This is a genomic window from Luteibacter sp. Sphag1AF, from assembly GCF_014192715.1.
Classification (GTDB): Bacteria; Pseudomonadota; Gammaproteobacteria; order Xanthomonadales; family Rhodanobacteraceae; genus Luteibacter.
In genome coordinates, this window is sequence record NZ_JACHYH010000008.1 from 1 (window position 1) to 57,671 (window position 57,671).

The 57,671-nt window shown below is 62.0% G+C and carries 45 protein-coding genes and 2 pseudogenes (1 of these 47 running past the window's edge); 29 read left to right on the top strand and 18 right to left on the bottom strand.

Annotation, left to right across the window (positions count from 1 at the left end):
* The 3 genes and pseudogenes from FHW69_RS16245 to FHW69_RS16255 form a co-directional block, all read right to left on the bottom strand.
* Positions 1-830, bottom strand: a pseudogene (locus tag FHW69_RS16245) (hypothetical protein); the annotation flags it as partial.
* Positions 831-3,248, bottom strand: a complete 2,418-nt coding sequence (locus FHW69_RS16250; RefSeq protein WP_183424156.1) for a type IV secretory system conjugative DNA transfer family protein — start codon at positions 3,246-3,248, stop codon at positions 831-833.
* A 184-nt stretch (positions 3,249-3,432) separates the two neighbouring features.
* On the bottom strand, positions 3,433-4,326 hold the full coding sequence (locus FHW69_RS16255) for a LysR family transcriptional regulator (protein ID WP_183424157.1): 894 nt from the start codon (positions 4,324-4,326) through the stop codon (positions 3,433-3,435).
* A 129-nt stretch (positions 4,327-4,455) separates the two neighbouring features.
* Between FHW69_RS16255 and FHW69_RS16260 the strand changes: the two genes are divergently transcribed.
* Positions 4,456-6,018, top strand: coding sequence for an MFS transporter (locus tag FHW69_RS16260; RefSeq protein ID WP_183424158.1), 1,563 nt, complete (start codon positions 4,456-4,458; stop codon positions 6,016-6,018).
* A 24-nt stretch (positions 6,019-6,042) separates the two neighbouring features.
* Here FHW69_RS16260 and FHW69_RS16265 read toward each other — a convergent pair whose 3' ends face one another.
* Positions 6,043-6,486 carry a DUF6491 family protein gene (locus FHW69_RS16265; RefSeq protein ID WP_183424159.1) on the bottom strand — a complete coding sequence of 148 codons (444 nt, stop codon included), beginning with the start codon at positions 6,484-6,486 and terminating at the stop codon, positions 6,043-6,045.
* Positions 6,487-6,707: 221 nt separating this feature from the next.
* Here FHW69_RS16265 and egtB point away from each other — a divergent pair, with 221 nt between their 5' ends.
* Both egtB and egtD read left to right on the top strand, forming a co-directional pair.
* Entirely contained in the window at positions 6,708-7,979 is a 1,272-nt protein-coding gene (gene egtB / locus FHW69_RS16270; protein ID WP_183424160.1) for an ergothioneine biosynthesis protein EgtB, read from the top strand.
* Entirely contained in the window at positions 7,976-8,959 is a 984-nt protein-coding gene (egtD, locus tag FHW69_RS16275; RefSeq protein WP_183424161.1) for an L-histidine N(alpha)-methyltransferase, read from the top strand. Before egtB ends, egtD begins: the two co-directional genes overlap by 4 nt.
* Positions 8,960-8,982: 23 nt before the next feature.
* On the opposite strand, the gene mfd is transcribed toward egtD, so the two are convergent.
* From mfd to FHW69_RS16305, 6 genes are all read right to left on the bottom strand, one after another.
* Positions 8,983-12,432 (bottom strand): transcription-repair coupling factor, encoded by a 3,450-nt coding sequence (gene mfd / locus FHW69_RS16280; protein ID WP_183424162.1) that lies wholly within the window; start codon positions 12,430-12,432, stop codon positions 8,983-8,985.
* 94 nt (positions 12,433-12,526) lie between these two features.
* A complete protein-coding gene (locus FHW69_RS16285; protein WP_183424163.1) occupies positions 12,527-13,435 on the bottom strand; it encodes a cation diffusion facilitator family transporter in 909 nt (302 codons plus the stop codon).
* 58 nt (positions 13,436-13,493) lie between these two features.
* Entirely contained in the window at positions 13,494-14,009 is a 516-nt protein-coding gene (locus tag FHW69_RS16290) for a Slp family lipoprotein (RefSeq protein ID WP_183424164.1), read from the bottom strand.
* Positions 14,010-14,040: 31 nt separating this feature from the next.
* Positions 14,041-14,943, bottom strand: a complete 903-nt coding sequence (rlmJ, locus tag FHW69_RS16295; RefSeq protein WP_183424165.1) for a 23S rRNA (adenine(2030)-N(6))-methyltransferase RlmJ — start codon at positions 14,941-14,943, stop codon at positions 14,041-14,043.
* A gap of 90 nt (positions 14,944-15,033) precedes the next feature.
* Complete coding sequence (locus FHW69_RS16300; RefSeq protein WP_183424166.1) at positions 15,034-15,351, bottom strand: hypothetical protein; 318 nt, start codon at positions 15,349-15,351, stop codon at positions 15,034-15,036.
* A 209-nt stretch (positions 15,352-15,560) separates the two neighbouring features.
* A complete protein-coding gene (locus FHW69_RS16305; protein ID WP_183424167.1) occupies positions 15,561-16,166 on the bottom strand; it encodes a hypothetical protein in 606 nt (201 codons plus the stop codon).
* A gap of 394 nt (positions 16,167-16,560) precedes the next feature.
* On the opposite strand from FHW69_RS16305, the gene FHW69_RS16310 reads away from it, so the two are divergent.
* From FHW69_RS16310 to FHW69_RS16340, 6 genes are all read left to right on the top strand, one after another.
* Positions 16,561-16,857 (top strand): hypothetical protein, encoded by a 297-nt coding sequence (locus FHW69_RS16310; protein ID WP_183424168.1) that lies wholly within the window; start codon positions 16,561-16,563, stop codon positions 16,855-16,857.
* 434 nt (positions 16,858-17,291) lie between these two features.
* Positions 17,292-18,995, top strand: a complete 1,704-nt coding sequence (kdpA, locus tag FHW69_RS16320) for a potassium-transporting ATPase subunit KdpA (protein WP_183424170.1) — start codon at positions 17,292-17,294, stop codon at positions 18,993-18,995.
* A gap of 10 nt (positions 18,996-19,005) precedes the next feature.
* Positions 19,006-19,653 (top strand): potassium-transporting ATPase subunit KdpC, encoded by a 648-nt coding sequence (gene kdpC, locus FHW69_RS16325; RefSeq protein WP_183424171.1) that lies wholly within the window; start codon positions 19,006-19,008, stop codon positions 19,651-19,653.
* Positions 19,654-19,716: 63 nt separating this feature from the next.
* The gene (gene kdpB / locus FHW69_RS16330) at positions 19,717-21,750 is read left to right on the top strand and encodes a potassium-transporting ATPase subunit KdpB (protein ID WP_183424258.1); all 2,034 of its coding nucleotides are present in this window, start codon (positions 19,717-19,719) and stop codon (positions 21,748-21,750) included.
* A gap of 69 nt (positions 21,751-21,819) precedes the next feature.
* On the top strand, positions 21,820-23,757 hold the full coding sequence (locus FHW69_RS16335; protein ID WP_221195595.1) for a DUF4118 domain-containing protein: 1,938 nt from the start codon (positions 21,820-21,822) through the stop codon (positions 23,755-23,757).
* Positions 23,757-24,464 carry a response regulator gene (locus FHW69_RS16340; RefSeq protein ID WP_183424172.1) on the top strand — a complete coding sequence of 236 codons (708 nt, stop codon included), beginning with the start codon at positions 23,757-23,759 and terminating at the stop codon, positions 24,462-24,464. The genes FHW69_RS16335 and FHW69_RS16340 overlap by 1 nt, the downstream gene beginning before the upstream one ends.
* Before the next feature lie 48 nt (positions 24,465-24,512).
* Here the strand turns inward: FHW69_RS16340 and FHW69_RS16345 are convergent, their stop codons facing one another.
* Positions 24,513-25,250 (bottom strand): TorF family putative porin, encoded by a 738-nt coding sequence (locus tag FHW69_RS16345; RefSeq protein ID WP_183424173.1) that lies wholly within the window; start codon positions 25,248-25,250, stop codon positions 24,513-24,515.
* A gap of 284 nt (positions 25,251-25,534) precedes the next feature.
* On the opposite strand from FHW69_RS16345, the gene FHW69_RS16350 reads away from it, so the two are divergent.
* Positions 25,535-26,488, top strand: coding sequence for a hypothetical protein (locus FHW69_RS16350; RefSeq protein ID WP_183424174.1), 954 nt, complete (start codon positions 25,535-25,537; stop codon positions 26,486-26,488).
* Between the two features lie 457 nt (positions 26,489-26,945).
* On the opposite strand, the gene FHW69_RS16355 is transcribed toward FHW69_RS16350, so the two are convergent.
* The gene (locus tag FHW69_RS16355) at positions 26,946-27,401 is read right to left on the bottom strand and encodes a MarR family winged helix-turn-helix transcriptional regulator (RefSeq protein WP_183424175.1); all 456 of its coding nucleotides are present in this window, start codon (positions 27,399-27,401) and stop codon (positions 26,946-26,948) included.
* 141 nt (positions 27,402-27,542) lie between these two features.
* Here FHW69_RS16355 and aceE point away from each other — a divergent pair, with 141 nt between their 5' ends.
* Both aceE and FHW69_RS16365 read left to right on the top strand, forming a co-directional pair.
* Positions 27,543-30,215, top strand: a complete 2,673-nt coding sequence (gene aceE / locus FHW69_RS16360; protein ID WP_183424176.1) for a pyruvate dehydrogenase (acetyl-transferring), homodimeric type — start codon at positions 27,543-27,545, stop codon at positions 30,213-30,215.
* Positions 30,216-30,251: 36 nt separating this feature from the next.
* Positions 30,252-31,544 (top strand): 2-oxo acid dehydrogenase subunit E2, encoded by a 1,293-nt coding sequence (locus FHW69_RS16365; protein ID WP_183424177.1) that lies wholly within the window; start codon positions 30,252-30,254, stop codon positions 31,542-31,544.
* A gap of 35 nt (positions 31,545-31,579) precedes the next feature.
* On the opposite strand, the gene FHW69_RS16370 is transcribed toward FHW69_RS16365, so the two are convergent.
* Positions 31,580-32,569 carry an alpha/beta hydrolase gene (locus tag FHW69_RS16370; RefSeq protein ID WP_343204042.1) on the bottom strand — a complete coding sequence of 330 codons (990 nt, stop codon included), beginning with the start codon at positions 32,567-32,569 and terminating at the stop codon, positions 31,580-31,582.
* Between the two features lie 318 nt (positions 32,570-32,887).
* On the opposite strand from FHW69_RS16370, the gene FHW69_RS16375 reads away from it, so the two are divergent.
* Positions 32,888-34,675 (top strand): DUF3300 domain-containing protein, encoded by a 1,788-nt coding sequence (locus FHW69_RS16375; protein ID WP_183424178.1) that lies wholly within the window; start codon positions 32,888-32,890, stop codon positions 34,673-34,675.
* A 236-nt stretch (positions 34,676-34,911) separates the two neighbouring features.
* On the opposite strand, the gene FHW69_RS16380 is transcribed toward FHW69_RS16375, so the two are convergent.
* The 4 genes and pseudogenes from FHW69_RS16380 to FHW69_RS16395 all read right to left on the bottom strand — a co-directional run.
* The gene (locus FHW69_RS16380) at positions 34,912-36,804 is read right to left on the bottom strand and encodes a hypothetical protein (RefSeq protein ID WP_183424179.1); all 1,893 of its coding nucleotides are present in this window, start codon (positions 36,802-36,804) and stop codon (positions 34,912-34,914) included.
* A gap of 348 nt (positions 36,805-37,152) precedes the next feature.
* The gene (locus FHW69_RS16385) at positions 37,153-38,259 is read right to left on the bottom strand and encodes a hypothetical protein (protein ID WP_183424180.1); all 1,107 of its coding nucleotides are present in this window, start codon (positions 38,257-38,259) and stop codon (positions 37,153-37,155) included.
* Positions 38,260-38,371: 112 nt separating this feature from the next.
* Complete coding sequence (locus tag FHW69_RS16390) at positions 38,372-39,367, bottom strand: alpha/beta hydrolase (protein WP_183424181.1); 996 nt, start codon at positions 39,365-39,367, stop codon at positions 38,372-38,374.
* Between the two features lie 97 nt (positions 39,368-39,464).
* Positions 39,465-39,809 (bottom strand): annotated as a pseudogene (locus FHW69_RS16395) (VOC family protein); the annotation flags it as partial.
* Positions 39,810-40,064: 255 nt separating this feature from the next.
* Here FHW69_RS16395 and FHW69_RS16400 point away from each other — a divergent pair.
* Positions 40,065-41,252, top strand: coding sequence for an acyltransferase (locus FHW69_RS16400; RefSeq protein ID WP_183424183.1), 1,188 nt, complete (start codon positions 40,065-40,067; stop codon positions 41,250-41,252).
* 80 nt (positions 41,253-41,332) lie between these two features.
* On the opposite strand, the gene FHW69_RS16405 is transcribed toward FHW69_RS16400, so the two are convergent.
* Positions 41,333-42,235 (bottom strand): LysR family transcriptional regulator, encoded by a 903-nt coding sequence (locus FHW69_RS16405; RefSeq protein WP_183424184.1) that lies wholly within the window; start codon positions 42,233-42,235, stop codon positions 41,333-41,335.
* A 355-nt stretch (positions 42,236-42,590) separates the two neighbouring features.
* Between FHW69_RS16405 and FHW69_RS16410 the strand changes: the two genes are divergently transcribed.
* The 15 genes from FHW69_RS16410 to FHW69_RS16480 form a co-directional block, all read left to right on the top strand.
* The gene (locus FHW69_RS16410; protein ID WP_255494868.1) at positions 42,591-43,556 is read left to right on the top strand and encodes an aldo/keto reductase; all 966 of its coding nucleotides are present in this window, start codon (positions 42,591-42,593) and stop codon (positions 43,554-43,556) included.
* Between the two features lie 63 nt (positions 43,557-43,619).
* The gene (locus tag FHW69_RS16415) at positions 43,620-44,384 is read left to right on the top strand and encodes a glucose 1-dehydrogenase (protein WP_183424186.1); all 765 of its coding nucleotides are present in this window, start codon (positions 43,620-43,622) and stop codon (positions 44,382-44,384) included.
* Positions 44,385-45,094: 710 nt separating this feature from the next.
* Positions 45,095-45,403 carry a hypothetical protein gene (locus tag FHW69_RS16420; protein WP_255494864.1) on the top strand — a complete coding sequence of 103 codons (309 nt, stop codon included), beginning with the start codon at positions 45,095-45,097 and terminating at the stop codon, positions 45,401-45,403.
* A 285-nt stretch (positions 45,404-45,688) separates the two neighbouring features.
* Positions 45,689-46,129, top strand: coding sequence for a hypothetical protein (locus tag FHW69_RS16425; RefSeq protein ID WP_183424187.1), 441 nt, complete (start codon positions 45,689-45,691; stop codon positions 46,127-46,129).
* 268 nt (positions 46,130-46,397) lie between these two features.
* Entirely contained in the window at positions 46,398-46,760 is a 363-nt protein-coding gene (locus tag FHW69_RS16430; protein WP_183424188.1) for a hypothetical protein, read from the top strand.
* Between the two features lie 1,452 nt (positions 46,761-48,212).
* The gene (locus FHW69_RS16435) at positions 48,213-49,382 is read left to right on the top strand and encodes an ABC transporter permease (RefSeq protein WP_183424189.1); all 1,170 of its coding nucleotides are present in this window, start codon (positions 48,213-48,215) and stop codon (positions 49,380-49,382) included.
* Positions 49,383-49,398: 16 nt separating this feature from the next.
* On the top strand, positions 49,399-50,736 hold the full coding sequence (locus FHW69_RS16440; protein WP_183424190.1) for an ABC transporter permease: 1,338 nt from the start codon (positions 49,399-49,401) through the stop codon (positions 50,734-50,736).
* Between the two features lie 31 nt (positions 50,737-50,767).
* Positions 50,768-51,226, top strand: coding sequence for an ATP-binding cassette domain-containing protein (locus FHW69_RS16445; RefSeq protein WP_183424191.1), 459 nt, complete (start codon positions 50,768-50,770; stop codon positions 51,224-51,226).
* Entirely contained in the window at positions 51,217-51,918 is a 702-nt protein-coding gene (locus FHW69_RS16450) for a hypothetical protein (protein WP_183424192.1), read from the top strand. The genes FHW69_RS16445 and FHW69_RS16450 overlap by 10 nt, the downstream gene beginning before the upstream one ends.
* Positions 51,919-51,931: 13 nt before the next feature.
* Positions 51,932-52,183: a hypothetical protein gene (locus tag FHW69_RS16455; protein WP_183424193.1), complete on the top strand. Its 252-nt coding sequence runs from the start codon at positions 51,932-51,934 to the stop codon at positions 52,181-52,183.
* Between the two features lie 153 nt (positions 52,184-52,336).
* On the top strand, positions 52,337-52,582 hold the full coding sequence (locus FHW69_RS16460) for a hypothetical protein (RefSeq protein ID WP_221195596.1): 246 nt from the start codon (positions 52,337-52,339) through the stop codon (positions 52,580-52,582).
* A 101-nt stretch (positions 52,583-52,683) separates the two neighbouring features.
* The gene (locus tag FHW69_RS16465; RefSeq protein WP_183424195.1) at positions 52,684-53,943 is read left to right on the top strand and encodes an efflux RND transporter periplasmic adaptor subunit; all 1,260 of its coding nucleotides are present in this window, start codon (positions 52,684-52,686) and stop codon (positions 53,941-53,943) included.
* The gene (locus FHW69_RS16470; protein ID WP_183424196.1) at positions 53,940-54,617 is read left to right on the top strand and encodes an ABC transporter ATP-binding protein; all 678 of its coding nucleotides are present in this window, start codon (positions 53,940-53,942) and stop codon (positions 54,615-54,617) included. Before FHW69_RS16465 ends, FHW69_RS16470 begins: the two co-directional genes overlap by 4 nt.
* A gap of 570 nt (positions 54,618-55,187) precedes the next feature.
* Entirely contained in the window at positions 55,188-55,607 is a 420-nt protein-coding gene (locus tag FHW69_RS16475; RefSeq protein WP_183424197.1) for a heavy metal-responsive transcriptional regulator, read from the top strand.
* Positions 55,604-57,671, top strand: partial view of a heavy metal translocating P-type ATPase gene (locus FHW69_RS16480; RefSeq protein WP_255494865.1) — the 5' portion only. It continues 257 nt past the right edge of the window; only the first 2,068 of its 2,325 coding nucleotides appear in the window; it begins with the start codon at positions 55,604-55,606; the stop codon falls past the right edge of the window. Before FHW69_RS16475 ends, FHW69_RS16480 begins: the two co-directional genes overlap by 4 nt.

Genomic DNA, 57,671 nt, shown 5'->3' on the forward strand with positions numbered 1-57,671 from the left:
TCCGGATGAAACCGCTTGCGGGCCGCTTCGCGTTCCAGACGCAGGTGCCAGGTGTCTTCCAGTTCCCTGTGCCGATCCGGATCGGTCACTTCCCGGGTCGCCGGCAGCGACATGCCGAAGGGCAGGTTGTAGCGCAAGGTTTCGCTCCAGCTCCCGTCCAGATTGCGCGTGAAGGAGTGGTCTTCCTGCCCGATCTCATCGGGACGAACATGCGGAAGGTCCTGCGTCGACATCAGGTACGCCCGGGCCATGTGCAGGAGGTAGGTGGAGCGCTCGCTGACCGACATGTTTTCCATGCCGACCACGTTAGTGAGTGTTCTGCCGCCCCGACCCATGCCCATGAAGCCGTTGTTGCGCATGAGCCGCCAGAGGTCTTCCGCTTCCTGTTCGCCGCCATGCTGGCGGGCCGCTTCCAGAACCTGGCGGGGTGTCCATGCGTTGCGGTCTACGCCGATGTTGTCGAAGCTATTGTCGTGGGCTTTCTGAACATCTTTAACCGGCAGCCAAAGCGCTTTTTCTGGTTGACCGCCGTCGTGATAACGCTGGCGTAATGCCAGATCTTGCCGGATCAGGTCCACACCGAAGTTGTCCCATTCCCGTTCCGTCAACACTTTGTCGTTGTGCTCCCGGGCATGGTCTTGCGCAAACAGGTTGGCCGTCTTGCCGGGCATGTTGTCGTGGCGCACCACCCCGGCCGCCAGCAGACCGTAACCATTCTCTCCTTCGATCTGGGCCAGATAGTTCCAGTAGAGCTCGCGATTGCGCTCCTTCGCATAGAAGGCAAGGATGCGCAGGTCCCTGGCGGTTAGTCCGCTCTTGCGTCCGTTCATTTATTTTACCTGTCCATTTTTCAGCACGGCGCGTGCATAGGCTTCCAGCCGGGCCCAGTCCGGCATCATGACCCGCAGATAGTCCATCGTGACCATCACCTTGTATTCGGGGATCAGGAAGTGATGTGTGCATAGCGCTCGACTCTTGTCGCGCGCCACATCGTCCACGACGTGACCTAACTCCACGTGGGCACCGGTCGGGAGCAAATGGGACGTGCAAGTGATCACGGTGCTGGGCAGGCCGTCGGGACCGAAGCGCACGAACCAGTCTTCGTTGGCCTCCGGTTCGTGAGCATGGGTCTGGGGGCCGTGGTGCTTTACGTAGTAGGCCCTGACCTTATCCAGATCGGCGTAGTACGGCGTCAGCCCGTAAATCGGCTCGCCCTGGATACGCAAGTCGAGATTTTGCGACGGGTTGGCACGGTCGACCGGGTCGTTGGGGTCCAGAGGCTCGATGATTCGGCGTAGTCGCGTTCGGAAGCGCTCGTCGCTCAGCCTGGGTATATGGTTGTAACCGATGGTGACCGACGTCGTGGCCGACTCGCGCTTCCCATAGCGATCCCGATCCGGCGGTAACGGCTGCAACGAATCCCACTGCACGGAAAGATCGAACATGTCCTTCTCTTTGCCCTGTACCCACGGCAGATAAAACAGGTTCTGCGGTAGTCGAAAGAGATACGGCCCGAGGCATGCGGGGACCAGTTCGTGTGACGAGACGGTCTCGAGTGGCAACCCGTCGCAGGGGGTTTTCAGCGTGTCGTCCGGCGGCAAGGGCGGTGGTGTGATCGGGCCGCGACAGGCGGCCATCATCGAGGCGGCCAGCAGGACGACCGGTTTGGGCACGGGCATGGGTTCTCCTTCGGTCGGGGTGAACGGTGGGGGCAGGCGCTTCGGGGGCAGGCGCGGCACGCGACAGCGCACGGGACGTTCGGGCGTGCGGCCGACCACGATCTGCTCGTCGTCGCGCAGCGTCAGCAATTGCGCGGGCGTGGCCGGACTGCTCATCGCCCGTCGCGGGTCCGAATGAGCGGCCAGAAAATCGGTGAGCATCGGTGCGAGCCGATCCGCCGCGACCTGATGCACGGGCGCCTGCGCCACGCACAGACCAAACCGGCGCAGGAAGGCAGCGGTGTGGTGGCCGTACATCGTGGCGACACTGGCCAGGTCGTCCACCGTGGCCAGCCAGCGCAGTGTGTCCGGTCCCCGGATCAGAGTGGTCAGCGGACCCACGGTGTCCGCGCCGTAGAGCACCACCAGCGGCAGCGCGTCCGGCGCGTCGGCCATGACCTGCTCGTGCCATTGCATGATGAAGGTATCCACCAGTAACGCGGCATGGGCGCGATGGGAGGGCGGGATGCTGAGATAGACCGTGGTGTGCCGCGCGCGGTGGTCGCCGAACAGGGTGTCGTTTCGGGTCATGGACGCGCCGTCGCCGGCCTGCGCGTAGACGCTCAGCGGAGGGCGAAGTGCTTCCCAGATGCGCCCGATGGTGGGTGTATCCAGCGCCAGCCAGGTGCCGAGAGCGTTTCGGGTGGCCGCGCTCAGCGCGGGATGGGCCATCAGGGCGGCCAGCGAACGCCGATCCGCCGTGCCTTCGGTGGGTGCGCATAGCTGATAGAGATCGACCGGCGAGACCATGTGCGCCTGGTCGGAGACGATGTAGATGTCGTACAGCGCGTGGACCAGGGTCACGAACGCATGCTGCGTCTGGCTGGCCAGAAGTTCGTCGCCGCGCTCACGGATCGGGTACCAGCGTTGCGCGAGCCGGGTGAGTCGGTCTTGGCACCAGCCGTGCGAGGTCCACGCATGACGCAGCGGATTCCAGCGCCGACCGCCGCCGAACGGCGCAAGGTGCACGATGGGGTGACCGGCCTGGGCGCGCCAGCCGGCCGTGAAGGCGAACGCGTTGGCGGAAAGGTCAACGACCAGCACCGGCCCTTCGACGTAACGAAGGGTGGGCAGAATGCCGTGGGCCAGCGTGCGACGCGGATTGCGTCCGGCGAGCAGGACCGAGGTTGCATACGGGGCGGCCTTGCCAAGCCGGTAATGGCTGGCCAGCGTGATGCCGCGATGGCGCTGCGCCGACCAGGTCAGCGCGCTTTTGCGCGGGGTGATGAACGGTGGAATCGGTGTGGGCCAGCGACGGCGCTGGTAGTCGTGCAATTGCCAGCCCAGCCACGCAAAGAACAGCAGCGTGGGAAGGAAGCCAGCAAGGCTCCAGCAGAGGAGGCCGGTGGCGATCGGTTTGATGTTGGGGGCGCTGAGGTTGTTCCAGAGCACCAAGGTCATCACGGGGCCATGCACCGGATGCCGAACGTTGTACACCCAGGAAATCAGGGCACTGGCTACGCTCATCGAAACGACCAGCGCAATGAATACAAAAACCAGCGCACAAAAACGCTTTGCCCATGGCTCCATGCCAGGTCCTCAAGAAGGTGAATACGATCCGTGTCAGACGATGATGGCACAGCGCCGCGAGACGCGCCGAGTCGATGGGCACACGTCACGGGTGGAAAGTGATGAGGTTGGCGGGTGCTTTGTGATGCGTCGTATCGCGAGCAACTTTTTTCCGGAGGGCGTTTCTTTTGGTGAGGCGCAGCCCTCACGCATCCATCAACCCGGGCACCTCCGCCACCAGCGCATCCACCGCCACGCGCGTCTTGCAGCGCAGATGCCTTACCGTTGGCCACACCGCATAAATTTCCTGCGAGCGCACACGATAGTTATTCATTACGGCCACCAGTTGCCCGCTTCGCACGTACCGTGCGAGCAACCAGCACGGCAGCCAGGCGAGTCCAACGCCATCAATGGCCGCCGACGCAATCGCCTGAATGTCGTCCATGCTGATCCGCGACTGGATGCGCACCAGATGCGAACGACCATCCGCAGCCTTCGCATCCCACGGTGCCAGCGCGCCCGCACGCGAATATCCGATGCCTGTATGCCCATCCAGATCCTCAATCGAGGACGGTGTGCCGTGCGCTGCCAGATACGTCGGTGACGCACCAATGCTGATGTGCTGCGTGCACAGACTGCGCGCGGTGAGGGTGTCGGTGTCGGACAGGTCGCCCACGCGGATGGCCAGATCGAATCCTTCCTCGACAAGGTCCACGCGGCGGTCGCTGAAAGACAGATCCACCTGCAACTTCGGATACTTCTGCATCAGGCCGAGCAATACGGGCGCCACGCAGAAATGCCCGAACGCATTGGGCACGCTAACGCGCAGCCGGCCAGTGGGTTCCAGGCGTCCCTGATCGAGATCCGCCTCGGCGGCATCCAGTTCCGACAGTGCGCGCAAACACCGCTCGTAATACGCCTGCCCCTCGGCGGTGAGCGACTGGTTGCGAGTGGTCCGGTGGAGCAGGCGCACGCCCAGCCGCGCGATCGCCTTGCCCACGGCCGAGCGCGTGAGATCCAGCCGTTCCGCAGCCAGCGCAAAGCTGCCTGCTTCGACCACCTGCACAAACGTGGACACACCTTCCAGCCGGTCATTCATGGCACACCCCATTGGTTCCGTAAGGGAAGCATATACGGGAATAGCGGGCGACCATACGGGAATTGCATTCCCCTAAACTCACCGCCCAGCGGCCAATCGCCGATTTTCTCTTTCACGGGCACCCCAGCCATGCACACGCACGCCGATTCCCCCTCCCGACACCCACGCAACGGTATTGCCCTGGCAGCCGTCTGTCTGGCCGCCCTGATGTTTGGTGTGGAGATTTCCAGCGTGCCGGTCATCCTGCCGATGCTGGAATCGCTGCTGCACAGCAACTTCAAAGACGTGCAGTGGATCATGAATGCGTACACCATCGCGACCACGGCCGTACTGATGGCAACCGGCACGCTGGCGGATCGGTTTGGCCGCAAGCGCGTCTTCATGGTGGCCATCGTGTTGTTCGCCATATCCTCGCTGTCTTGCGGTCTGGCATGGAGCACGGCAGTGCTGATTGTCAGCCGTGCGTTTCAGGGCGCGAGTGGCGGCGCCATGCTCATCTGTCTGGTGGCGATCCTGTCGAATCAGTTTCCCAGCGGCGCACCGCGCAGCCGGGCCTTCGGCATGTGGGGCATCATCTTCGGCGTGGGTCTCGGTTTTGGCCCGCTGATTGGTGGCTTGATCGTTGCCGTGGCCGACTGGCGCTGGGTGTTCTGGATTCATGTGGTGGTGGCGATGTTCGCTTTCGGATTCGCGTATGTGGGCGTGGAGGAATCGCGCGACCCGCAGGCGAAGAAGCTGGATGTTGCTGGCACGGTGTCGCTTTCACTGGCGGTGCTGGGGCTGGCCTGGTTCATCACCCAGGGTGCGGACACTGGCTTCGCGGCGAGCACCTTGTCGAGTGCGGTTCTTGTGGCCAGCGCCGCGAGCTTCATCGTGTTTGTGCGGGTAGAGCTTCGTCACACGCATCCGATGTTCGACTTTTCGGTGTTCCGCATACGCAACTTCTCGGGCGCGATCTTCGGTTCCATGGGAATGAACTTCAGCTTCTGGCCCTTCATCATTTATCTGCCGATTTATTTCCAGAGCGCACTTGGCTACGGCGCGGTAGCCGCAGGTGTGTCACTGCTGGCCTATACGCTTCCCACACTGGTATTCCCGCCCATCGGCGAGCGGCTGGCGCTGCGATATGGGCCGGGCAGGGTGATTCCGGGTGGCCTGTTCACCATCGGCCTTGGTTTCTTCCTGATGAAGATTGGCAGCAGTGTCGAACATGCCAGCTGGCTGACCGTCCTGCCGGGCTGTGTGTTGGCGGGCGCGGGACTGGGCATGACCAACACGCCGGTCACCAACACCACCACAGGCTCGGTGTCGGCGGCGCGCGCAGGCATGGCGTCGGGCATCGACATGAGTGCACGCATGATTTCGCTTGCCATCAATATCGCGTTGATGGGTTTCGTTTTGCTGGAAGGCGTGTTGCACCACTTGAAGGGCGCACTCGCCGGGCCGGATGATGATGCGTCGTGGCGGGCGTTGGCCAGCGGCATGGTGTCAGGCCATCTGACGTTGGCGGAGCCGGCAACGTGGGGTGCGTGGAGTCCGCAGACATGGACGGCGCTGGCGCGCGAAGCGCTGGTCAATGGCTTCGGCTGGATCATGCTTTATGGGGGCGTCGCCGCATGGCTTCTTGCTGGCGCGAGCTTCCTTGCCTTTGCCGATGGCAAACGCGCCCTGGTTTCCGATGAGGCTGGCTGACGCGCAGCCAGCCTCACCACGTGGCTACGGAACGATGCCGCTGATGCCAGCGCCGTTGCCGTGATGCACGCCTTTGCGCGTTGACATCGACTTGTAGGTGGCATCGTCAATGCGCTCGACCGAGGCGACCGGGCACGGCGGATCGTCGCGGCGGACGATCTGTTCGTTGATGTCACCGCAAAGGGAGAAGGGCGCCATGGCTTTATTGGCTTCATTGGCGCGGAAGCGGATGCCGCCACCCAGGTCCATGCGCGGGCAGGCCACGCTGGTCGTCACCATGAAGCGGTTGGGACCGTTGCTCAGAATGGCGGTGGTGTCATTGATCACGTGGTAATCGCTGATCATGTTTGCCCGCAGGCATTCGGATATGGGACGCAGCGGCTTGTGCGGCGGAGGATTCTGCGCGGCGGCAGCGCCAGCACCAAGGACAGCGGCTGCAAGACAGAGGTGACGCAAAGCGGCGTTCATGGAACCCTCCTTCAACAGGCTGCCGGGGTGGCTGCCTCCATGTCCCACAATAGGCCGCCCCGAGCTCAATTGCGAGGTCTGCACTCACACAGGTGCAGACTTCGTTAACCTCTGCCCCGTTGTTCGATCACATGGATTGAACGTTTTCTAAGGCATCGTTTCCCGATGAAACACGCGTCTGCCCCCGCCCACGAAGCACGCACGCGTGCATGGATGATTTCATGACTGCCAGCGCGAGCGCGCCCGGGGTAGATACCTCGGGAAACCCGGCCCAACTTCTTGCGCGATTCTCACGCATCCGCCACCAGACGGCCGCGCTTGCGGCGCATTTGCGGCCGGAAGACACGGTGGTGCAGTCGATGCCCGATGCCAGCCCCACCAAGTGGCATCTGGCCCACACCACCTGGTTTTTTGAACAGTTCGTGCTTGGCCGGGATGAGGCGTATGTCAGCGCCAATCCGCAATGGCATTACCTGTTCAATTCGTACTATCAGTCGGTCGGTCCCATGCACGCGCGCCCGCAGCGGGGCCTGCTGACGCGCCCCGCGCTGGACGAGGTGATGGACTATCGCCAGCGCGTTACCGACGCGGTCAGCGAGCTTCTGGCGCGCGGCGACGATGAGACATTGCCGGCCATTGTGGAACTGGGCCTGCAACACGAACAGCAGCATCAGGAACTCCTGCTGACCGATATCAAGCATGCGTTTTCCTTGAACCCGCTGGCGCCGGCATTTTTGCCGGACGGGCCGCGGGCCGTCACGGCAGCAGCGCCTGCGCTGGCCTATGTACCGTTTGACGAAGGTGTCATCGAGATTGGCTACGCGGGCGACGGTTTTCATTTCGACAACGAAGAGCCACGCCACAAGATTTACCGGCAGGCGGGCTTCATCGCCAATCGTCCGGTAACCAACGCCGAATATCGCGCTTTTGTACTGGATGGCGGCTATCGCACCCCTGGCCTGTGGTTGTCCGATGGCTGGGCCACCGTCCAGTCAGAACGGTGGACGCGGCCGTTCTACTGGGACGAGTCCCTGGACAGCGAATTCACGCTTCAGGGTCGCCGTGCGATTGATCCTCACGCGCCCGTCTCACACGTCAGCTACTTCGAGGCAGACGCCTTTGCGCGCTGGGCCGGTGCCCGGCTGCCGCGCGAAGGGGAGTGGGAGGCGGCGGCTGCCCAGCTCCCGATCGAGGGCAATTTCCAGGAATCGGGCATGTTTCATCCGCGTGCCATTGAATCGTCCGCTCCCTTGCTCCAGATGTACGGAGACGTTTGGGAATGGACGATGAGCCCTTATGTCAGTTATCCGGGTTTTGCACCGCTGACCGGCGCGCTCGGTGAATACAACGGCAAGTTCATGTGTGGACAGTGGATTCTGCGCGGTGGCTCGTGTGTCACCCCCCAGGATCACATCCGCGCTACATACCGGAATTTCTTCCCGCCACATGCCCGCTGGCAGTTTTCGGGAATCCGCTTAGGAAACGATAGATGAGCGCGCAGCCCAAAGATATCCGTCTGGATGATCGCCACCCCGACGTCGAGAACACTCTGGAAACCGTACGCCACGGATTGTCGGCCAAACCCAAGCGCCTGCCGTCGCGGCTCTTCTACGATCAACGCGGTTCCGAACTTTTTGAAGCGATTTGTCAGCAGCCGGAGTATTACCTCACGCGCGCCGAAATTTCGTTGATGAGCGATCACGCAGGCGATATCGCCGCATTGCTTGGCCCGGAAGTGCGACTCGTGGAATACGGCAGTGGCAGCGGCATCAAGACGCGCATGCTGCTGGAACATCTGGAAGCGCCTGTGGCGTATGTGCCGGTGGAAATCTCACGCAGTGCCTTGCTCGACAGCGTGGCCGGTCTGGCTACCCAGTTCCCCGATATTCCGATGCAGCCGGTCTGCGCCGATTTTACCCAGCCGCTCCGTTTGCCGGTGGCGGCACGTCCGCCGCGTCGTACGGTGATTTACTTCCCGGGTTCCACCATCGGCAATTTTGAAGCGAAAGACGCCGTGAAAATCCTGCGCCAGATGCGTGCGGAAATGAGCGACGGTGGCGGCATCGTCATTGGTGTGGATCTGAAGAAAGACCCTGCCATCATCGAGGCCGCTTATAACGATGCAGCCGGTGTCACAGCCGAATTTACGCTCAACATGCTGGTGCGCCTGAATCGCGAGGTGGGTGCGGATTTCAATCTGGGCGCCTTCCGCCATCGCGCGCACTACAACCCGATGGTCGGTCGCATCGAAACCACTCTGGTCAGCACCGCGCGTCAGGACGTACACGTGGGCAACGAGATTTACACGTTCCGCGAAGACGAAGCCATGCAGGTGGAATACAGCTGCAAGTATTCGCTGGAAGACTTCGCCCAGCTTGCCGCCAAAGCGGGCCTCGCGGTGGAGCACGTGTGGCTGGACGCTGAAGAACGTTTCAGCGTGCAGTACCTTGTTCGCGCCCCCATGGCGGCCTGATCGAACCCACGCGCCCCTGTGTATCAGGAGGGGCGACGTGCTCCCAGCGACACCAGAAGATCCTGCGCGGTGCGGATGCGTTCCGCCGCACCGGGCAATTCCATCAGCACGCGCAGTTTGTCCTGGCCGTCCATCTTGAAGATGCGCGGCTGGGTTTGCAGCAGGCGGATGAGGGCGCTCGGGTCGATGTCCGGCTTCTCGCGGAAGGTGAGGCGTCCACCGTTCGCGCCGAAGTCGACCTTGCGGATGCCCAGCGGCGTGGCCATCAGCTTCAGCGCAGCCACGGCGAACAGATGCCTGGTGGCATCGGGCAGCAGGCCAAAGCGGTCGATCATTTCCACCTGCAACTCGCGCAACCCGTCTTCGTCGCGCGCGCTGGCAATGCGCTTGTACAGCGTGAGGCGCGTGTGCACGTCGGGCAGGTAGTCGTCCGGGATAAGTGCAGGGACGTGCAGTTCCACTTCGGTTTCGTGCTCGGACGTCAGGTCGAAATCAGGCACCTTGCCTGACTTCAATGCGCGCACGGCGCGCTCCAGCAACTCGGTGTAAAGCCCGAAGCCCACTTCCTGAATCTGGCCGGATTGCTCTTCGCCCAGCATCTCGCCCGCGCCACGGATTTCCAGATCGTGCGTGGCCAGGGTGAAGCCCGCGCCCAGTTCTTCCAGCGATGCCAGCGCTTCCAGGCGCTTCTCGGCATCGGCCGTCATCGCCTTGCGGTCGGGTACGATCAGGTACGCATACGCGCGGTGATGCGAACGGCCCACGCGGCCACGCAACTGATGCAGCTGCGCGAGGCCAAAGCGGTCAGCGCGGTTCACCACGATGGTGTTGGCCGTGGGAATGTCGATGCCCGATTCGATGATGGTGGTGCAGACCAGCACGTTGAAGCGCTGGCGGTGGAAGTCGGCCATCACCTGTTCGAGTTCACGCTCGGGCATCTGGCCGTGTGCGATACGCACACGCGCCTCGGGGATCAGTTCTTCCAGCTCACGCGAAATGCGTTCGATGGTGTCCACTTCGTTGTGCAGGAAGTACACCTGGCCACCACGCGCCAGTTCGCGCTGGATGGCTTCGCGGATGAGTGCGGGCTGATACGTGGAAATCAGCGTGCGCACCGCCGTGCGATGGGCGGGCGGGGTGGCGATGATCGACAGGTCGCGCAGACCGTTCATGGCCATGTTCAGCGTGCGCGGAATGGGTGTGGCCGTGAGGGTCAGAAGGTCGACCTCCGCGCGCAGTTTCTTCAGCATTTCTTTCTGGCGTACACCGAAGCGCTGTTCTTCGTCGACGATGACCAGGCCGAGGTTCTTGAACTTGACGTCCGGCTGCAAGAGCTTGTGCGTACCGACAATCACGTCGATCTGTCCGTCGGCCAGCTTCACCAGCGCGGCATCCACGTCTTTCTTCGACTTGAAGCGCGAAAGCACATCCACGCGCACCGGCCAGTCGGCGAAGCGGTCAGCGAAGTTCCGGTAGTGCTGCTGGGCAAGCAGGGTCGTGGGCACCAGCACCGCCACCTGTTTGCCGGCCGTGGCCGCCGCGAACGCCGCGCGCAGCGCCACTTCCGTCTTGCCGAAGCCTACGTCGCCGCACACCACGCGATCCATGGCACGCGGAGCGGCCAGGTCCACGATCACGGCGTCGATGGCGTTCTGCTGGTCGGCCGTTTCCTCGAACGGGAACGTGCTGGCGAATTCTTCGATCATCTGGCGGTCGACAGGCAGCGCTTCGCCCTGACGGGCTTCGCGCTGCGCGTAGATGCCCAGCAGTTCGGCGGCCACGTCGCGGACCTTCTCCGCCGCCTTCTTGCGCGCGCGCTCCCAGGCGTCGCCGCCCAGCGAATGCAGCGGCGCCAGTTCGGGCGCCGTGCCCGTGTAACGGCTGACCAGACCGAGCTGGGCCACCGGCACGTAGAGCTTGTCGCCCTTCGCATATTCGATGGTCAGGAATTCGCCCGGCATGTCGCCAACGTCCAGCGATACCAGGCCCTGATAACGGCCGACGCCGTGATCAATGTGCACGATGGGCGAGCCCACCGACAGCTCGGTGAGGTCGCGGATGATGCTTTCCGGATCGCGCGCCGCGCCGCTGCGCTTCTTGCGATCGGTGCGCACGCGCTGGCCGAAAAGCTCGCGCTCGGTCAGCACCGTGAGCGCAGGGTCGGTCAGTGCGAAGCCTTCTTCCAGCGACGCCACGGTGATGGCGAGATGTTCGTCCTTGCCGAGGAAGTCGCGCCAGCCATCGACCAGCGCGGGCTTCATGCCGGCAGCGGCCAGCTGTTCAATCAGCGCCTCACGGCGGCCGGCCGAATCGGCGGCCACGAGAATCCGACCGCTGTACGCGTTGACGAAGCGGCGCAGTGCGGTGCCCGGTTCCTCGCCCTTGCGATTCAGCGTGACGTCCGGTGCGGGTTGCGTGCCCAGATCCACGGCATGCTCGCGACCCGCGGGCACCACGTCGATGCGCACCTGCTTGTTCAACTGCTCGCGCAAGTGTTCCGGTGGCAGATAGATTTCGGCAGGCGGAAGAACGGGGCGCTCGATATCGTGCGCACGCTGGTCGTAGCGCTCGCCGGTCTGCGTCCAGAACTGCTCGGCCGCTTCCAGTGCGCCGTCGCCCAGAATGAAAAGCGCGTCGCTGGCGATATAGTCGAACAGCGTTTCGGTCTGCGCGAAAAACAGGGGCAGGTAATACTCAATGCCGCCCGGCGTCACACCTTCTTTCATGTCCTGATAGAGCGGGCAGCGACGAATGTCGATGGGGAAGCGATCGCGCAATGCCGCACGGAAACCCTTGGCCGCTTCGTCCGTGACCGGGAACTCGCGGGCGGGCAGCAGATCCACGCTGTCCACCTGGTGCTGCGAGCGCTGGGTTTCCGTATCGAACGTGCGGATGGATTCCACTTCATCGTCGAACAGTTCAATGCGGTACGGCTCGCTGGCACCCATGGCATAGATGTCGATCAGCGCACCGCGCACCGCGAAGTCGCCCGGTTCGGTCACCTGAGGCACGTTGCGATAGCCGGCCGATTCCAGCCGGCGCTGCTCGGCTGCGATATCGAGCTTCTGCCCCTTGTTCAGCACCAGGCCCGAGCCACTGATGTGCTTGCGCGGTGCGATGCGTTGCATGAGCGTGGCCACCGGCACCACCAGCACGCCGCGCTTCGTGGTGGGCAGCCGGTACAGCGTGGCGATGCGCTGCGACACCACTTCCGGATGCGGGCTGAACACGTCGTAGGGCAGCGTTTCCCAGTCCGGGAAATGCAGCACGGGAAGCTCGCCGGCAAAGACGCCCAGCTCCGATTCGAGATTGTCGGCGCTTTTGGTGTCGCGGGTGACCACAACCAGCAGCGTGTCGATGTCCCGCGCCGCTTCGGCGACCTGAAGCGCCCAGGCCGAGCCGTGAGGCACCGCCCAGTAGCGGCGGGTGCGTGCATTAACCGGAAGCGGCGGACGGGGGAGCTTTACGGGCATGGCAAGAGGCAACGGCGGCGGGACAATCCGTCGATTCTACCCCGCCCGGTCGTGAAGACCGTGCGGGATGTCGCCGTGCCGGACAACACTGCTGTCAATCGGTGTAATCGGGCTCGAAGAAGCTCCAGCGCACATCGGGGAACTCGGCCTTGAAGTCGGCTTCCACGATATTGATGGCCTCGATCATGGCGCGCGCGGTGGGCGTCGCGGCCATCTTCGCCTTGATGGCCACCATCACGTCCTGGCCCATTTGCAGGGTCAGCAGGTTGTAGACCAGGTCGATCTCCGGGCGCGCCTGGAGAAACGCCATCATCTGCGCGCGTCGCGGTGCTTCCACGCCCTGGCCGATAAGCAGCGCCTTGACCTCGCGGGCGATGGCAACGGCCACCACGATCAACAGCACGCCGATGGCAATGGTGCCCAGCGCATCGTAGAGCAGGTTGCCGGTCACCATCGTGGCGAGGATGGCCAGCAGCGCGAGGCACAGGCCGATCAGCGCGGCGAGGTCTTCGCCGAAGATCACCAGCAGTTCGCTGGCACGCGTTTCACGGAACCACGTCCACAGGCCGCGATCACCGCGGGCCTTGTTCACTTCCTGCATGCAGCCATGCATCGAGAAGCCCTCGGCCACGATGCTGAAAGCCAGCACGCCCACGGCAAGCCACGGCCACTTCAGCGGCTCGGCGTGGGTGATCTTGTGCACGCCCTCGTAGATCGAAAACATGCCGCCCACGCTGAAGAGCATCAGCGCGACAAGAAACGACCAGAAATACAGGGCGCGGCCCCAGCCCAGCGGATATTCATGCGACGGCGGACGCTTCGCCTGACGCATGCCCAGCAGCAACAACCCCTGATTGCCGCAGTCGGCCAGCGAATGCACCGCTTCGGCCAGCATCGCGCCGGAGCCTGTGAACAGGGCAGCGACCAGCTTGGCTACAAAAATCGCAAAGTTGGCGCCCAGCGCAAGAAAAATGGCGCGTTTGGAATCCGCGTGTCCTGACATGAATCTTTCCTTCCCCTGAAAATACTGGCGCCCCTCACCGGGGCGCCAGGAACCACGTTTATCGAATGACGCCGCCCACGCCCACGCCAAAACTGACGTTGGAGCGGCCGCTGGACAGCTCATCAGCCGTCCACACGTGCGACTGGTTGACGCTTACCAGCGGAAACACATACGGCGCATCGCCCACACTGGCCGAGCGCGTGCCGTTCAACCGGCCCGACAGCGTGACCAGCGCGCCGGCCGGATAATCGAAGCTCTCCACGTAGCCGGGCATCACCGCAATGAAGCGCCCGTTGCCGGCATCGTTGGCCTTGGGCCGCTGCGAGCCATCCAGCGGATAGGCGAGGATTTCGATCTCGCTGTGGTCGGCATAGTTGCGCACCTGGACGATCCGCCCGCCCCAGATGACGTCGGACGTGCCATATCGCTCAGGCGAGATGGCGACCTGTTGCGGCGGCACGGCCACGTTGTTGGCACCCGGCTTGTAGATCGGCGCGGGTGCGCAGGCGGCCAGGGCCAGCGTGACGGCAGAAACGGCGGTGCAGATCAGGGGACGAACAAGACGATGACCCATGGCGCAGCTCCTCTGTACGATCGTGGATAACTTACCGGCGCCGGACTGAATGGGGCGGGTAGGCGGGGTGAGGCGGCTGTTCATCCTGACCTTCCTCGACCAGCCAGGATAGTTTGTATTCGGCCTGCCTCTCTTTGCCAAGCACTTTGGCCAGGTAACGCAGGCTGTCGCGCAGGGTGTCGTCCAGCTTCCAGGGGGCATTCACTATGGCAACGCCGGTGCCCTGAAGCCGAAGCGGGGTGTTTTCCGGGTTGAGCAGGATTTCGGTCATCAGCACGCGACGGGCGCCGCACTTGGTCAGCCAGCGATGGAACGGCTGCACATGGCTGCGCACCTTGATCGGATACCACACGGCATAGACGCCCGTGGGCCAGCGCTCCAGAGCGCTCTTCAGGCTCTTCTCGATGAGGCGGAACTCGGCCTCCTGCGCTTCAAAGGGCGGATCGATCAGTACCAGGCCGCGCTTTTCCTTCGGCGGGGTGAGCGCCTTCAGCGCTTCGTAGCCGTCGCGCTGATGCACGTGCACGCGGCTGTCGTTGCGGAACAGGTGGCGCAGCGCATCGGCCTCGTCCAGGCGCAACTCGCAAAGCTGGGCGCCATCGGTCGGACGCATCATGTGCCCCGCGATCCAGGGGGAGCCGGGGTAGAAGCGCAGCGAATCGTCGCCGTCGCCCGCCGCCTTCACCGTTTCCAGCAACTTCCACAAAAGCGGGGGCAGGCCGGTGGCGCTGCGCAACTGGCCGATGCCGTCGTCGGCTTCGCCGGTCTTGCGGGCTTCGGCGCCGCGCAGGTCGTAAAGACCGCGACCGGCGTGGGTGTCGATAAAGCAGAAAGGGGTAGGTTTGCTCTTCATCGCGTCAAGAAGCGCGATGAGCACCATGTGTTTCAATACATCGGCGAAATTGCCGGCGTGATAGGCGTGACGATAGTTCATGGGCCGGGCCGGCTGGATACAGGCAGCAAGTATAGCGGGCCCGTCCTGACCGGCAGGACGTCACGTGCATTCGGGTGACCGAACGGTTGGTCAGCAGTGCCAGGAGCCGGGCTCTGGCGGGAGGGAGCGGGGCCGGGCGGCAACGCGGTCCAGCCGGTCGATTTCTCGAAACAGGATGTTGACGGTGCGCTCGAAGTCGGCCATCCGCACCCGGGCGTCCGGGCCCAGATAGATCTTCACGGCCGTGATGCTCGCCTGAAGCCTCTCAAGCCGCAGGCTCACCGCCCAGCCGGAAATGATGTGCGCGTGCAGGGTGGCCACGTCGGGCTCATCGTCGAGGATCGCCCTGACCATGTTTACAGCGGCATGAATGATGTAGCCCGAAGGCTGCATGTCCCCGTCTGTCATGGTCGTTGCCCCTTCTGGCGGATGATTGCCGGTCCTCAGCCCGGGCAGCTGTACAGATGGTGGCAGACTGCCAGCAGACCGCCACCGAAAAACTACGGTAGCGCTGTCGCGTGCTTGCACGTACGCGATTCTGGCAGGCCGGTCGGCAAAGATGCGTACACCCGGTGCCCCACCGCGCTCATGTTCCACGCATGGGCCCTGTTGCCGGGTCACTTCTTGCAGCCGTTTTCTGCGTAAGCTGCGAGAATTCTGGCGTTGCGTTCGTTGCCCGGGAGGTTGCGGAGCATTTCGATCTTGCTGCAATTGGTGTAGTTGACGATGGCGCGGATCGTGTCGCGCGGGCTGGATGGCGGTTGCAGTGTCACGCTTTTGACGAGCGAGCCGGCGTCGTAGCCGGGCAGTCGCGGTGTGGCGTTGCCGCTGTAGTTGTCCGATGTCCCTTCAAGGGCGGGGTTGCCGTAGGGCGTTGCCATGGCGGATGGTGGATCAGGTGTGATCTGGGCGGGCGCTTCCGGGGCGGTTGCCTGAGCGGGTGCGGGTGACGGGGGTGAGGCTTTCGCGATGTTGATATGTTTCGCGGGCGCGGAGTGTATGGGTGGCGTGACCTGGCGCTGCGCCGGTTTGGGGGGCGTTAGGTCGAGCCGCACTTCAAGCACGTGCTCTGATGGATTGGCGTCAGGTGGCACCCAGACGTAAGGCTGAGCCTGTCCGGTTATCAGCCCGATCAGCAGTGCCAGATGCAGTGACAGAACCACGCCGAGAATGGCGCCATTCCTCAAGACCTTCGCAGGTTGCAGGTTGCTGCGGATTTCCATGTCGTGTTTCCCACCCCTGGACGCATCCCCATGCGTCCGACTCAGGCTTGGGCAGTTGAGCGCGGATAAAGTTCATAGCGTGCGTCTTGCCTGGAAGTCACCAGCAACCTCTCAAATAATTCCGGCCTCTTTTTCGGAATAATCGGATAGTTCTGCCTTGGGTGAACCGGGATGCTTTCCCGGTCGCCGAATCTCCGGCGGCCGGGTGTCGAAACCCGATTCGTACAACCACGCAGGCGGTTCGCCGCCTGCGTGCATGCGAACGCCTTTATGGCGGGCGTGTCGGGCAGGCCTCGTGCCTGGCCGGGTTTGGTTGTACGACCGGTTTTCGACCCCGACACGTCCGCCACCCTGCCTGCGCAGGGGGCGGACCTTTCGAGGTGAAGGAGCCGCCATGCATTCGTCCGACCCATCCGTAGCGTGCCCGTTGTGCAGGCACAACGTTGATCTCAACAGCGACCAGTTGCACGAAGCCCTGTTCCTGCGGCTTGGCGATGCGCAAGCCCTTTTCGACCTGATGGCGTCGACGACGGAGCTGGACATTGACCCCGACACCACGAAGCGTATTTCGCAGCTCGGAAAGCGGCTGGCGGAAGAAGCCATTCCACTGGTGACGGCCATCTGGCGCAGCCGCATGCCTTCCATTCCGGAAGAGGCGCTGGCGATGTTGAGGGCCGGGCCATCCGGCTGAATCCATAACCCGGCTGCGCGGCAGCGTGCCTGCGAAGACACCTGCCGTGCAGCGCCCAGGCATTTCTTTACGCGATCTTGATACGCCCCGTCGTTTTTTCAGCGCCATCTTTAGAGGCGCGTACCTAGCATGTCAGGTCTCCCATAAGCGGACCTTTCCATGCGAACCCTCTTTACTCCCCCGTTTCCGGCGTCTGCCGCTTTCCCATCCATCCACACGCGGTGCACGCCGTGATCTGGGTGGGAAGCGCCTGCGTGGCCGCGTTGTTCGGCTACCTGCTCTACGCGCTGATCAAGCCCGAACACTTCTAGTTCGCAACCGGACCACAGGGGAACTTTATGACCGACTTCGTATTTGTCGCGGTGGCGCTTGCGTTCTTCGCCGCCACGCTTGCGTTCATCGTTGCGATGGACAGGGTTTGAGGACGCCAGAGCATGTCACTTGATTACGCACAATTTGCACTGGTCCTTGCGGGAATGTTGCTTCTGGTTGCCGCAGGCGGCGCGTGGCTGAACCGCGTGCTGACCAGTCCCACCCACGGCCTTGCCGAGCGGCTGACGTATCGTCTTTTCGGTATCAATCCGGCACAGGCCATGTCGTGGAAGGATTACGGCCTGGCGCTGGTGATGAGCAACGCGGCCATGATGCTGCTGGGGTACGTGCTGCTGCGTATCCAGGGCTGGCTGCCTTTCGATTCGCTTGAGCGTCCCGCGCAAAGCGCCGACCTGGCATTCAACACCGCCGCTTCCTTCATTACCAATACCAACTGGCAATCCTATTCGGGCGAAGCGAGTCTCTCCAACTTCTCGCAGATGGCCGTCATCACGTTCCTGATGACGGTGAGTGCGGCCGCGGGTATCGCAGGCTGCGCGGCTTTCATCCGTGGGCTCAGCCGCAAATCCAGCCATGATCTTGGCAATTACTGGGTGGACGTGACCCGCGCCACGTACCGCGTGCTGCTGCCCGCGTGTGTGGTGCTGGCACTGATCTACGTATGGCAGGGCATGCCACAGACGCTGGCCAGCGCTGTTGATGCCACCACGCTGGAGGGCCTGAAGCAGCAGATCGTGATGGGACCGGTGGCGAGCCTTGAGGCCATCAAGCACATCGGTACCAACGGTGGCGGGTTCTTCGGCATGAATGCGGCGCATCCGTTCGAGAATCCCACGCCCCTGACCAACACGCTGCACATGCTGGCGATGTTCCTCATCCCTTCCGCGCTGACCTACGCGTTCGGAAGCATGTTGATGCGCCGGCGTCAGGGCTGGGCGTTTCTTGCCGCGTTCCTGGTGATGTTCGTCGGCTTCCTTTGCGTGGTGTACCACGCGGAACAGCAGGGCAACCCGATGCTGACCCAGGCAGGCGCCGATCAGCAGTGGAGCGCGCTACAGCCTGGCGGCAATCTGGAAGGCAAGGAGATGCGCTTCGGCATTGCGCAGACCAGCCTGTTTGTAGCCGTGACCACGGCAGCGACTACCGGCTCGGTGGACGCGATGCACGACTCGCTGACGCCGCTGGGCGGACTGGTGCCGCTCGCGCTGATGATGATGAACGATGTGTTCGGTGGCGTAGGTGTCGGTTTCATCAACCTGGTGTCGTTCGCAATTCTCACCGTGTTTCTGGTGGGCATGATGATCGGCCGCACGCCGGAATTTCTGGGCAAGAAAATCGAGGCGCGCGAAATCAAGCTGGTGATGCTTGCCGTGCTGGCCCATCCCTTCTGCATCCTGGGCTTCACCGCACTGGCTGCAGTGTGGCCCGCCACTATCGCCAGCATGAACAACGGCGGCCCGCATGGCTTCAGCGAGTTGCTGTACGCCTATACATCCGGCACCGCCAACAACGGATCAGCCTTCGCCGGCTTCAACAGCAACACGCCGTTCTTCAACACCACGATTGGTCTGGCGATGTTGTTCGGGCGCTACTTCACGCTGCTTCCCATGCTTGCCGTGGCCGGTTCGCTCGCCGCCAAGAAATCGGTGCCCGACGGTCCCGGCACGCTGCCCACCGCCACGCCGCTGTTCACCGGCCTGCTGATCTTCGTCATCCTGGTCGTGGGTGGCCTCACCTTCCTGCCAGCTCTTGCACTTGGGCCGATTGTCGAGCACCTGCTGATGTCGGCCGGACAATGGTTCTGAGGACATCGCCATGATCCATACACATACTTCGCGGCACCTGATCCGGCCCGCACTCGTTTCGGCGGTTGTTTTCATGCTGGTGACCGGACTGGCGTATCCGTTGCTGACCACGGGACTTGCGCACGTGCTGTTTCCCGCACAGGCGGCGGGCAGCCTGGTGGGGCAGGCCGGTGCCTGGCAGGGTTCGGCCGTGATTGGCCAGGACTTCAGCCAGCCTGGTTACTTCCATCCCCGACCGAGTGCCACCAGCGCTGCCGATCCGGCCGATGCATCCAGGACGGTGGATCACCCGTACAACGCGGCGCTTAGCGGCGCGAGCAATCTCGGGCCCACCAACCGCAAGCTGTTCGATCAGGTGAGTGCGCGCGTTACGGCCTATCGCGCGACCAATGATCTGCCCGGCGATGCCGCCGTTCCCGTGGATGCCGTCACGGCCTCCGCATCGGGACTGGATCCGGACATCTCGCTGGCCAATGCGCGCTTGCAGGCTCCGCGCGTGGCCCACGCGCGGGGTTTGCCCATTCCTCGCGTGCAGGCCCTGGTGGATCAGCACATGACGGCGCGTCAGTTCGGCTTGCTTGGCGAGCCGCGCGTGAACGTACTCAAGCTCAACCTGGCGCTGGACGCCCTCGCGGCGCAACCCGCCGCGTCGAAGTAATTGATGAGGTCTGATTCCATGTCGCAGAACGAAACCCTGTTGGCTGCACAACCCACAACGCCCATGGTCGGCGCGTCGCCGGGCTGGCTTGCCATTCTTGGCGAAGCCTTTCGCAAACTGTCACCTCAGGCGCAGTGGAAAAACCCGGTGATGTTCGTGGTGTACCTGGGCAGCGTGGTTACCACGCTGCTGTGGATCGGTGCACTGATGGGACACGCGGATGCGTCCGCCGGCTTTATCTTTGCCATCGCCGTGTGGCTTTGGTTCACCGTACTTTTCGCCAATGCCGCCGAAGCGCTGGCCGAAGGTCGCGGCAAGGCGCAGGCCGAGGCGTTGCGCGCCTCGCGCAAGCGGGTGCATGCGAAGGTGCTGCGCGAAGCGCGTTATGACGCTACCTGGTACATGGCGACCAGTGACGAGATCACCACCGGCATGCTGGTGCTGGTGGAGGCGGGCAACACCATTCCCGCCGACGGCGAGGTGGTGCTGGGCGTAGCTTCCGTGGACGAGTCGGCCATCACCGGCGAGTCGGCACCGGTGGTGCGCGAATCCGGCGGTGACTTCTGCTCAGTCACTGGCGGCACTCATGTGCTGTCCGACTGGATCATCGTGCGGGTGACCGCCAATCCGGGTGAAACCTTTCTGGATCGCATGATCGCGATGGTGGAAGGCGCACGTCGCAGCAAGACGCCCAACGAGATCGCGCTCAACATCCTGCTGGTGGCGCTGACGCTGATTTTCCTGCTGGTCTGCGTCACGCTGCTGCCGTTTTCCAGCCTCAGCGTGGCGCTTAACGGCTCCGGGCAGCTTGTGAGCATCACGGTGCTGATCGCGCTGCTGGTGTGCCTGATTCCGACCACCATCGGCGCACTGCTTTCGGCGATTGGCATCGCGGGCATGAGCCGCATGCTGAAGGCCAATGTCGTTGCAATTTCCGGCCGCGCGATTGAAGCGGCAGGCGACGTCGATGTGCTGTTGCTGGACAAGACGGGCACGATCACCCTGGGCAATCGCGAAGCATCCGCCTTCCTGCCCGCACCGGGCGTGGACGAAGTCACGCTGGCCGAAGCGGCGCAGTTGGCTTCCATGGCCGACGAAACGCCCGAAGGCCGCTCCATCCTTGTGCTGGCCCAGCAGCGTTTCGCATCGCTGCGCCCGCTTGAAGGCGGCGTACCCGTGCCCTTCAGCGCACGCACCCGCATGAGCGGCGTGGACTTCGATGACCGCCTGATCCGCAAGGGTGCGGCGTCGGCCGTGCGTGCGCATGTGCAGTCCCTTGGCGGCACATGCCCGCCCGATGTGGATCGCGTTGTGGACGAAGTGGCCCGACGGGGGAGCACGCCGCTGGTGGTATCCGATGGCGCGCGCATCCTCGGCGTGGTGGAACTGAAGGACATCATCAAGAGCGGCATCCGCGAGCAGTTCGCCCAACTGCACCGGATGGGCATCAAGACGGTGATGATTACGGGCGACAACCGCCTGACCGCGGCGGCCATTGCGGCGGAAGCCGGCGTCAATGATTTCCTGGCCGAGGCCACTCCCGAGGACAAACTGAAGCTGATTCGCCAGTACCAGGCAGAAGGCCGCCTGGTGGCCATGACGGGCGACGGCACCAACGATGCCCCCGCGCTGGCCCAGGCCGACGTGGCGGTGGCGATGAACAGCGGCACGCAGGCGGCCAAGGAAGCCGGCAACATGGTTGATCTGGACAGCAATCCCACCAAGCTGTTGCAGGTGGTGGAGGTGGGCAAGCAGATGATCATGACCCGTGGCGCGCTGACGACGTTCAGCGTGGCCAACGACCTGGCCAAATACTTCGCCATCATCCCGGCCGCCTTTGTGGCCACGTATCCGTCACTGGCGCGACTGAACGTGATGGGCCTGCACAGCCCGACGTCAGCGATTCTTTCGGCGGTGATTTTCAACGCCCTGATCATCATCGTCCTGGTGCCGCTGGCTCTGCGCGGCGTGCGTTATCGTCCGGCATCGGCGCAGCAGCTTCTGTCTCGCAATCTGCTGATCTACGGCGTGGGCGGACTCATCGCGCCCTTCATTGGCATCAAGCTGATCGACCTTGTGCTCGCGCCCTTCATGTGAAGACACGCGTGCATCCATCGATAGCGCCCCGATATCACGCCCTGCCCGTGTGGCAGGGCGTGACACATCATGCATAGCGGCAAGCGGACGGACGTGGAACGACTGCTCGTCTGCGTGCGTGCCGACGGTGCGCACGAGCGTTTGATTCACGACGCTGCGCGTCTGGCACAGCAATGGCGCGCGGACTGGGTGGTGGTGCACGTGGACGAACCTGGTCACGGCCGCCATGTGGCGGATCGCGAAGCCCTGCGTCGCCTCGCCGCGCTGGCGCAGCGGCTGGGAGCCAGTTTTGAAAGCATCGCGGCAGAGTGCGTGGCAGAGGCCATCCTGGAGTGCGCACGGGTTCACCAGTCAACGCGTGTTGTACTGGGATGCCGTCCCGGGCGCCTGCGGCTGCCGTGGCGCCCGTCGCTGGCACGGACGCTGATGGCAGGCAGCCCCTCGCTGGGCGTGATGTTGCTTCCTGCCACGCCAGCTCCTGGCATCCCGCGCTGGCGGCGACTCCGGTCACCCATGCGCTTCCAGGCGTTCGCACTGTCCCTTCTGGCCTGCGGGCTGGCAACACTGGCGGCATCCCTGCTGCTTCGCGTGTTTGACCTGTCCAATGTGGTGATGCTGTTCCTGCTGACGGTCGTGCTGGTGTCGATGCGCTGGGGCAGGGCGGCTGGTGCGCTGGCGGCGCTGGTCAGCGTGGGCAGTTTCGATTTCTTCTTCGTGCCGCCGATATGGTCGTTTCATGTGTCGGACACGCAGTACCTTTTCACCTTCGCGCTGATGCTTGTGGTGGCGCTGGTGACCGGCCAGCTGGCCGCGCGTCTGCGCGCCCAGGCCACGTCGGCCATTGCGGGAGAGCGCCGGGCCACGGCGCTGGCGCGTGTGGCCCGCGATCTCTCAGCCGCCGTCACCACCGATCAGATCACGCATGTATGCGCGGGCATGATTGCGCCGATGTTTTCATCGCGCGGCGCGTTGCTGTTGCCCGACGACTCAGGGCATGTTGCCAGCGAAAGCGGCTTTGACGGCGGCATCGCGCAATGGGTCCACGAAAGCGCGCTGCCTGCCGGACGGGGTACGTCGACGCTGGCGCATGCCGACGCGCAATATCTTCCGCTGAAAGCGCCGCTGCGCACACGAGGTGTGCTGGCCTTGCGTCCCGAATCCCTGGTGCTGGCCACCGAGCCCGATGACCAGCGTCTGCTGGATGCCTGTTGCGCACTGGTGGCGCTGGCCCTCGAACGCATTCACTTCGTGGATGTGGCTCGCGACACGCTGGTACGCATGCAGGGCGAACGTCTGCGTCATGCGCTGCTGGCGGCGGTATCCCATGACCTCAAGACGCCGCTCACCGCCATTCGCGGCATGGCCGAAACGTTGGAAAGCACGCAGGGACTGCCGGCCAGCGAACGCGACCTGCTGGCCCGCGCCATTCACCACCAGGCGGACGCGCTGCACCGGCTGGTCATCAATCTTCTGGATCTTGCACGCATGCAGGGCGATGGCGTGCGCCTGGACCGCCAGTGGCATGCGATGGACGAGATCGTCGGCGCCGCGCTGACCAGTGTGGGAGTGGTGCTTGGCACGCGCACCGTGCGGATCGGCCTTCCATCTGATCTGCCGCTGGTGGAGGTGGATGCCACGCTCCTGGAGCGCGTGCTGGTGAACCTGCTGGACAACGCCGCGAAATACACGCCCGATACCGCGACTGTCTGGATTCATGCGGAGACCATCGGCGACACCTTGCGCGTGAGTGTGGACGACGACGGCCCCGGCCTGCCTGCGAATATGGATGCAGACTCGTTGTTTGAACCGTTTGCACGCGGCGTGAAGGAATCCACCATCACCGGAGTGGGGCTGGGATTGGCGTTGTGCCGCACGATCCTGGCCGCGCACGGGGGCATCATCCGCGCGGGCTCCGGGCCTCTTGGAGGCGCGCACTTCGAGATCCGGCTACCACTCGGCACCCCGCCGTCCATCGATGCCGAATCACCTGAAAGCGAGACATCCTGATGAGCAAGCCACGCATTCTTATCGTGGAAGACGAGGCGGACATCCGTCACTTCATTCGCCTGTCGCTGGAACGCGAAGGCATGACCGTGCACGAGGCGGACAGTGCGATGCGCGCACGCATCGACGCGGCCAGCCGCCAGCCGCAACTGGTCATCGTAGACCTGGGGTTGCCCGATGGCGACGGCAAGACATTCATCCGCGAACTTCGCGGATGGTCGAACGCGCCCGTACTGGTGTTGTCTGCACGCGATCACGAGCAGGAGAAGGTCGAGGCGCTGGAAGCGGGTGCGGATGACTACCTGGTGAAGCCGTTCGGCGTACCCGAGCTGATCGCGCGTGTGCGTGCCCAACTGCGGCGTGCGAGCATCGTGGCAGTGGACGGAACAGGCGCTTCGGCCATGGCCTTTGGCGATGTGCGCGTGGACCTGGCCACCTACGAAGTGACCCGCGCCGGGCAGCCCGTGCATCTGACGCCGATCGAGTTCCGTCTTCTGGCAGCCCTGATGCGCGGCCACGGCAAGGTGCTGACGTATCGGCAGCTATTGCTGGACGTGTGGGGGCCGGGGCATGCAGAGCGTCCGCACTACGTGCGCGTGTACATGACCAATCTGCGCCAGAAACTGGAGGACGAGCCGGCGCGTCCGCGCCACCTCATCACCGAATTGCAAGTGGGCTACCGGCTTGCCGGTCTGAACCGGGGAGGCTGAGTCATTCCCAGCCCCCTCCGGATACAGCACACCCGCCGTGCGCCGTATTCAGAACGTCGCCTTGATGCCCGCCACCACCCGGGCGCGGTAGATGCGGCCAGCGTCGTGTTGATCGGTGTCCCAGTAGCGAAGGTCCAGCGACGTGTGATCGTTGATGGCGTAGGTCGCGCCGACATTCCACGTGGTGTAGTTGAAATCGCGCGGGCTGCCGTCGGGCCATTGGGACGCGTTGGCCGAGGTCTGGTGGCCGGCCACCGCAGACAGCGACCACGCGGTGTTGACGACGTAGGCAGCATTGACTTCGGTGTAAAGCGCATGCCTGGCCACGCCGGGAAAGTTGGGCGAATACACCACGCCCGCACCGACGGTCAGCGCACCGAAGGCATGCGCGCCGCGCAAATACGTCTCGGCATAGGATTCACGCAACCCCTCCGGCTGGTTCCTGTAGCCGTAGTAAATGTAGCCCAGGTCCAAAGCGATACCGCCGATGACAGGACGCCATCCACCATACAGGTCCACCTCCTGGCTGGTTCGCGTATCACCCGAGGGGCTGAAATCCACGTTGGATGTCCACGCACCCACGTACCACTGGTTGAGGTAGGTGACGTCGGCCCCCGCGAAGCCGGCAGGGTGGCCGTCGGTCTGGCTGATGCCGCGAAAGACGTAATCGGTTTGCGCACCCGCGTTGAATGTGACCTGCCAGTCGGGCTGCGCGTCGGTAGCCATGGCACAGGGAATCGCGGCACAGGGAAGGAGGCCCAGCGCCAGTAATGCAACGTTCTTCATCGTCTCGTCCGCATGTTCGGGAATCACTGCGGCGGATGTTAGAAACGGCTGTCTCAAGGCGGTGCTGAGTTTGCACGCATGGCATCAAGGCGCTGTAAAGAGGGCAGGCATTAGCGGGCTGCGCCGCGAGGGCTTATGCTCGGCTGCGCCGGCGCGGTACCTTTCCCGCCGATGCGCGTGAGGGGGGGCGCCGAGTGACCATCTTCGATCGCTTGGGGCGTGGCGTTATTTGCAGTGGGCAGGATACGACTGTCCCAGGCACAGATTGATAGAGGAGTGGGGTAGTGCAAAATTCCGAAACCAGAGCGGCGACGCTTCCGTATACCGCCGCGCTGGCCATCATCGTGGTGAACCTGATTTTCACCTGTCTTGCCGTGTACCGCATCTTGCACATGCAGAGCCCGTCGCTGGACGACGAGGGGCGATATCACGTGCTGGTCACGCTTGCCGGGAGCGAAGTGGTTTCCATGGTGCTTTCCGTGGCGCTCGCCATCGGCACCACGCAATGGTTTGTGGAGCGTCGGGGCATGATGAGTCCGCCCGGATATGCGGCGGCACTGATCGGCCTGGGCTACGCCATCCTGGGCGCGGTACTGCCGCTGGCGTGGTGGGCGGCTTCCCACAGCTTCGTACAACAGATGGCCAGCAGCTCGATAAGCCTTCTGGTAACCGTCAATTTCGTGGTGGGCCTGGCTCTCAAGGCCATTGGCGTCATTCTCCCCGTGTGGCTGGTCTTCCATCTGCTGCGCAAGCACGAGCGGCCGACGCAACCGCCGTACTCCATGCGCCTGCGCGCGCTGCTGATTTTTACGTTGCTGGTATGGGCGTGGGTGCTTTCGGTGGCTCAGTTCGCCGTTCCCGCCGCCATGGCCATGGCTCCGTACTACGGCTACAACTTCGACTCGGCACCTCTGATTGCCTGCGTGGGTTCCTTCGGCTTCGTGCTGCCTGCCTTCATCGGTGCACTGCTCGGCTTGCCCCGGCAACCTCAGCACACCCGCCCCCTGCGTTTGCTTCTGGCGAGCGTCGTGGTGTTCCTCGTCAGTGTGCTGGTACTGGTAGGGCTGACCTATGCATTGCTGCGTATCGCCGTGGCAGTGAACGCCGGCTTTGAGCCCACCACCGGATTCGTGGCCTTCATCTGGCTGATCTGGTTCGTGCTCTCCGTCGCCCTCTCAGGGCTGCTGGTTCGCGGCCTGACGCGGGAACGCACGGTTGCAGCAGATGCGGTGGCGTGACGTTGATCCCGCGAGTGTCGATTACGACATGAAAACGGGAGGGGACGGCTGTTATGCGGTAGCCAAAGGCGCTTTTGATGATGGGCGAAAAGATGCATTCGCTATTTTGGCGACCTGCGGGAGCCTGGTATGTCAAAACGTGTGTTGTTGACGAGCATCGAAGACGATGGAGTTCAGCGTAACGTCGAGAAGGCGCGCTACTGCTACACGCGCGCCATTAAACGCGGCGCTCCCGAAGCTGCATACAACAATCCCGGAGTTAGCTATCGGACGGCTCCACATGCCCACAAAGAACAAGTGAGGCGGAAATTCTGGTCTGTTGGCGGATCGGGGGGGCGAGGTCGATACGCTCAATAAGACTGGTTCCTCTTGGGGCCAGGCACTGATATCACGCCCGACCCGAAGGGCGCGTCCTTCGATGCGCCTTCCACCGCGCGCCGCGCTGGCCGGAGAAGACCTATTTGGCAGCTTGCCCCATGTCCCGCGCTGCCAGCATGGCGCGGTCGAGCGCGGCGGCCATGTCGCGTTGTGCTTGTGCATCGAATTGAGCAAGGAAGGCTTCGGCGACGGTTGCCTGATAAATCTTCCACATCTTCTTTCGCAGCACTTTGCCCGCGTCGGTGATGGTCGCGAATGCGGCGCGTCCGTCGTCTGCTGCGCGCGCGCGGGTGACCAGGCCTTCGGACTCCAGGCGGTCGATCAGGCGGGTGAGGTTGTAGCGCTCGATGACCAGTACGTCGGCAAGTTCGTGCATGCGCCGCGTGCCATCCGGGCCGCTTTCCAGTCCCCATAGCGCGTCGTACCAGCCATAGGGTGGCAGTTTGGCGGCGGCCAGCCGGCGCTCGATTTCGCGGATGAGGGCGCGATGTGTCCGCACAAAGGAGAACCAGAGGTCGGGGTCGTTCTTGGCCATGCCGGCGCGCGCCTGTTTGAGTTGCAGTTGCAATCGTTATTTTACCCCGATAGGATGCCGACCGCACACGATTGCAATTGCAATCGTGTGCGCATGGCCTCGCGGCGCGCCGATTCGCGCCGCCTTCTCCCGGAGTACCCCATGAACCATCCCCACGTACCCACCGACATTGATCCCCAGGAAACCCGGGAATGGCTGGAGGCGCTGGACGCCGTGACTGCGGCCGACGGTCGCCCGCGCGCGCACTACCTGCTGGATCAGCTCAGCGAGCGCGATACCACGCTGCACGGTGATTTGCACGGGCGCGTGACCACGGCCTACGTCAACACCATTGCACCGGAGCATCAGCCGGCCTATCCGGGCGATCTGGCGATGGAGGAGCGGCTCAACGCCTATATCCGCTGGAACGCGATGGTGACCGTGCTGCGTGCCGGCAAGCACTCGAACGTGGGTGGTCACATCGCCACGTACCAATCTGCTGCGGTGTTGTACGACGTGGGTTTCAATCATTTCTTCCGCGGTCGCACCGATACATTCGATGGCGACATGATCTACATCCAGGGACATTCGGCCCCGGGCATCTATGGTCGTGCCTATCTGGAAGGACGCATCAGCGACGAGCAACTGGACGCGTTCCGTCGTGAGGCCGGTCGTGACGGTTTGTCGTCGTACCCGCACCCACGCCTCATGCCGTCGTTCTGGCAGTTCCCTACCGTGTCGATGGGGCTGGGTCCCCTGACTGCGGCATATCAGGCGCGCTACATGCGTTATCTGGAGTATCGCGGACTGAAGGAGCCGCAGGGTCGCAAGGTCTGGGCGTTTCTTGGCGATGGCGAAATGGACCAGCCGGAATCACTCGCCGCCATTTCGGTCGCGGGGCGCGAGCGCCTGGACAACCTGGTGTTTGTCGTCAACTGCAATCTGCAGCGTCTGGATGGCCCGGTACGCGGCAACAGCAAGATCATTCAGGAGCTCGAAGGAACCTTCCGTGCCGCGGGCTGGAACGTCATCAAGGTAGTGTGGGGCAGTGGCTGGGACCGGCTGCTGGCGAAGGACGGCACCGGCCTGCTGCGGCAGCGGATGATGGAGTGCGTTGACGGTGACTACCAGACATTCAAGTCACAGAGTGGTGCCTATGTGCGCGAGCACTTCTTCGGAAAATATCCGCAGCTGCTTGAGCTTGTTGCCGACATGTCGGACGACGACATCTGGAAGCTGGCACGCGGCGGCCATGATCCGGAGAAGGTCCATGCGGCCTATGCGCAGGCGGTCGCTACGACCGGACGGCCGACGGTCGTGCTCGCCAAGACGGTGAAGGGCTTCGGCATGGGCGAGGCCGGTGAGGGACAGAACGTCAATCACCAGCTCAAGAAAATGAGCGCCGATGCCGTGCGCGCGTTCCGCGACCGCTTTGCGCTTCCGGTAAGCGACGAGCAGCTGGACGACATGCCATACCTGCGACCGGAGCCGGATAGCGCTGAAGCGCGCTATGCCAGCGCGCGCAGGGCCGCGCTGGGCGGATTCCTGCCCGCGCGTTTCAGCGACGTTGCGCCGTTACCGGTGCCGCCGTTGTCCGCGTTTGCCAGCCAGTTGCAGGGAACGGGCGACAGGGGTGTTTCGACCACGATGGCGTTTGTGCGCATCCTCACCATGCTGTTGAAGGACCCGGCGCTGGGCAAGCTCGTGATTCCCATCGTGCCCGACGAATCACGCACCTTCGGCATGGAAGGCCTGTTCCGGCAGATTGGCATTCATTCCTATCTGGGGCAGCTCTACACGCCGCAGGATGCCGGCACGCTCAGCTACTACAAGGAAGCGAAGGACGGCCAGATTCTTCAGGAAGGCATCAACGAGTCCGGCGCCATCTCGTCGTGGATCGCGGCAGGCACGGCGTACAGCAACCATCGCCTGCCCACCATTCCGTTCTACATTTTCTATTCGATGTTTGGCCTGCAACGCGTGGGCGATCTGGCGTGGGCGGCGGCAGATGCGCGCACTCGTGGCTTTCTCATTGGCGCTACATCGGGCCGTACCACGCTGATGGGTGAGGGTCTTCAGCACGACGATGGCCATAGCCACGTGCTGTCCTCGGTGATTCCCAGCTGCGTGTCGTACGACCCCACGTACGCACATGAGTTGGCCGTCATCGTGCAGGATGGTCTGCGGCGCATGTATGTGGACCAGGAAGACATCTACTACTACATCACGGTTCTCAACGAAAACTATCCGCACCCTGCGCTGGTGGAAGGCCAGGAAGAGGGCATTCTCAAAGGCCTTTATCTTCTGGAAGGTGACGCCAGTGGCCTGGAGGACGCGCCCCGCGTGCAGCTGATGGGTAGCGGTTCCATTCTGCGCGAAGTGATCGCGGCGGCCGATCTGCTGCGCAACGACTTTGGTGTTGCATGCGACATCTGGAGTGCCACGAGCCTCACTGAAGTCCGCCGCGATGGTCTTTCGACGGAGCGCTGGAACATGCTGCATCCGGAACACGAGCCGCGCATTCCGTACGTCCAGCGATGCCTTGCGGGCCATCCCGGCCCCGTGATCGTCGCAACGGACTATATGAAGATCGTGGGTGACCAGATCAGGCCATTCGTGCATGACCGCCGTTTCGTGGCACTGGGCACCGATGGGTTCGGCCGCAGCGACACGCGCGAATCACTGCGCACGTTCTTTGAAGTAGATCGCCACTTCATTGTCCTGGCCGCACTGAAGGCGCTGGCGGACGAGGGAACCATCAGCCGCCAGCGCATCCGCGACGCCATGACCCGTTATGGCATCGACGGCGAAAAGGCCGACCCCGCGTCGATCTGACGGCACGCACCGCTCACCACCAGACTGAAGAAAAGCATGGCATCAGCAATGGCAAACGGTACGCCGCAGGAAGTGCGCGTACCCGATATCGGCAGCCCGGACGGCATACCCGTGATTGAAGTGCTCGTCGCCGTGGGTGACACGGTGGTGGCGGAGCAGGGACTTTTTACGCTGGAATCGGACAAGGCGACCATGGAGCTTCCCGCGCCGGTGGGCGGCGTGGTGGTGGCTGTCGAGGTGAGGGTGGGCGACACGGTATCGGACGGTGCGCTGGTGGCGCTGATAGATACGGGAGCTTCCGGCACGGCTTCTGTTGCGCCTGCGCCCGTCATCGACGTGTCGCCGCCGGTTGCCGCTGCCATCGAGGTGCTGCCCACAAAGGCATCCGCGCCCCACGCCCACGGCCGGGTTCCCTATGCAAGTCCGGCAGTGCGCGCCCTCGCGCGGCGGCTGGATATCGACCTTGAGGCCATCACGGGTACGGGGCGTGGCGGCCGGATCACTCGTGCCGACGTGCAGAACCTGGCCGATGGCGGAGCGGCGAGCCCTTCAGTACCCGTGGCTCGCATGGACATGCCTGAGCATCCCGCCCGCCATCTGCCGTGGCCCAGCGTCGACTTCGCCCGATTTGGCGAGACAGACGTTGTTGCGCTGAGCCGCATCCAGCGCATCTCCGGCGCCAACCTTGCGCGAAACTGGGCACTGATTCCTCATGTGACCCAGCATGACGAAGCGGATATCACGGATCTGGAATCGTTCCGTCTCCAGATCAATCGGGAGCAGGCCGAAGGGGGCGATGCAAAACTGACGATGCTCGCGTTCCTCATGAAGGCATGCGCGCGATTGCTCGGCGAGTTTCCCCGATTCGGCGCATCGCTGGATGCGCAAGGGGACAACCTCATCATGAAGCGCTACGTTCATATGGGCTTTGCGGCGGATACTGCCGATGGCCTTGTGGTGCCCGTGATTCGTGATGTTGACCACAAGAGCGTCACGTCCATCGCCCGCGAACTGGCGTCGCTGGCTGGCAAGGCGCGAGCGGGACAGTTGACCGCGGCAGACATGCAGGGCGGTTGCTTCACGATCAGCTCGCTGGGCGGCATCGGTGGCACCGCATTCACGCCGATCATCAACGCACCCGAGGTGGCCATCCTTGGCGTATCGCGCGCGGCCATGAAACCGCAGTGGGACGGACAGGCGTTTCAGCCGCGCCTCATGCTTCCCTTGTCGCTGTCCTACGATCACCGCGTGATTGATGGCGCCGCGGCGGCGCGTTTCACCGCGAGGCTTGGCGTGCTGCTCGCGGACGTCAGGCGGATGCTCCTTTAGCCCATGCGCCGTGCTCGATGCATCACATGCACACGTCAGCGTGGTTGCGTGTCGGGCAGCATGTTGATGGACGTGAGCCACTTCTCTACCAGAACGGGCCACTCGGTCGTGATCGGGAAGCCATTGGGGCGCAGTCCGAATGCATGACCGCCCCTGGCGAAAAGATGCATCTCCACAGGCGCGTCCACTTTCTTCAGCGCGAGATAGTAGGAAATCGAATTTCGCACGTCGTCCACGGGATCATTCTCGGCCTGTAGCAAGAAAGTGGGTGGCGTCTGCGCCGAGACGCGTATGTCCGGATTGAGCTTCGTGCCTTCGCGTTCCCACAGGTGCCCGGGATACAGCGCGATGGCGAAATCGGGTCGCGCACTCAGTGCGTCGGCGGCATCAACCGGCGTATAGCTTCGGCCTTTGCGATTGCTGATGTCGGCCACCAGGTGGCCGCCGGCAGAGAAGCCAATCACACCGATCCGCTCCGGATCAATATGAAGACTGGTGGCCTGCTGGCGAAGCAGAACCATTGCGCGTTGTGCATCCTGTAATGCCATCGGTACACGAGGTTTCAGTCCGCAGTTGCAGTCGTCGTTCCAATACGGCCCTGAACCGGGTACGCGATATTTCAGCAGCACGCATGTCATGCCTTTTGCCGTGACCCAGTCGCAGATCTCCGTGCCTTCCAGGTCCATGGCCAGCACGCGATATCCACCGCCCGGAAACACCATGATGGTTGTCCCGCTATTGGCAGCTTTTGGCGGGTAGACCGTCATGGTGGGACGCGTCACGTTCTGTACGGAATCCCAGGGCCTGCCCGCCACCGGTTTGTGCTCGTCGACAATCTGCTCGGGACCCTTTGTCTTCGGGAGTTCAATCGCCACGTGTTCGGGCCACAACGGAATCTGCGTGAACGGCGAGGCGGGTTGCCATCCATCGGTTGATATCACGCGGCCATTTCCGGCGAAGGCCGTGCCTGCCGATGTCATGCCCAGCACGAGAAGTGCGCTCAATTGACGCCACGTCAGATTCATTGATGTTTCCCTTCCCCGGTTTCAGTGGCGAAAGGCTAATCCGGAGAAGTGGCTTTTCGGTGGCGGGGTAGGGGATGGGTGAGGTCTGAGATTCCCTGATCGCGCGTGAATGGCTGAACTGAACGCGTTACAACGTCTTCCCGATTTTGCGTCGCCGACATTTGCACGGCCCGCGTTTTATGACCCATGATCATCACACGATGGCGCTGATATTTCCTTGCGGAATTCTTTGGAAGAAAACCATCAGGTTGTCGCAAGGTCTTACGATTTTTTGTGCATAAGCCCGTTTGCCGGATTAATAATCAGGAAGGCTCTTTCATGGCTATCAATGGTTTTCGCGCGACGGTTCTGAGTGCTTCCATTGCCGCCGGCATGTTGCTGGTGGCAGGCTGCAACCAGCAACCCCCTCCGCCCGCCACGGCACCTGCCGCTGCATCCACGGTTGCCGCCAATCAGGCGCCGGCTTACGTGCCGCCAACGGCAGACCAGCTTTATCAGCTGGTGGGACCCATCGCGCTTTTTCCCGACAAACTGGTAGCCCAGGTACTTGCCGGTTCCACCTATCCGGACCAGATCGAAGCCGCCGACAACCTGCTTGCGCAGAATCCCAAATTGAAGGGTGACCTGTTGCAGGCGGCCGTCGATCCGCAGCAATGGGACCCCAGCGTCAAGGCGCTCACCAAGTTCCCCACCGTGCTCGATCAGATGGCGCAGAACCAGCAATGGACCACGTCGCTCGGCCAGGCATACGTCAACGATCCCACCGATGTGCTCAACGCGATCCAGGTCATGCGTGAGCGAGCCTCGTCGCACGGCAGCCTGCAAAGTTCCAGCAAGCTGAAAGTGAGTACGCAGCCCGTGCAGGACTCCGGCACGTCGTATACGACCGAGACCTATGTGGATCAGGGAGGCGGCATCATTCCGCCGCCGTCGCGGATCATCCAGATCGAGCCTGCCAGCGAGGATGTGGTGTACGTGCCCAGCTACGATCCGGGCGTGGTCTATGGCGACGTGCCCATCTATCCCAGCTATTCCTATGCGCCGCGCGGCTACAGCACCGGTGAAGTGCTTGCCGTGGGTGGGTTGAGCTTCGGCCTCGGTGTCGTCGTGGGTGCGCTTCTGGACAACCATCACGGCGGTGGCTACGGCGGTGGCGGCTGGTCGTCGTGGGGTGTGAACTGGGGTGGCCGCGGTGGCGGTGGTGGTGGCTGGCACCGGCCGGCAGTCGTCTACAACAACCAGACGTATGTGTCGCGTTCGACGACCATCATCAACAACAACGTTCATAACGGCAACACCAACATCAATAATGGCCGCATCAACAACGGCAACATCACCAACAATCATCCCATTGCCGGCAATCCGGCGAATGCGGCCAACTTCGCCAACAATCGTTTCGCGCCGAACGGCGTTCGTGGAGCGTCTGCGGTGAATGGCAACGTGCCCGGCAACGCAGGCACGCCGCAGTTCAACCGCGGTGCACTGACGCCCAACCGGGCACAGGCCCGTACCGAGGCCACGCCGGCACAACCTGCGCACATGACGATACCGAACTTCAACGGCGCGCAACGCGGAGCAAATGCGGCAGCAGAGCGCCGGACAAATGTCGCCGGCAACCCGGCGCCCAATGCGGAAGGTCGCGCCATGGCACCGGCACGTCCGGGCAATGCCACGCCGCAGGCGGAAGCCGCCCGGCGCGAGCAGGCGCAGGCAACGCAACAGCAACGCAACGACTTCCAGCGCTCCCAGCCTGCCGCGCGTCCGCAGGCGCCAGAGATCAACCGCGACAACGAGCAGCGTGCACGCGAGCAGCAACAGGTCCAGCAGCAACAGCAACAACGTGCACGCGAACAGCCGGCGCAGCGATCCTTCGAACAGCAGGCCGCGCCGCGAGCGGAACCACGACAGGCCCCCGAACGCGTCGAGCAGCGCCAGGCACCCGTCCAGCGCGAACAGCGAGAGCAGCGAGAGCAGCGCGAACCGGTCGAACGCCAGCAGCCCCGCCAGGTTGAGCATGAGCAGCCACGGCCCCAGCAGGAATCGCGACCGCATCAGGCGCCACCTCAGAGGGAAGAAAAAAAGCGCGATGACTCCTATCGCGATTGAGCGGATCGTCATTCGCTGAGGGTAAGAAGTGTCGGAATCCGGCCGTCTCGGATTATGGTTGGCACTATCTGACGGGGAGTCGACAGATGACTCCCTGGCCATCGAACTGGTGTACGACTGATACGCGAAAGACTCGATCGTCACAGTAAAAGAAAAAGGCAGATCCTGGGGATCTGCCTTTTCATTGCCCGTCGTGGAACGCTTGCTCTTCGCCCGAGCGTGATGGTTCGGAAGCGTTACGGGATGGTCCCCTCAACAGGCTTCTCCGCCTTCTCGTACGACGACATCTTGTTGGCGCGTTCGCGCCAGACACGTGCCATGTCGGCTGTTTTCGCGTCGCCCAGGGCATGGCCCTCCGCATCATGTTCCAGCGGTGTGGAATAGAAGGGCAGATCGTTGTCGCATAGAAAGGTTCCCAGGGTGCTTGTGCCGTGCGGGTGCTTGAAGCCGAATGCGTAGGAGTCCTGACCGGTGTTGCAATGGCTGCCCCCGGCGTTGTGACCTACCTCGTGGCGGTACGCGGTCGTGGACGTAATCTTGCCGATCTCATATCTGCCATCGACGACCGCCCAGGCCGTCGCCGTTTCACCCGAAGCGGGGCTGAAGAAAGTGGCGAGCAGGTCGGCATGGTGCTTCTTGATCTGATCGGCGAAGACGGTGGGCATCCGACCGAGGTTTTCGGTGTTTACCGCATAGTTTTCCGCAATCACCTCGACGGCAGTCAGTCGAAGCCTTGCATCGACATGCGAGTTCCTCAGCCCGACATTCGCGGTCTCAATCTGTGCCAGCGCATATGCCGATGCGTGATCGAGCCCTCCCATGTCGCTTACTGCCACCTCGGAAAAGCCGGCAAGCACATCAATGATGCGCTTGCCCTCGCAATCCACGTCAGGGCCATCCGCAGACGCCTGCGTGTTCGATGCGTCGGGGTTCTGTTGGGGAGGAGTGTCCTGAGCCGTCCAGTCTGTCACGGGTTCGGCCACGAAATGGGCACTCCCATCGGCGGCACCAAGGACCGATCCACGCGCACCGGGTACGTCGGAGATGGCTTCATAGCCGCCTTTCGGCAACACGACGACGATCAGGGACCCGCGTTTATCCCCTCGTGTGTCGAGCAGGTCGGCGGAGTCCACGCGGTACTCGCCCATGCCTCCCCTGGCCATCAAGGGTGACGCCGTGAGCGCCAGGGAACCGGATGTTTTAGCCTGGCGTTGAATGATATTCAGGCTCTGCGCGTAGGCCGAAACTGCGCGCGCGGTGGGCTGCTCGGGTGCCTGCGATCGCGTGCCGGGAGTGGCTGGGCACTGGGTTGCCAGCGTTCGCCACCAGGCGTTTTCATACTCGCCTTCCTCATAGCGCGGATACGTATCGGCAGGCCCTGGCACACCATCGTGTTTCGACAGGAAGCGCGCGATTGTGCCGCGGCCGTGTATGGCGCCGACGAAAGTGGGTTCATTGGCATCCTTCGGGTCCAGAAAGTCGCCAGCATGTGTGCCAGCAGCGGCCCAGTGGCTGTTTGACTCACCTTTCTTCGGGTAATACCAGGTGGGGCCAGCGACTCCGTTGAATTTCGCCCGGAAAAACCCCTTGACGTCATCGTGATGGAAGAGGCCAATCATCGTGGGCTCGCTCCAGGTCTTGGGGTCGCTGGACGTCCCCATGTGCTCACCCATCCACGTCCAGTGGCTATCGGAGCTACCCTTCGGCGGGAACGTCCAGGCTGGATCGGGAACGCCGTCGAAGCGGGAGACATAGAATCCCGCCGCACCTTTGTGAATGAGGCCGACCTTGGTGATCTCCGTCTGATCCTTGGGGTTGGCGAAGGTGCCCGCGTGCTCTCCGGCCCATATCCAGTGGCTATTTGACTGCCCTTTCGCCGGGAAGTACCAGGTGGCCCCCGCCTGGCCGGAGAACGTGGACATGAAGAATCCCCTGTCGCCGTGGTGAATCGCTCCGGGGAACGATTCTTCGCTCCAGGTCTTTGGATCGGCGTAAGTGCCGTCCGCATGAATGCCGCTTCCCTGTGGGTGCGCTGCGGGTGGCCCGGCGGAATGAGCCATTGCCATGGTGGGGGCCAGCAAAAGAATGGCCGCCAGATACTTCAACCCTTTTTTTCGCGCAAAAGCCATGAGTCCTTCTCCCTATGTGTATGGCCGTACGAAAGGCGAAGCCCTGATCGGACTGACGCCTCTACGTGAACTGACTATGCACGTTTGGAGAAATGAAAATGCGCGCTTTCGGCACATTAACCAATTTCGGCATGGGGTGATGCGGCCGAGCGCTATGTTCGGCGCTGGTGGTTCTCAACCCATAGTCAACGAGGGGGCTTGATGTCAGCGTCGTGCATCAAGTGACTCGCATGCGCGGCACGACGCGTCGGTCTCGCGGTCGGGATGGTGTGTTCATGCAGGCGGAAGCAATCCGCTCGTATCGTATGGGGGCATGGAGCGATGCGCTTGACCATGCCCCCTGAATCTTTACTCGGTATCGCGTCGCAGCGTTCCCGCCAGCGCAATCAATCCGGACACGGTGAACGCGGCGCAAAGTGCCAGCAGGCCCAGCGAAAGAATCAGTCCCCAGGGGCCTGTCTTGCCCGCCAGCCAGAAGCAGGTCGCGGCAGCGGCGAGGCTGGCGAAGCCGAATATCTTCGATGCCGTACGTGTTCCCTGGCCACGCCTTCTTTTGAGCGCGAGCCAAGCGCCCATTACGAGAATGCCGCCCAGCACGACGATGATCAGACCGTACGTGAAGATGAGTTCGGGCAGGGCATTGCGCTCCCGCTGTTTGACCACTTCCTGCCACTGAGCTGACTGCGCTTTCTGGCTTTCGATTTTTTCGGCCTCAGCGCCAGAGCCCACGGTGATTTGCGACATGTGGAGCAGGGCGTCGCCCCGTTCGGGCGAGGGACCTTCGTTTTGCAGGCGTGCGAGACGGTCCAGCAGGGCCGCATCGTCCTGGACGTTGTATCGAAGGTGCGGCGCGGGCGTTGTGCAGTAGCCAAAATCGCGTCCGCGCCTGTGTTGGTCAGATGCGGTGCAGGTCAGCTCTGCAGCGGGTGCGCCATGGGCGGCTGGCAGGTGGAAGTGGACAGTTGAATTCCAGAAACTGCCGGTAACGCGGAAGGTGACGAATGTGCGAATGACGTAGTCGTCTGGCGTCGTCGGTGAAAACGACGGAGCAAGGTTGACCCAGACGCCGGGCCGAATAAGTCGGGACTCTGATCGTCCCGAATGCACGGGGTTGTAGTGAAGGTCGGCGCGGTCGATGTCCGCAAGGGCTTCGGGTGACTCGTGGGCACGCCACTGGAAGTCGTATGTCACACCCGTATTGGCGAGGCGTGCGCGAAGTGTTGGCAGGTCTTCCCGTACGGCGAATTCACGCGCCTGAGCGTCATCAAATGACACGTCGGCCGGCAGCGGCTCGTTGAACTGGGTCAGCAGATTTGCGCGTTCCTCGAACTGCTCCCGCGTTTCTGCCGGCTGGCCGTTGGCCAGCGGCGTCGGTTCGCGATGGCAGGCGCCGAGAAGTACCGCGACGCATAGCATCGCGCCGACGGTCACGCGTCGGAGTGGAAGACGGTGCATTGGTTTTCCCCCTTGTGCGCGGCCTTCCTGTGGCCGGCATCATGGGTCGGATTCTGCAGGATGGTATGGCGAGTGTCACGTGTCCGCCCGGACTATCCTGAAGCTGCCGGATTTATGGAGGCGTGGGGAAAAACCGCGCCAGCCAGTCCCTGAACATACGCGGCCAGGCCTCTTCCTCCGGAATGCCCTGCGCCAATCCCGCACCGTGCACGCCATGGGCAAACAAGTGAACCTCCGCAGGTACGCCGGCATCCTTCAGCGCGCTGGCGAACATCACACTGTTCTGCGGGCTGATCCGTTGATCGTCCATGCTCTCGAACAGGAACACAGGAGGGAGCGCCGAGGTGACGTGTTCCTGGCCGGACAGCGCATGCTCAAGCGTTGCCAGTTCCGAGCCGCGGTAGCCGTAGAGAAGATGCTTCAGGGAACTGGGTGAAGCATAGGCATCCGGAAGCATCGAGATGACGGGATAGCCCAGTCCCAGAAATGCCGCCCTGATGTTCGTCCGGCCACCGTTGTCCTGTGACGGCATATGGAAGTCATCGTCCGGATGCAATGCCAGCGTGCTGGCGAGGTGGCCGCCGGCGGAAAAGCCGAACAGTCCTATTTGCTGCGGGTTGATGCCGAATCGCCTGGCGTCGTGTCCCAGCAGGTTCAGTGCGCGGCGGCCGTCCCACATGGGAACGGGAAAGCGGTACGTGCCGTCCGGTTGAACCAGGCGGTAGTGAAGAACAAACGCCTTCACATGCAGCGTGTCCGCGAAATATTGCGCCACGGGTGCCTGTTCCTTTTCATCCGTCAGGCGGTCGTATCCACCGCCGGGAATGATGAGGATGGCGGCCATGCGTTTGTCTGTCTCATTTTGCGGCACGTACACCTGTAGATAGGGGATATCCCGACATGCATCGTTGCCGGTCGCGCCGGGCGCGGACTCGTTCCATAGCGGAATCTGCGTCGGATCGCTGGAATCGAAGCAGTCCTCGCGTCGCTGATCCTGCGATACGTGAGTCTCGTTGTGATGGCCGCCTGTCTCGATGTTGCGATGTGCCACCGCGACATCAATAAACGACAGGCACGCGATTGCGACAACCGCCGGCAACACCTTCATGGGCATACCCGTAATGAGAAATCTGCGCCGATCATGGCGATGGCGGCTTTCTGTCGCGTTTCGGAAGGCCAGTGGCTGGCGCGTGGCCTGTGTTGACGTGCTGAAGAATGTTGACCAGCCGCCCCAGCGGGTCCCGAACGTAGAAACGGCGAACGCCCCAGGGTTCGTCCACAGGGCCGTATCCCATAGCGAGGCCAGCCGTCTCGATCCTTCGCTGCACCTCAGCAAGGTCGTCCACTTCGACGGACAAATCAGGCACTGGCGTATCGGAACCGCCCTGACTTGCGAAACTGATCTGCACCGCCATCGTTGCGGAACATCCGTAAGTGCGAATCCAGCCGTGATCCATCACGATATCCAGATCAAGGATGCCTCGGTAGAACGCATCGACAGCGTCCATGTCGACGGTGGGAACGTTGGCGACGATCCTGCGGACTTTCACGAGAGTGCTCCGGCTCAGGCTGTGCAGCGGCAACTATAGTTGGTCCGGTCTGACGGTGTTGCGCTGGACGTCATGGCGCCGATCATGGTGTTCATAGGCATGTAATACGGTTATCAACTGGCCGCTTCGGCCATGCCTTAGAAACGTTTCGTTGGGGATGGCGCCTGCGGCAGAAAGCCCCGGCAAGCAACAAAAACACAACTGATCGACATCGAGGTCACTTTGAGAAGTCGCAACGTATCAGGGACGACGGTTGTGACATCCTCACCGTTGCCGCCATCGCCGCGCAATGCGGGCATTGACCTGCTGCGCGGCGTGGCCATTGTGCTGGTGGTCTTGCACCACTTGGGTCTGCGCATTCCTCTCAAGAAGATCATGCCGGACGACGTTCTTCCCGGTTGGCTGCTGGACGGCCTGAATGCCAACGGTTACGAAGCGGTTTTCGTTTTCTTCGTGATCTCCGGTTTTCTGATCGCCGGAAATGCACTGCGCCGCTGGGGCAGCCTCGATCACATCGACATCCGGCAGTTTTACGCGCGCCGCTTCGCACGTATCGTGCCGTGCCTGCTCGTACTGGTGGCCTTGCTAAGCGCGCTGCACCTGCTGGGATTTGAGGACTATGTGATTGGTCGCCCCGGGCAGTCGCTGGGTGGAGCCATCGTTGCCGCGCTGGGGCTGCATCTGAATTGGTATGAAGGGCGTCACGGCTATTTGCCCGGCAATTGGGATGTGCTCTGGTCGCTTTCCATCGAAGAGGTCTTCTATGTGGCCTTTCCGATCATCTGCCTCGTCACACGCCGCCGCGCGGTGCTTGTTCCGATGCTTCTTGTGCTGGCCGTGTCGCTGCCATGGACTCGCGCAGCGCTGAGCGGGAACGATATCTGGCAGGAGAAGGCCTATCTGCCCGGCATGGCGGCTATTGCTACGGGAGTGCTCGGAGCGTTGCTGGCAGCGCACTGGCGGCAGCCGACGCAACGCACCCTGACGCTTATGGGGTGGCTGGGTGCGGTGGGCCTTGCCGCCGTATGGTTCGATGGCGGCGCCCTATGGCACGTGGTCAGGAACGGATATCTTCTGGTGCTCACGCTATCCGCGCTATGCCTGCTGATGATGTTCCAGGCAAAGGATGGTGCTGGCGGCTGGTGGCACGCATGCGTTTTCGGATGGCTACGCAGTTGGGGACGTTTGAGCTACGAAATTTACCTGAGCCACATGTTTGTGGTGTATGCGGTGGTGAGGCTGTTCAGGCTCAGTGGCGGAGATTCTCGTGTCGGGCTCTGGTGCTACCTGCTTGCGCTTGCGTTGTGCTGGTTGCTTGGCCTCGCTGTGGAAAGGCTGCTTTCGTCGCCTTGCGAGCGTTGGTTGCGGAAGGTATTCGGTGGAGGGCTACGAGCGAGAGCCCACGGCCATGAAGACGCATCACAGGCGGCGCTTCACCGTTGACCTCGGGATATAAGCACCAACGACCAGAAATGATTTCTTTCCCTTTGGCGGCTGTCGCCGTGATAACGGATCGCGCTTGACTACCTGCGCACTCCATCCCACCTCAATGCTTCGACCAGCAGCGCGAAGGCGGGGGAGTTCTGGCGACGGCTGGGGTAATAGAGGTGGTAGCCCGGGAACGCCGGGCACCAGTCCAGCATCACTCGCTTGAGCCGCTTATCCGATATCGCTTCTGCCACGATGAGGTCCGGCACGCAGGCCAATCCCCGGCCATCAAGGGCTGCCTGCGCGATCAGGCGAGCGCTGCTAAGCGTCAATCGCCCCTCGACGCGTACATTGACGCTCCTTCCATCCTTCTCAAATTCCCACGCATAAAGGCCACCCTGGGTCATGAGCCGCATGTTGATGCAGTCGTGCGCAGTAAGATCCTGCGGTATCCGTGGGATGCCTTGGCGTTTGAAGTACGTGGGTGTGGCGACTACCGCCATGCTCAGCGGCGGGCTGATCGGGACGGCAATCATGTCTTTGGCCACCTGCTCGCCCATGCGGATACCGATATCGAAGCCTTCGGCCACGATATCGGTAAGGCCAGACTGGTCCACGACTTCGATGTTGATCTCCGGATAGTTGTCCAGCAACCGTCGGAGCTTCGGCCACAACACCAGCTCGCTGGCGTGATCGCTGCTATTGATACGCAAGGTGCCGCTCGGCCGGTCGCGCAACTCGCCCAGGCCATCGACCGCAATGTCGATGCTGGCGAAATGGGGAGCGATCTCCGCCAGCAATCGTTGGCCCGCCTCAGTCGGCGTCACGCTGCGTGTGGTCCTGGTCAGCAAGCGGATGCCCAGGCGCTGCTCAAGCTCGCGAACCGTGTAGCTCAACGCTGCCTGCGACACGCCCATCTGCGCGGCGGCCTTGGTGAAGCTGCGCTCCCTCGCCACGATCAACAGGGCTCGCAGGTCGTTGTAGTGCTCGCGTGCCATTGCGTCGATCCCACTAATAATCTGTATTTATAAGTCTATTCGAACTTACCCCATTTATCCTGGGTAATCGGTGGCTCACACTGGCCCCATTCCGAGAAGACGCGGCTGCACCTGGGGCCATCATCCCCTCCGCCCGCGATTCACGACGGTCGCGGGCCATTCCGGTCCTCATCTGACATCAGGAGTGCCTCCATGATGACGACGCTTTCCTTTCTCGGCGGGCTCCCCGGCGCGCCGGTCAATACGGCCGCCATCGGCACCGCACAGCAGATCATCCGCCATGACTGATACCCATGCAGAAGACGCCGCGCCCGCACGCGTCAGCCAGCGCACGCTGGGTTCGGGCGAGTTTGCCATGCCCGTGTCGACGCTCGGTTTCGGGGTGATGGGCATGAACTACAACCGTGGCCCACACCCGGATCGCGCCGCACTGATTCGGCTGTTGCATCAAGCGGTGAATCGTGGCGTCACCCTTTTCGATACCGCCGAGGTCTATGGCCCGCACGTCAACGAGGAGCTGGCGGGCGAAGCGCTTGCTCGTTTCAGCCACCGCATAGCCATTACTACCAAGTTCGGTCATCGCATCATCGATGGCCAGTACGTCGCTGGCGAGTTGGATAGCCGTCCGGCCACCATCCGCCGCGTGGCCGAGGCATCGCTCAGGCGCCTGCGCCTGGACGTCATCGAGTTGTTCTACCAGCACCGCCTGGATCCGGCCGTCCCTATCGAGGACGTGGCCGGTACGGTCAGGGAGCTGATCCACGAAGGCAAGGTGAAGCGCTTCGGTTTGTGCGAAGTAGGTGTGGACACGATCCGTCGCGCACATGCAGTGCAGCCGGTGACCGCTGTGCAAAGCGAATATCACTTGATGTGGCGCGAGCCAGAGAAACAGGTACTGCCAGCGCTTGCCGAGCTTGGCATCGGCTTCGTGCCGTACAGCCCGCTGAATCGCGGCTTTCTCGGTGGCGACATCAACGAGCACACGCGCTTCGACTCCGGCAACGACAACCGCAACACGTTGCCGAGGTTCACGCCAGAAGCATTGCGCGCGAACCTGGCCGTGGTCGAAGTGCTCAATGTCTTCGGCCGCACCCGCGGCATGACCGGCGCGCAGGTTGCACTGGCATGGCTGTTGGCCAAGGGGCAGAACATCGTGCCCATTCCCGGTACCACGAAGCTGGCGCACCTGGAAGAGAACCTGCGCGCTGCCCACTTCGCCCTCGGTGCGACGGATGTGGCCACGCTCGAACAGGAAGTCTCGAAGATCGGAATCGTGGGCGAGCGCTATCCGCCCGAGCAGCAAAGACAGGTCGCGAGCTGACGCGCGATCACAATCGACCCGCGTCAGCATGGCGCACTGAACTTGAATCCAAAGGCCTTACAGATGGAAATTTCTTTCAAAGACAAGGTTGCGCTGGTGACAGGCGCAGCATCGGGCATTGGCCTGGCCACTGCCAAAGCCTTCGCCAGAGCCGGCGCTGCCGTAGCGCTCGCCGACATCAACGCCGATGCGGCGCGCATCGAAGCCACGCATTTGGCCGACGCCGGCTACCGGGCCGTCGGCATTGGCTGCAATGTCGCCCATCTCGACGAGGTCGAAGCGATGGTGAAAGAGATCGTCGTGCGCTTTGGCCGTCTGGACGTGGCCTTCAACAATGCTGGCATCCAGAACAAGCTGGCTGAAACAGCGGATGCCACACCCGAAGATTTTGATCGGGTCATGGGTGTGAACCTGCGTGGTGTGTGGAACTGCATGAAGGCCGAACTCACGCAAATGCGCGCCCAGGGCAACGGTGCCATCGTCAACTGTTCTTCGCTGGGTGGCCTGGTGGGCGGTGCGCAGCGCGGCAACTATCACGCCGCCAAACACGGTGTGCTGGGCCTGACCAAGAGCGCGGCGCTTGAATATGCCCAGCGCAACATCCGCGTCAACGCCGTTTGTCCCGGCCTGATCTGGACCCCGATGGCTGACCAGATGGTGGCGGGTGGTCAGAAGGAAGCGCTGGACGGAATGCTGCTGGCCATACCGATGGGGCGCCATGGCAAGCCGGAGGAGATCGCCAACGCGGTGCTGTGGCTATCCAGCGATGCCGCCAGCTACGTCACCGGCCAGTCCATCTCGGTGGACGGGGGATTCGTCATGCGCTGATTCACGGGTGAGCGCACGTGTCGAAATGACCTGACTCTGTCATCGTGTGCAAGTTGCTGAATATACGTGCATCTATGCCTTGGTGATGGCCGGAGTGTGAGTGCCAGTGCCATGGTTAGCTGCTACCCCGCTGGTCAGTGACAGCTTTACTGGCACATCTAAAGACTCTGCCGACACAGACGTTGCCTAGATTGCTTCACAACGCGGTCTATTGCCGAAAGGGAATCCCGCATCCATCGGTCAGCACTGGCGGCAGCTCATGCGGCTGCTTGGGTATGTTGGATTGGCGATCTATACGAAATTGACCACGAGGGTCTTGTTGCAGATAGGTCGCTTGTTTGCCATTCTGACGCGGCACGCGGCTCCAAGCGCAACTTCGTCGAACAAGCGGGGAGCAGATGGAGTCGGAAGGGGTCCGGATATCCCCGCAGATTGTGGTGGATAAGACATAGCACCCCGGATAAAAAGGTTTGTGTGGCGGCGTATCGACGATGTCGACTCCGGGAATATCAGAGAAGAGATTGATCGCGTGTAGGATTGCGTTGGAAAAGTGCCGCACAGGGAAGCTGAACATCCAGTGCATATCACCGAATCAAGGCACTACTGTGAAGCGTTAGGTGTACATGGAGAGACTATGAGCAACTCAGACAATAAAGAACTGATAGATCGCTACTTGGTCGCCTACAACTCTTTCGACATTGACGGCATGCTTGCGCTTCTATCGTCCGGTGTTCGCTTTGAGAACTACTCTGGGGGGGCAACTCACTGACGCCACAAACAGTATCGACGAGTTCAGGGAGCTCGCTGAGAAATCCAAGTCCATGTTCTCTGAGCGCGAGCAGCACATCACCACGCTGACACTCAGCGAAAACTCGGCCATTGCTGACATTTCCTACCGGGGCCAGCTCGCTGCTGACATACCCGGCGGCCCTTCAGCCGGGACGGTACTTGATCTGCAAGGTCAGTCAGAGTTTTCTTTCAAAGGTGGGCAAATCAGCAAGGTTGTTGACCGCAGCTGAGTGCACACCTAACAATTCATTCAAGCCGAATCCCCGCACTTTTGGTTGCGTTCGTTAACGAGCTAGCATCTGCGCGTGGCTATCGCATCTCATCGCTCATTGATGGCCACGCGTTCGTTTACGACACTCGGTCAATGGCACGGTTCAATTGTGCTTTGCAGTTTGGTAGCAAAGGTCTCGTGTCGGCGCCGTATGCTGACAATCCGCAAGCCTAACATTTCGTTCAAGGCGGACGGCTTCGCCGCCGCTTAACTCCAGCGTTAGACACCTCAGGGGAGATCCATTATGGGTGAAACGGAAGAAGCAAATAGCCGCCGCGCTGCCATTGCCATGCGTAATCGTCGCCGCATGCTGGAGTCCCGTGAGCGCAAGTGGACGAAGGCTGTATTTGGGCTCATGGCTTACTCGGCGTTCTCAAACGTTGTCAGCGGCATCGTGCTTCTAACAACGTCGCCTTTGGATGCTGGCTTAGGCCTCATCCTCGGCGGCTTGTATTCACTTGGCGCCTATCGCATTTGGTTCAAAGACGATATCCGCTGGTGGCCCGTCGCAGTGCCAGCTGGTATCTCAATTGCCGTTCTGATACTTGCCTGGGTCGGCGGAGTTCAGCATCCCATTCCGTTGTTGCTTAACACCGTTCTCCTCGTACTCGTGCCTTTCCGCAGGCGGGCTGTGGAAGCGGTGCCTAACATCTCGTTCAAGGCCGACGGCTCCGCCGCCGCGTAGCTATTTCAGCGGACTATAGGTTGATGAAAACGGCGCTCTACAACTGGTAAATTCAAACCTGAGAGCCCAAGACATGAAACCCTTCTGCGCGTGTTGCACGCACACGCTGAACGGCGTTCGGTTCGGCACCCAAGATTAGAGAAGCACTTAGGCGCAGCCATTCCAGGAGCAGCCTAGCAATTCATTCAAGCCGAGCCGCTTCGCGGCTCGGCTTAATTCAGGTGTTAACCAGCAACGAAAATGCAAACGAACACGCCCGTCAGTTTCGATGAACTCCTCGCAGGTCTCGAGTGGGCGAGCGCTGCAGGTTATGGCGCGGCTAAGACTTGAGCTGCAGGTTGTTCTCCGCACTCCATCTTCGCAGGGCCTCTTCCACGGCCGTCTGCTCGAACGCGAACCAATCTTCAAGTCGGTCCTTTCGATCGAGCAACGCCTTGAATCGTTGATACGCGCCACGGCCTTGAAAGTACCCATAGGTAAGTTCGCAGGACTCCGGCAAATGGGCATCAACAAAGCGCAAGGCGAGTTCCCGCCCGAGACCAAGATCCCCCTTGCTCCGGAGTGCCAGGCAGACCTTGTCGTCTTGGATATCCTCCGGGAGATCCTCATCTACATCGGCGCTACTCGATGAGCAGAAAATCTTGCCGCTGATCCTGTTGACGTAAGCCTCGTTCTCGACGGAAGGGCGCCGTTTTTATCTGACGAGTGCTGCTCAGTGCCAGCGCTAGCGGTCAGTGACACGGTTAAAGATCCCAGTGACAAGGTTAGGGGCAGTCGACAAAGCATTGTCGGGCAACGTTAACTCTGGCACTGATATAACTACGTGATCATTCTGGGATATTGTCCCCTAATCGCCGAACACATCACCGCCGTGACATTGCTACGCGTCGTAAAGCAACGCAGTGACGTCGTATACGGCAGTAAGGCTCAACGGTAGTGATGCGTAGTTTATTCGACGGGCATAGCCGAAAACTGCACGCGAAGTATGTCGCGCCTGCGCCGTAGCCACTGGGGAGAGAGTCCGGTTCAGAAGTCATCTTCGTCATCGAAGATGTCCTGCTTCGGGGCATTCTGAGGCAGGACGTCGAAGTTGTCTTGCCTGACGGGTTCCGGCGACTTTCCCTGAGGCTTCGTCGACAGCCTGGATTACGTCAAAGGGCACTATGCCTCCCATGAGGAGATCCCAATCAGCCGAAGTATCCGGTCGCCGCCGTCGTCTCCATCTCGTCGACGGCATGACGAGTGGTGGAGGTGCCGGCTGTTGATCTGCGCCATCGATTAAGACAGCCGTTGCCCAATCACTTTGGTTGTCAATCGCAGAACGGTTGCTCGCTATCCATTGCATGATCTCGGTGGCTCGTACCACCTCGCGCTCGTTGTACTTAAGCGAGAGATCTGTGCCTGCCGCCGCCACTACTTTGGACCTAATATCAACCTGTCGGCGCCATCGTCGCTCGGCGCGCCTGCAAACGCTGGCCTCAGGTTTTCCGGAGTCGAGTTGGCCGACGCGCCGTTTCTTTCCCTCTCGTTCTGCGAGCAGCTGGCCTCGCGCTGATTCGATGTCGCTTCGAAGAAAGGCGCCATGTGTAGAGGGCACACCAAACATTGGGCCGCCGTTTCGGGCTTGTACTACGCGCGTTGCCGTCGAAGACGGCAGGCTATGCGTGCGTCGATTCACGGCGCTTCTTCCTTGCACCGCGCATGGGTCGCGATGAAGCGATTCTCCATGGAGACGTTGAACCGCATTGTGCTGCTGTTGCACGAGGGGTGTTCGTCGGTCCTCGCATCAACGTAGGGAGTTTTTGTTCAAGGCTTCGCCGCTTCCTTGGTCATTCAAGGAACATCTTCATCGCCGCGAATGTGCTGTAAATCAACGTGCACGGCAATTGCGATTGCGGTCACATCCTGGTGACCCGACGAGCACTGGTGGGTGTCGTTGTGTGTTGACAGCAGTACTTCCGCTATTTAGCATCGAATGGTCGATACAAGGAACCGTCGATCATCGCTCACAAGAACCATCTGTGACGTGATGCATGCTCTACTCGATTGATACCGTCGGATGGCATCTTTCAGGAGTCACGTAATGGAATACATGAGTCTCCTGCGCTTGAGTGCTGTGTTTCTTTTCCGGCACAGAGCACGAACAATACTGGCGCTTGGCGCCATGAGCATTGCGTTCGCGCTCTTTGGAACGCTTGATGCTGTAAGGCTCGTCTTCGAGTCACAGAACACAGGCGACGTCCCCCGGCTAGTGGTCACATCTCGCCGTTCGCTCAATGAGGGATTGGCCCGGTCGACGTCGTTGCTGTTTACGCCATTGGGTGTACCGGTTGGACAGGTTGCCTGGGCGAACTGGGTCGGCGGCTACTATCAGAATCCCGAAACTCCCATCTCCAACATTGCTGTCAGTGCTGACTACTTGCGTCTTTACCCGGAGTTGCATGTATCCACAGACACGCTCAAGCGCTTCGCGGCTACGAAAAACGGCGTGGTGGTGGGAAAGCAGCTGGCCTTGGACAGGCACTGGGCCGTCGGTCAAAACGTGCATCTGCTCGGGGTGCCGTTTCAGGCAAAGGATGCTGCGGACACAGGTTGGACCTACCAAGTCGTTGGCACATTTGAGGTGGCCGACCAGAAACTGAAGCTTCTGGAAAGCCAGTTCCTGTCGCGCTGGGATTATCTGGATGACATGGCGGTCTATGGTCACGGCATGGTGGGGTGGTTTGTCGTCAACGCGGGCAAATTTGAGCGACAGGATCTGCTCGCGGCGGCCATCGACAAAGCGACTGAAAACTCATCAAACCCAACGCGTGCACAAACCGAGCAGGCTTTTCAGCGCCAGATGGCAAACCAGGTAGCCAATGTCGGCTGGGTGACCCGGGGGCTGATCGGCGCCACGGTAACTTTCGTGCTGCTGCTGACCGGGAAGGTCATGGCACAGACCATTCGCGAATCCATTCAGGAGCTCGGCGTCATGAAAGCCATTGGCTTTACGACGCGGTTTCTTCTTTTGATGCTTGTCGTACAAAGCGCCCTTCTGGTGGTCTTCTCCGCCATCCTGGGTCTGGCGACGGCCACAGCTGGCGTGGCGGTTCTCCACGAACTGTTTCCGGCGGCGCTCATTCTCCAGCCCATATCGTTGCAGGCCTGGCTAGACGGCCTGGGTGTGGCGACGATCGCAGGCATCCTCGTGTCCCTTCGGCCTTCAGTACGCACTTCACGCGGGCTGCCTGCTCAGCTGCTGCGTGGTTGAGGCCCGTCCATCCATCATGACGACGAAGTCGACAAAGCCCTCAAGCTCTGCCGCTTTTACGACATTGACCTTTTTCGTCCCTGTCGTCGCCTGTTCCTGGTTGCTGCTTGTACCGCTGTATTTCACCGCTTTCGCCAGTTTTTTTCTCGTGACCGCAGCCGGCTTCATGGGGTGGCTTGGACCATGTGTCCGTGTGGCCATGATCGGACTTCCCGCTTGGCGGGCACGCCTCCCTTCAGCAGGTCTCATCGTCCTGAGTTCGCTGGCTGTCGGTTTTTTCGCCATGGCCGTCGGCTTTGTGGCTCAGAGCATTGAACACACCCTCTCCACGTCCGGGCAGGACGACGTCGTGATGATGATGAGGAGAGGCGCTGACTCAGAGCTGCAGTCCGTGGTGCCGCTTTCTGATGTCGCAGTGGCTGAGAACACACTTTTGTCAGAGTCGCCTGACGGACAGTCGCGTGTTTCGAAGGAGTCCCTCATCACCACGGACGTTTCGGTCGGAGGCGGGCGGGCGTCGGGAAATGTGCAGGTCAGGGGTGTATCCCTTCGTGCTCTCTCTGCTGTCCGCCCGGGGTTAGAGCTGCTCGACGGGCAAATGCCGCGAGCAGGCGTTCGCGAAGTGCTGGTGGGAAAAGCGCTCGCCGGCCAGATCGGCGTTAGCTCTCCACACGACACCATCACGATCGGGGGAGAGGCCTGGGCAGTCGCCGGAATCGCCAAGCTTCCCGGTTCGGACGACTCCGCGCTTTTTTCAGACGCAACGGTGGTCAATGAAGTCAATCGCCACCCTTATTTCCAGTCTGTCAGGGTGCGCCTGGCGGGCGATGAGACAACGGCTTCAATGGCCGCCCGGCTCACGTCCGACAAACGATTGGCCCTGTACGAGCTGCGGACAACTCGCCAGTACTTTGAATCTCAGGCGAGGGACGTAGCGAACGACGTCAGGCGCGTGGGGTGGAGTGTTCTTGCGATCGTCGCCGTGGGACTGTCGCTAGCGTCGCTCAACACCACGTACACCGTCGTGCAGGGAAGGCGATTTGAGCTGATGGTCATTCGCGTGGTGGGATTTGAACGGTGGATGGTAGTGGGTGGTTTTGTCCTTGAGTTGTTGGTGCTGTCGCTTGCAGGGGGGCTGCTCGCAGTCTTCCTTTGCACGACGTTTGTGGACGGCAGAACCATCTCCATAACCGGCCCGGGAGCGAGCCAGTTGTCGCTGACGCTGACTCTCGCGCCGTCAGCCGTTGCAGATGCCCTGGCCTGGTCACTTTGTATGGGATTTATAGGAGGCTGGTTTCCGATTCGGGCTATGGCGAGAGTGCCGCTCGCATCTGGGCTGGCAAGAGGGAACTGACGTTTCAGGTAGCTCAATTGGAGAAGGTTCCATGGGACTGGAAGGAAAAGCACAGCCCGTACTTCAGCTGCGAGGGATTGGCAAGACGTATGGCGCGACTACAGCGCTTGAACACGTAACCTTGTCGCTTTCAAAGGGAGAGCTGGTCGGACTTATCGGGCCAAATGGCGCCGGCAAGACCACGCTCATGGAGATAGTGGAGGGGGTGAACATCCCGACGTCAGGGATGGCAACTATTTTTGGAGAGGATCCGACTCGGCTGTCGACAAGGGCACGTGGACGCATCGGTCTCGTCTTCCAGCGTTACTCGCTCCCCGGCTACATCACTGTTTTGGAGCTGGCCACGCTCTTCCGCACGGCTCTTTGCGTTTCCGCCGGAAATGACGAGTTGTTCGTCAACCTGGGTCTCATGCATCTTCAAAAGCAGCGGATATCCGACCTTTCCGCCGGACAACAGCAACGCATGCCGGAGGAAACGGTATGGTTCTGACTCTCGGCGAGCTTGGATTGCTTGAGGAAGCTCTACATGTCCGCGATACGCCAATGCTAGTGGAAGAACCGATGAATCACGGAAAGAACCAGTTCTTCCCGTGGGCACATGCGCTTCTGGCGTTTTGGGGAATTTGTGTCGCCGTCTGCCTGACAATGAGTCGTTGCGCGACAGCGGCAGATTTAGTGAGGGAGTCCGCTTTGTGGCCGTCGACTGCACTGTTGCTTGTCATTCCGGCGTGGATAGTCGCGCACGAGTATGCACACCTGGTTGCAGCAAGAATCGCGGGCTGTCGGGCCGGAGGCGTGCATTTCTTCAGTGACCGCTCGTTCCTTCCGAGATTTCATATCCCGGCACGAGATGCCTTCCTCAGCAATGAGAGCCGGTACCGCATTTACATGGCGGGTCCAGTTCTGAACTGCTTTTTGACGTCCTTGCTTTTGCTCCTGGCTGTGTCGGTTCGCTCACCAGCCACGTTGGTGGCGTCGACATCGGCAATTGCGTTCAGTGGCATATGTTTTTTCCACTTGCCCGGCATGGATTCACAGAGGGCAAAGGCTTGTGTCAGCGAGACCCATGGACGACAGGCTTGGCGTATGGGAGCGGTCAATGCACTGTACGTTTCGTCAGCGAGCGTGCTCTTACTTTGTACGCTGGGGCGAGTGCTCGACCTGGTGAAACTGACTAATTGAAGCTGGAGAAAAAATGAAAATTCGTAGCAGCCGTCGCGCAAGCGTTTCGGGCGTGATCATCGGGATGACTCTTGGCCTGCTTGGTATGGCGGCCGGGGTCTACTTCGGAGTGGTCAAGCCGGCGCTGGCGTCCGGCGCATCCCTGGACCTGCCCATTATGTCGATTGTTGTGATGCTGGCCATCATGCTGTTTATTGTTGCGATGGCGATCGTGTTGCTCCGCAAGAGGAAGAATGCCGGTGCGCTCGACGAGAAATGGAAGTAAACGGACCTTTCTCAGGCTTTGTCGTGTGTGTCCCCCCCGCGCGACTTGGTTGGTGCCTCCATGTTCCGAGGTTGGATCATGAGGTCCAACACACCCCTTTCAGGGGTGTGCGTTCGACAAGAAGTCAAACTCATCCATAAAAGGAACGAAACAATGATTCAGCTTTCCAGCGACGCGGCAGGCCACCGCTACGATGTGGTTCGCGCAAACGCAGCCTCGGCGATGTCCTTCGACTATGCGCTCGAAGACGTCAGCGCCAACTTGTTGCCGGCCAATACGTTCGGCACCGTTGGCACCGTTGGTACTTTCGGTACGGCTTGCGGCTGTGCCGGCACCGCGGGTAGCGCCGGTACTGCGGGCTGCAGCAGCAACTGTGGTCTCGCCACCAGCGGTGGCTAAGAGCCAGCGGGCTCTTTTGGGGGCCTGAACGCGAGCATCCCCGGTCATTTGACCTGGGATGCTTTTGACCGACCAGTGAGACTGCAGCTATAAAACCGGAAATGGAAAACCTGGATGCGCTCAAGCTCGACGCATCCCACCGTTCACAGCGGTCGCCGCGTGGTGGAAGAGTACACGGGCTACGTTTGACCGTCGCCCTCGCCGGCGGCGTTGTTGTGCTTGTGGTCGCTGGGGCTTTGACCTGGCGAAGGGCCTCGCGAGAGAAGGTCCCGGAGCGGATAGCCGAGGTGGTCACCATCGGTCCGCTGAGGCAGGGCGCACATTCCTTGCTGGAGGCGACCGGGTACGTGACGGCCCGTCGCAGCGCAACGGTGTCCGCACAGGTAACCGGAATCCTGAGCGAGGTCAACTTTGAAGAGGGCGACCATGTTCGCAAGGGGCAGCTTCTCGCCCGCCTTGAGGACGGCGCATTCGTTTCATCGCTCGACGGTGCCCGGGCGAACCTCAGTGCAGCCAACGCGAAGATGGTCGAAATTGGCGTACAGCGGCATCAGCTTGAACGGGACTCAACACGAGCCCAGGCATTGGTTGAGCGAAAACTGGTGTCGCGGCAAACGGCAGAGCAGGCCCAGAGTGCGCTTGACGTGTCTGATGCTCAACTCGCGTCGCAGCGCTATGGCGTCCTTGCGGCCCAGGCGGCGGTGGAGATGGCGCGGGTCAACCTCGCATACACCGTCGTGCGTGCCCCCTTCGATGGCATTGTCACCATCAAGTCAGCGCAGGTTGGCGAAACCGTGTCACCGTTGTCGGCAGGAGGGGGATTTACCCGTACCGGCATCGGTACCGTGGTGGACATGGATTCGCTGGAAGTGCAGGTCGATGTGAACGAAGCCTACATCGGACGCGTGACATCCGGGATGGCCGTAAAAATCATCCTCGACGCCTACCCGGATCACCCGTCAAGAGGGCGGGTTCTGGCCATCATTCCCGCAGCCGACCGCGGCCGGGCCACCGTTCGGGTCAGGGTCGGCGCGGACCAAGTGGACCGGCGCTGGTTGCCGGACATGGGCGCCAAGGTTTCGTTCCTCGCCGATGAGGGCGCGGCACCGAAGAAAGAGGGCGTCGTCTTGCCTCGCAGCGCCCTGGTCGTCGCGAACGGGCAAGCGACGGTTTTTGCCGTCGAAGACGGCAAGGCTGTCAGCACGCCGGTGGTTGTCGCGCTTGCGGAGGGCCCGCAGGTGCGCGTCGTCTCTGGCATCCGCGAGGGCCTCAGCATTCTCGTTGCTCCTCCGCCGGGACTTCGCGATGGCGAGGCCGTTCATATTCACACTACTTCCTCGAGTGACAAGGTCCAGCCATGAACAACATCGTCCAGATTCGCGACCTCGGAAAGAACTACCAAAAAGGGCCGACGACGGTCCAGGTTCTGAGCGGCCTCGACCTTGACATCGAAAAGGGTGAGTTCGTCGCGTTGGTGGGACCTTCGGGGTCAGGAAAGACGACCCTGCTCAACATCATCGGCGGCATTGATGCGCCTTCATCCGGTTCGGTTGCCTTCGACGGACGTGAGGTCAACTACGGGGACGATGGTCGGCTGGCTCGGTGGCGCGCCGAACACGTGGGTTTCGTGTTTCAGTTCTACCACCTGTTGCCCATGTTGTCGGCAATGCGGAACGTCGAGCTGCCACTGCTGTTGACCAGGATGGGTGCGGCTGAGCGGCAGCAACGCTGCGTGCTTGCGCTTGGTCTCGTCGGTCTTTCCGATCGTGCAGGGCATCGTCCGGCCGAGCTTTCCGGCGGCGAACAACAACGCGTTGCCATCGCTCGCGCCATCGTTTCTGATCCGGGTCTGCTTGTGTGCGATGAGCCGACGGGCGATCTGGACCGCGAATCGTCTACCCAGATCCTTCAGTTGCTGCGAGACCTGAATGGGCAGCATGGGAAAACGATTGTCATGGTCACTCATGACCCCTATGCAGCAGCCTTTGCCGATCGCACTGTGTCCATGGAAAAAGGCAAGCTCCAGGTTGCGTGAGCAACGACGGGGCGGAAAGACAGCCCATGCGAACATCGTCCTGGTGACTTGCTTCGTGGTGTTCGCGGTCTTGAAGAGAGTGTCGCGAAACACCCGGGAGGATATGACTGCGGTGTACGGTGGGTCACGCGTGCGAATGCTCGTTGCCGACGGCTTGGCCTGCGCACTGGCGGTAGGCGCCTTGCTGCTAGTCGCTCATTTTGGCTTGGGGAAGCCGGTCGCATCGAGCTGATTCAGGAATGGCGGGGCCGGTGCGCTCGGATTGCCGCCGCAGCAGTCACCGTCAGCCCGAAGTGGCTTGACGGATACCTCACCTCGTCCAACTCTCCCGGTGATTAAATCTCGAACTGATGGCATCACCTTCGAAGGACGTATCTTTCCGGCGAACGGAAGCTGGAGAGCGGCCATGGTCTCGCCTTCGTCGGGCTGCGCGCATTCCTAATAGGCAGTGACAGGGTAAAGCGCCAATGACACGGTTTCAGACCCGAGTGACAAGGTAAAGGGAGCCCGACAGGCTATCGAAAAGTCGCGCTTGACTCTGGACCTGGATCAATGGTCTAGACTTGCCGCATGCCTACCGAAACCACCTCCCTGACCATTGGCCGCATTGCCAGCACTGTTGGCGTTGCGATTGACACCATTCGTTACTACGAGCGCGAGGGCCTGCTGCCTGAGCCGCGGCGCCGGGCGTCGGGGTATCGGGAGTACGACGCCGCGGCGGTGACGCGGCTGAGGTTTATCCGGCGTGCCAAGGATCTTGGGTTCACGCTGGAGGAAATCCGCGAGTTGCTGGCGCTGTCTGCCGACCGGGCGGATGGGGTCGGTGGTGTGCGCGAACGGGCGCAGAAGCGGCTGGACGCGATTGATGCGCGGATTGCCGAGTTGCAGCGCGTGCGGCAGGGTTTGTTTGATCTGGTGGATGCCTGCCCGGGGCATGGTGCACCGGAGGAATGCCCGATTCTGCGGGCTCTGTCGGAGCCGCAGGCATGAGCGCGTCGTGCTGTTCGCACGGCGCGGTGTCTGCGGTGGCTGATCCGTTGAAGGACCCTGTGTGCGGCATGACGGTCGATCCTGCGACGGCGAAATACAGCGCGGAGCACCACGGCACCACCTATTACTTCTGTGGCGCCCGATGCAAAGACCGCTTTGTGGCGGACCCTCAGTCCTTCCTGGCGCCCAGGCCGGTAGCGGCGCCTGCGCCTGCGGGCACGATATACACCTGTCCGATGCATCCGGAGATCCGTCAGGTCGGGCCGGGCTCGTGCCCCAAGTGCGGCATGGCGCTTGAGCCTGCGTTGCCCAGTGCGGATGAAGATAACAGCGAAGTGCACGCCCTGGGCATGCGCCTGCTTGCGCTGGTGGCATTGACGCTGCCGGTGTTCGTGCTGGCGATGGGGCCGCACCTGTTCGGCTGGCCGTTGCCGATGTCCTGGGCGATGCCTGCGCGGGTGATCGATGCAGTGCTGGCCAGTGTGGTTGTGCTGTGGGGCGGTGCGCCGTTCTTTGCGCGCGGCTGGCGCTCGCTGCTGCCGTGGTCGCCGAACATGTACACGCTGATTGCGCTGGGTACGGGCGTGGCGTGGCTTTACAGCGTGGTGGCCTTCCTGCTGCCGGGGATATTCCCTGTGGCCATGCAGGATGGACATGGCCAGATAGCCGTCTATTTCGAATCGGCGGCGGTCATTGTCACACTGGTGATGCTGGGGGATTTTCTGGAGTTGCGTGCGCGCAGGCAGACAGGTGAAGCGCTTCGTGCCCTGCTGGGTCTGGTGCCCAAGACCGCACGGCGAATCGCCGCCGATGGCAGCGAGCATGACGTTGCGCTGGATGAGCTCAGTGCAGGCGATCTGTTGCGTGTACGGCCTGGTGAGAAAGTGCCTGCGGATGGCATCGTCACCGATGGCGAAAGCCACGTGGACGAAGCCATGCTGACCGGCGAACCGATGCCGGTGGCCAAGGCGAAGGGCGACCATGTCACGGGGGGCACGCTCAATCAGCATGGTGCGTTGACCATGCGTGTGCAGCACACGGGTGCCGATACCGTGCTGTCGCGGATCGTGGCGCTGGTCGCCGAAGCGCAGCGCTCGCGTGCGCCGTTGCAGCGCATCGCAGATCGCGTGGCCGCGTGGTTCGTTCCCGCAGTCGTCGCCGTGGCTGTGCTCGCGTTTGCGCTGTGGTGGCTGCTGGGCCCGGAGCCGCGCTTTGCGCATGCACTGGTAGCGGCGGTTTCGGTGCTGATCATCGCCTGTCCCTGCGCGCTGGGTCTGGCTACGCCGATGTCGATCATGGTGGCCAGTGGTCGCGGCGCGCAGGCGGGCATTCTGTTCCGTGATGCGGCGGCCATTGAGACATTGCGTGACGTCGACACGCTGGTGTTCGACAAGACCGGCACGCTGACGGAGGGGCGTCCGGTGCTTTCCGGCGTGGAGACGTTTGGCTGGGAGCGCGCCGAGGTACTGGCTTTTGCGGCGGCCATCGAGCGGCCCAGTGAACATCCGCTCGCAGCGGCCGTGGTTGCTGCGGCGCTGGCGGAAGGCATCACTATCCCCGAGGCATACGGTTTTGACGTAGCGGTGGGTCGGGGTGTGTCGGGCCGCGTTGGCGATACCGATGTCGCGCTGGGCAATAGCCAGCTGATGGAGCAGCAGCGGGTGGACGTGGGGGCAGGGCGCGACAAGGCGGAAACGATGCGGGCCCGTGGCGCCACCGTCATGTTTCTGGCGCTGAATGGCCGACTCGCCGCCATGCTGGCCTTTACCGACCCGATCAAGCCGTCTGCGGCCCCGGCCCTGAAGGCACTGCGCGAAGCGGGCCTGCGGCTGGTCATGCTCACGGGCGACAGCGCCACCACGGCCAAGGCCGTGGCGAGCGACCTGGCGCTGGATGACGTGCACGCTGGCGCATCGCCGGAAGACAAGGCGGCCGTGATCCGGGATCTCAAGCGCGAGGGTCGCAAGGTCGCCATGGCGGGTGATGGCGTGAACGATGCACCGGCGCTTGCTCTGGCAGACGTAGGCATTGGCATGGGCAATGGCAGCGACATCGCCATTGAAA

Coding starts and splice junctions, on each gene's coding strand:
- FHW69_RS16340 (WP_183424172.1), top strand. CDS start 23,757: ATGAGCAAGCCACGCATTCTTATCGTGGAAGACGAGGCGGACATCCGT.
- FHW69_RS16440 (WP_183424190.1), top strand. CDS start 49,399: ATGACGACGAAGTCGACAAAGCCCTCAAGCTCTGCCGCTTTTACGACA.
- FHW69_RS16385 (WP_183424180.1), bottom strand. CDS start 38,259: ATGCACCGTCTTCCACTCCGACGCGTGACCGTCGGCGCGATGCTATGC.
- aceE (WP_183424176.1), top strand. CDS start 27,543: ATGAACCATCCCCACGTACCCACCGACATTGATCCCCAGGAAACCCGG.
- FHW69_RS16445 (WP_183424191.1), top strand. CDS start 50,768: ATGGGACTGGAAGGAAAAGCACAGCCCGTACTTCAGCTGCGAGGGATT.
- FHW69_RS16250 (WP_183424156.1), bottom strand. CDS start 3,248: ATGGAGCCATGGGCAAAGCGTTTTTGTGCGCTGGTTTTTGTATTCATT.
- FHW69_RS16405 (WP_183424184.1), bottom strand. CDS start 42,235: ATGGCACGCGAGCACTACAACGACCTGCGAGCCCTGTTGATCGTGGCG.
- FHW69_RS16290 (WP_183424164.1), bottom strand. CDS start 14,009: ATGGGTCATCGTCTTGTTCGTCCCCTGATCTGCACCGCCGTTTCTGCC.
- FHW69_RS16455 (WP_183424193.1), top strand. CDS start 51,932: ATGAAAATTCGTAGCAGCCGTCGCGCAAGCGTTTCGGGCGTGATCATC.
- kdpA (WP_183424170.1), top strand. CDS start 17,292: ATGTCACTTGATTACGCACAATTTGCACTGGTCCTTGCGGGAATGTTG.
- FHW69_RS16425 (WP_183424187.1), top strand. CDS start 45,689: ATGGGTGAAACGGAAGAAGCAAATAGCCGCCGCGCTGCCATTGCCATG.
- FHW69_RS16375 (WP_183424178.1), top strand. CDS start 32,888: ATGGCTATCAATGGTTTTCGCGCGACGGTTCTGAGTGCTTCCATTGCC.
- FHW69_RS16285 (WP_183424163.1), bottom strand. CDS start 13,435: ATGTCAGGACACGCGGATTCCAAACGCGCCATTTTTCTTGCGCTGGGC.
- FHW69_RS16435 (WP_183424189.1), top strand. CDS start 48,213: ATGGAATACATGAGTCTCCTGCGCTTGAGTGCTGTGTTTCTTTTCCGG.
- FHW69_RS16415 (WP_183424186.1), top strand. CDS start 43,620: ATGGAAATTTCTTTCAAAGACAAGGTTGCGCTGGTGACAGGCGCAGCA.
- FHW69_RS16265 (WP_183424159.1), bottom strand. CDS start 6,486: ATGAACGCCGCTTTGCGTCACCTCTGTCTTGCAGCCGCTGTCCTTGGT.
- FHW69_RS16255 (WP_183424157.1), bottom strand. CDS start 4,326: ATGAATGACCGGCTGGAAGGTGTGTCCACGTTTGTGCAGGTGGTCGAA.
- kdpC (WP_183424171.1), top strand. CDS start 19,006: ATGATCCATACACATACTTCGCGGCACCTGATCCGGCCCGCACTCGTT.
- FHW69_RS16470 (WP_183424196.1), top strand. CDS start 53,940: ATGAACAACATCGTCCAGATTCGCGACCTCGGAAAGAACTACCAAAAA.
- kdpB (WP_183424258.1), top strand. CDS start 19,717: ATGGTCGGCGCGTCGCCGGGCTGGCTTGCCATTCTTGGCGAAGCCTTT.
- FHW69_RS16365 (WP_183424177.1), top strand. CDS start 30,252: ATGGCATCAGCAATGGCAAACGGTACGCCGCAGGAAGTGCGCGTACCC.
- FHW69_RS16355 (WP_183424175.1), bottom strand. CDS start 27,401: ATGGCCAAGAACGACCCCGACCTCTGGTTCTCCTTTGTGCGGACACAT.
- FHW69_RS16460 (WP_221195596.1), top strand. CDS start 52,337: ATGATTCAGCTTTCCAGCGACGCGGCAGGCCACCGCTACGATGTGGTT.
- FHW69_RS16260 (WP_183424158.1), top strand. CDS start 4,456: ATGCACACGCACGCCGATTCCCCCTCCCGACACCCACGCAACGGTATT.
- FHW69_RS16300 (WP_183424166.1), bottom strand. CDS start 15,351: ATGACAGACGGGGACATGCAGCCTTCGGGCTACATCATTCATGCCGCT.
- FHW69_RS16310 (WP_183424168.1), top strand. CDS start 16,561: ATGCATTCGTCCGACCCATCCGTAGCGTGCCCGTTGTGCAGGCACAAC.
- FHW69_RS16305 (WP_183424167.1), bottom strand. CDS start 16,166: ATGGAAATCCGCAGCAACCTGCAACCTGCGAAGGTCTTGAGGAATGGC.
- FHW69_RS16465 (WP_183424195.1), top strand. CDS start 52,684: ATGGAAAACCTGGATGCGCTCAAGCTCGACGCATCCCACCGTTCACAG.
- egtB (WP_183424160.1), top strand. CDS start 6,708: ATGACTGCCAGCGCGAGCGCGCCCGGGGTAGATACCTCGGGAAACCCG.
- FHW69_RS16450 (WP_183424192.1), top strand. CDS start 51,217: ATGGTTCTGACTCTCGGCGAGCTTGGATTGCTTGAGGAAGCTCTACAT.
- FHW69_RS16390 (WP_183424181.1), bottom strand. CDS start 39,367: ATGAAGGTGTTGCCGGCGGTTGTCGCAATCGCGTGCCTGTCGTTTATT.
- FHW69_RS16475 (WP_183424197.1), top strand. CDS start 55,188: ATGCCTACCGAAACCACCTCCCTGACCATTGGCCGCATTGCCAGCACT.
- mfd (WP_183424162.1), bottom strand. CDS start 12,432: ATGCCCGTAAAGCTCCCCCGTCCGCCGCTTCCGGTTAATGCACGCACC.
- FHW69_RS16410 (WP_255494868.1), top strand. CDS start 42,591: ATGCCCGTGTCGACGCTCGGTTTCGGGGTGATGGGCATGAACTACAAC.
- rlmJ (WP_183424165.1), bottom strand. CDS start 14,943: ATGAACTATCGTCACGCCTATCACGCCGGCAATTTCGCCGATGTATTG.
- egtD (WP_183424161.1), top strand. CDS start 7,976: ATGAGCGCGCAGCCCAAAGATATCCGTCTGGATGATCGCCACCCCGAC.
- FHW69_RS16345 (WP_183424173.1), bottom strand. CDS start 25,250: ATGAAGAACGTTGCATTACTGGCGCTGGGCCTCCTTCCCTGTGCCGCG.
- FHW69_RS16335 (WP_221195595.1), top strand. CDS start 21,820: ATGCATAGCGGCAAGCGGACGGACGTGGAACGACTGCTCGTCTGCGTG.
- FHW69_RS16430 (WP_183424188.1), top strand. CDS start 46,398: ATGAACTCCTCGCAGGTCTCGAGTGGGCGAGCGCTGCAGGTTATGGCG.
- FHW69_RS16370 (WP_343204042.1), bottom strand. CDS start 32,569: ATGAATCTGACGTGGCGTCAATTGAGCGCACTTCTCGTGCTGGGCATG.
- FHW69_RS16380 (WP_183424179.1), bottom strand. CDS start 36,804: ATGGCTTTTGCGCGAAAAAAAGGGTTGAAGTATCTGGCGGCCATTCTT.